Genomic DNA, 56,620 nt, shown 5'->3' with positions numbered 1-56,620 from the left:
GAAGATGGAAGCGGTCGGCCAGTTGACGGGCGGCATCGCCCATGATTTCAACAATATGCTCGCCGTGGTCGTCGGCGGCCTCGAACTCGCCAAGCGCAAGCTCCACAATCATGCCGCCGATGCCGAGCGCCATATCGACAATGCGATGGAAGGCGCCAATCGTGCCGCCGCGCTCACCCGACGCCTGCTCGCCTTCGCGCGCGCCGAACCGCTGCTGCCGCAAGCGGTCGCGCCGGACACGCTGGTCACCGGGATGACCGACCTGATGGATCGTACGCTCGGCGAACGCATCCAGCTCGCATTCGAGACCGTTCCCGGTCTCTGGCCGATCTGGGTCGATCGCCATCAGCTCGAAAACGCGATCCTCAATCTCGCGGTCAATGCCCGCGACGCGATGGAACATGGCGGTCGGCTGACGATCCGCACGTCCAACGCCGTGCTGGCGGCCGACGAGATCGGCGAATCGCCGCCCGGCGATTATGTCCGCATCGACGTATCCGATACCGGCGCGGGCATGACTCCGGAGATCCTCGACCGCGTCTTCGAACCCTTTTTCACCACCAAGCCCGTCGGCAAGGGAACCGGGCTGGGGTTGAGCCAGATCTTCGGCTTTGTTCGCCAGTCGGGAGGCGAGGTTTCGATCGCATCGACGCCTGGCGCCGGCACCATGGTTTCGCTCTATCTGCCCCGCCATCACATCTATGGCACCGACCTTCCCGAGGTCGAGGAAGCATCGACCACCATCGACAGCCAGCCGCTCACCGCCAATCATGTCGCCCTGATCGTCGAGGACGATCCTCGGGTCCTGATCGCCACGGCGGGCGCACTCGAGGAACTGGGCTTCGAAGCGCTCCGCGCCACGGGGGGTGAGGAGGCGAAGCAGATTCTGGCCTCGGATTCGCGCATCGATATCGTCGTCACCGACGTGGTCATGCCGGGCATGACCGGGCCGGAGCTCATCGCCGAAATCGGCCCGCTCTATCCCGAGCTCGCGGTGCTGTTCGTGACCGGCTATGCCGATGTCGACGACGCGGCGGCCTTTTGCGGCCACGCGGTCCTGCGCAAACCCTATACGATCGGCGCGCTCAAGGCGGCCGTCGAGGCCGCGCTCAACGAATCGCGCCCCGCGCCAGAAGCCGAGGCAGCAGAGTAAGCGCGCCCAGGATCGGAAAGCGCCGCTGCCATGGGCGGATCTCGATCCGGGTACCGGCATGGCGGTTCACTTTCCATGCGAGATAATCGATCCCGCCCGCGAAGGTCAGGCTGGCCTTGGCGAGCCTGACGAGCGTCAGCAGCTTGCCGTTGCGGCGCAGCCGCCGCCATCGGGCATCGAGCCCATCCATCGACTTCACCGCAATCGCGGAGCCGAAACGGCGATAGCGCTCAGGATCGAAGTCGACGATCGTCCCTGGTCGGCCGCCACGTTCGGCACGCAATTCCGCGCCGTAGGTGAGCGTGAAGCCACGCCGCCAACGGTCCAGCGGATCGGCATCATCACCCTCCGGCGTCAACATCAGCAGCGTGCGTGGCGCGCACTCCACCGCCGAAACGATGCGCGACCGCGCCTGATCGTCGGAAACCCAGACGAGCCGGGACGGTTGGGCGAAGCGCGCCCAGACCGAAACGGCACTGGCGTCCGGACCGCACAGATTATGGAGATCGGCCTCGCTAAGCACCGCATATTTCGCGGCCAGCCCGTCATGCTCGAAGGGGAAGACATTGGGCGGCACCAGCCGATTGGCGGTCGCCAGCCAGCTTTTGGGATAAGCCGAGGGATAGTCCGAGACGATCAGGTAGAAGTCGAGCATCTGCCCGTCGAGCTCGGTCGTCCGCAGACACGAACCGTAGAAGAGCACCCCCCGCGCGGCTGCCGGATAGCGCGCGGCGATCGCGTTCGCCATCGCCGCCACACGCGGATCGACCGGCTCGGCAAGCTCGGCCCCGATCAGCGAAAGCAGGCCGGTCACGCCGCGAGGCGAAGGAAGGGCACCGGCGGGGTGGATGTGAGCACGATCGGATGATCGGCCTCGGCGCGGAAGGTCTCACCGTCCAGGATCACGCTCGATCCCACGCCCTCGATCCGGACGACATCGCCGCGCTCGAAATGCACGCCGCTCATCTCCTCGCGGCCGAGCCGCCCCGAAATCGCGGCGAACAGCGCGCGCATCAGCGCGGTGAAGCCCACATCCACCGCCATGAACTTCATCCGGCCCGGCTGACCGCCGGTGCCGTCGGTACGGCTGGCGAGCAGCATCTTTTCCAGCGTCGTCACGATCAGCAGCGAGAACCGCCCCTGGAACTGGCCGTCACGCACCAGCGAGACGCGCACCGGATCGGGACGCGGCGGCAGGAAACGCGTACGGATGCCGAACAGCATCGATGCCAGCACCGCCAGCACCGTCAGCACATGGCTGACACCATTGGGCAAGCCCAGCGGATAGATCTTGGTACGGCAATACAGAATCGAATCGGCGAGACCCGCCCCGCCCAGGAACATGCCCAGCGTCGGGCGGCTGCCGGCATGGCCATCCGAAAGCGCGATCAACTCACGCACGACGATATGATCCGACAGGTCGGACTTGGATAGCGCCACGATCCGTTCGAGCGCATCCAGCGGATCGCCCACCGCCCCCAGATCGAGCGCGATCAGATTAGTCTTGCCGTTGGGCAACACCGCCACGGGCGGCGGCGAATCGCCGAAATGCCCGCCATGATAAAGCTCGGTCAGCGCCGCCTGGACGGTGCCGTCGCCGCCATTGATGACAAGGATCTTGGGCTTCACCCGCGCGATCGATCGCAGCGCGTCGCCGATCTGGCTGACATGCTCCACCTCGTAATGGAAGATGTCCGGCCGGCCCGCGCAATAGCTCCGCACGCGTGGCAGCAACGAGCGATTGCCCGTTGAGCGCGGATTGGAGAGAAGCGCGACGCAGGCCATGATGCTCCCTATGCGATCGGCCGGAAGGAGAGGCCCTGCACGTAACGCAGGGTGACGGGCACAACCTGCGCGCCGCCGCCGACGCTGAACGCGACGCGCGACAGATTCGGCTTCCGCTTGGCCAGCAGGTCCATCAGCGACATGTCCGGATTGCCGGAGAAACCGCCGCCGTCGCCGCGATCGGACTTGCCGTCGCCATTCACATCATGGCGCACCGAGATCGCGTAGCGCCCTTCCTTGGGCACGGGCACGCAGATATCCATCACATTCGCGCGCGCCGGTACGTCGACACGCTGCAGATAGGCCTTTTTCTCGAGGAATGTGGCGGGATTGTTGGCATAGAGCTGGACGCGCACCGTGCCTGTACGCGCTTTCAAACCGCTCACCCGTGCGATCACCGAGGGGCCGCCACCGGCGCAAGCGGCCGCGAACGGACCGACCGGCGTGGCTGCCGCCGGCGCGGCGAACGGCAGTGCGGCCGTGCCGATGGCCAGGGCGATGACAGCGGAAACTTTGAACATGACCTTGTTACTCCTGGAAGCTATACCCACCCCGCATGGGCGTGGCTGGTCCGGTCTAGCCCCTGTTACGATCACAAGATCGGCTGCGTTTGCGGCCAAATCATGGTCACGAGGCGTCTGAAATCTGAAAATGCTCACCTCGACCGATCGTTATCTGGCCCGGCTGATCGCGCTGCCCCTGTTCGGGACGCTGGTGATCGCCGCGATGCTGCTGGTCCTCGACAAGATGTTGCGGCTGTTCGATTTCGTCGCATCCGAAGGCGGACCGGTAAGCGTCGTCTGGCAGATGCTTGCCAACCTGATCCCCGAATATCTCTCGCTCGGCATCCCGATCGGGCTGATGCTCGGCATCCTGCTCGCATTCCGAAAGATCGCCACGAGTTCGGAGCTCGACGTCTTCCGCGCGGTGGGCATGAGCTACGGTCGTCTATTGCGCGTGCCTTATATGTACGCGATCGGGCTCGCGCTCGTGAACCTGGCGATCGTCGGCTATATCCAGCCCTATGCGCGCTACGCCTATGAAGGGCTGCGTTTCGAGCTGCGATCCGGTGCGCTCGGCGCCTCGATCAAGGTGGGCGAGTTCACCAAATTGGGCGGACGACTCACACTGCGAATCGAGCAGAGCCGCAACGAGGGCCGCAACCTCTCCGGCATCTTCGTGCGCGCAGAAAGCCGTAACGGCCAGTCCGTGACCGCCACCGCCAAGGCCGGCCAGTTCATGGCCACCGACGATCCCGACACGATCATCCTGCGCCTCACCCAGGGCGTGCTCGTCCACGACGCTCCCAGTTTCCGCACACCGCGCGTACTGAGCTTCAGCGCGCACGATCTGCCGATCGACCTGCCCAAGATCGAATCCTTCCGCGGACGCGGCGGCGCTGATCGCGAGCTCACCATTCCCGAGCTTGTCCAGGTTGGCCGCGATTCGCGGACGTCGGAGACGCTGCGCAACGAAACACGCGCCAATTTCCACTTCCGCCTGGTCGAAGTGGCGATGATGCTGCTGCTGCCCCTGCTCGCGGTCGCGCTGGCGATCCCACCCAAGCGATCATCGTCGGCGCTCGGCGTGTTCCTGTCGATCGTGATGGTGGTCACCTATCACAAGGTCAACGAATATGCCGAAGGCATGGGCGCGCTGGGCCGCATCGACCCGCTGATCGCGCTCTGGGTGCCCTTCCTGCTGTTCGCGGCGCTGATCGGCTGGATGTATCATGTCATCGCGCATGTGCCGGGCGGCCAGCCGATCGGAGCGCTCGAACGCGGCGCCGCGAAGATCGGCGCGGCGATCAAACGCCTGTTCCGCAATCGCAGGCAGGCGGAGAACTGATCGATGCAGACCCAGTTTTTCCCGTCGCGCACCATGTCCATCTATATGGGCCGGATGTTCCTGATCCGCAGCTTCGCGGTGCTCGCGGCGCTGGTGCTCGTGCTTCAGGCGCTCGACCTGCTCGGCGAATCGGGCAAGATCCTGGCACAGCCCGGCAACGGCAATGCGGAGCTCTGGACCTATGTCTCGCTGCGCGTGCCGCAGATCATCCAGCGCTTCCTGCCCTTCTCGGTGCTGCTCGGCACACTGATCACGCTCGCCACGCTCAACCAGAACAGCGAAGTGATCGCGATGAAATCGTCGGGGCTCTCGGCGCATCAGGTGCTCGCGCCGCTGATCCTGACGAGCATCATCGTCGCTGCGATCACCTTCGTCTTCAACGATCGCATCGTCACGCGCGCGACCTCCACGCTCGATCGCTGGCAGGCCGTCGATTACGCCCCACTCCCGCCCGACCGCGCGCTTCAGGCCAATATCTGGGTGCGCGACGGCAACAACCTGATCCATGCCGGTCAGGTTCGCGGCCGCGGAAATGCGACACGATTGAGCGACGTCACCGTCTATGATCGCGAGAACGACGCGCTGCGCGAGATCGTGAAGGCGCCCTCCGCGGTCTTCACCGGCACGGCATGGCGGCTCGACAACGCGACCCGTTTCGACGTGCCCACCGGCGTCAACCAGCCTGCGGGCACGGTGACGATCGGCAAGGATATCCGGCCCGATCAGTTCAGCCTGTCGAGCGTCGACCCGGACGGGCTGTCGTTCGTCGCGCTCAACAGCGCGATCGAGGATCTCGATACCGCCGGCCGGCCGACAAAGTCGCTCAAGGCCAATCTCTGGCATAAGATATCCGGGCCGATGTCGTCGATCCTCATGCCGCTGCTTGGCGCGGTGGCGGCCTTTGGATTGGCGCGATCCGGGCGCCTTTTCCTGCGCGCGGTGATCGGCATGGCGCTGGGCTTCGCCTATTTCGTCGCCGACAATTTCGGGCTCGCCATGGGCAATCTCGGGGCTTACCCGCCCTTCCTTGCAGCCTGGGGGCCGTTCCTGCTCTTCCTGCTGATCGGCGAGACCGTGCTGATCCGCACTGAGGAATAGGCTTCATGCGGCCTCCCTTTCTGCGCCGCAATTATGCCGCATTGACTGGGCAGAGCCTTGCATCTGATATGCGGGCATGTGCGTTTGCCAAAAGCATCAAGCGATGCGACGACAAAGGCTTGGGGCCCGGCACGATGAATCGAGGACCAACGCCGTGAAGATCTCAGACACCGTCAAAACGGGGTTCTGGCAGAAGACCCATCATCTCGACCGCATGACGTTGCGCGAGTTGATCCACGCCTATTTCCAGTATCCGGCGATCATCCTGTACCTCGGCCTGGCCGTGGCGGCCGGCGGCGTATGGCTGTGGCGTCCCGCGCCGCTGATCCAGACACTGGCGTCGATCGCGCTGGCCGTGCTCGTCTTCCCGCTCGCATGGTATGTGCTCCACCGCTGGGTGCTGCACAGCCAGTGGATGTGGAAGCACAAATGGCTGGCGCCGACCTGGAAGCGCATCCATTACGACCATCATCAGGATCCCAACAATCTGGAGGTTCTGTTCGGTTCGCCGCTCAATGTGGTGCCGACGGTCGCGATCGCGACGATCCCGCTGGGCTACATGATCGGCGGCACCGGTGCCGCGGCGATCGCGTTCGGCACGGGCATGGTCACCACCTGTGTCAACGAGTTCTTCCACTGCATCCAGCATCTTTCTTACAAGCCGCGCTATGCGTGGATCGCGATGATCAAGCAGCGGCACATGGCGCATCATTTCCATGACGAAACCGGCAATTTCGGCATCACCAACTATTGGTGGGACCGGCTGTTCGGCACGCTCTACGAACGCATCGGCGACCGCAAGAAGAGCCCGACCGTCTTCAACCTGGGCTATACCGCCGAAGTCGCCGAGCAATATCCCTATGTCGCCGACCTCTCCGGCGGTGTCGCGACCGGCCATCCGCGCCGCCGCAACAAGGACTGAGACAAGCTAAAGGATGCCGGCGAAAGCCGGCATCTTCGATTCGAGCGCCGGCTTTCGCCCGCGCGGCACTTGCGGCATGAGGCGCGCATGACCGATACCATCACCATCCGTCCCGTCGAAACCAAGGCCGACCGCAAGGCGTTCGTCGACCTGCCTTTCCGCCTCTATGCGAACGATCCCAATTGGGTGCCGCCGTTGAAGGACGAGGTTCACGGCCTGATCACCCCGGCCAAGAATCCGTGGTTCGGCCATGGTGAGGCGCAGCTCTTCCTTGCCGAGCGGAACGGCAAGGTCGTCGGACGCATTTCGGCACATCTCGACCATCTCGCACTCAAGCAACCCGTCGAGCAGGGCATGGGGCCGGGAACGGGCAATTGGGGCATGATGGAGGCGGAGGACGAAGCGGTCTTCCAGGCGTTGATGGAACGCGCGGAACAATGGCTGCGCGACAAGGGGATGCATCGATCGCTCGGTCCGCTCAGCCTGTCGATCTGGGACGAGCCCGGCCTGCTCGTCAGCGGTTTCGACCATCCGCCGACGGTGATGATGGGGCACAACAACCCCGCCTATCGGGAATGGGTCGAGCGAGCGGGTTATGTCCACGCCAAATCGCTCTACACCTATGATCTCGGTATCGTCGAACCGTTCCCGCCGCTCGTCCAGCGCATCGTCAGTTCGGGTGAGCGCAATTCGCGCATCCGGATCCGCAAGGTCGACAAGAGCCGTTTCGACGCGGAAGCCGCCCTGATCCTCGGCATCCTCAACGATGCCTGGTCGGACAATTGGGGTTTCGTTCCGCTGACGGATCCGGAAATCGCCTATGCCGGCAAGAAACTGAAGCCGATCGTGTTCGAGGATCTGATCCGCGTCGCCGAAGTTGATGGTGAGCCGGTCGCATTCATGCTGGTGCTGCCCGACCTCAACGAGGCGCTGAAGTCGCTCCGCGGATCGCTCCTGCCCTTTGGTTGGGCCAAATTGCTCTGGTGGCTGCACAAACCAAAGGCGCGAACGATGCGCGTGCCGCTGATGGGTGTGGTGAAGCGCCTCCAGTCGAGCCGGCTGGCCAGCCAGCTCGCCTTCATGATGATCGAGTTCATCCGCCGCGACGCGATCGTTCATTATGGCTCGACCCGCGGCGAGATTGGCTGGATCCTCGACGACAATCAGGGGATGCGCGCCATCGCCGATACGATCGAGAGCAAGATCAACAAGGAATATGTCGTCTACGACAAACCGCTCTGAGTGAAAGAAACCCGACCATGATCCTGCCGACACTCGAAATCCCGACGATCGATATCGCCGGAAGTACGAACCGTTTTCCCGTGCGCCGGATTTTCTGCGTCGGGCAGAATTATGCCGATCATGCGCGCGAGATGGGATCGGACCCCAATCGCCAGAGTCCCTTCTTCTTCACCAAGCCGGCCGATGCGGTCGTGCCGAGCGGCATGACGCTGCCTTTTCCGGGCCGGACCGCCGATCTCCATCATGAAGTGGAATTGGTCGTGGCGCTCGGCGCGGGTGGATCGAATATCGCACCGGCGGATGCCGATGGCCTGATCTTCGGCCATGCGGTCGGGATCGATCTCACGCGTCGCGACCTGCAGGCCGAAGCGAAGAAGACCAGCCGTCCGTGGGATATGGCGAAGGGCTTTGATCAATCCGCGCCGATCGCTCCGCTTACGCTTGGCGCGCCGCCGGCCGGGGGCCGCATCGCGCTGACGATCGACGGCGAAATCCGCCAGTCCGGCGATCTGTCGCACATGATCTGGAGCGTGGCGGAGATCATCGCCGAACTATCGACCTATATCGCGTTGGCACCGGGTGACCTGATCTTCACCGGCACGCCATCGGGCGTCGGGCCAATCCGCATCGGCGAGGCCGTGAAGGGAACGATCGAAGGAATCGCCCCCGTCGAGCTTCGTTACGCCGACTGAACCCTGCGCTTGCACGATCCAGTTTTTTGTTTCGTTGCCGCATTGAAAGCGTAATCTTCGAGGGGCAATAGTCGCGCCGCCCAATGTACGGGTGACTCGTAACCAAAGGATATTCCCCATGACCCGAATCGTCTCGCTCTCCCTACTCGGCGGACTGATGATGGCATCGCTCGCCGCCACGCCGGCCGCCGCGCAATCATGCGTCGGCAATCGCAATATGTGCGATGCGCTCACCGCTCTCGAACAGGCCCGCGCATCGCTGCAGCGCGCCGATTCGAACAAGGGCGGCTATCGCGCCCAGGCGATCCGTTCGGTCGATCAGGCGATTCGCCAGGTCCGCAACGGCATCCGCTACAGCAGCGGCAGCCCCACCTACCCCGATCGCCCCGACCGCCCTGTCCGGCCACGCTGAACCGGCGGTTTAACCTATCGCTTCTCGCCTCCATCGACGATATCCTGCTCATAGCGGGGTTTCGCCGATGGAGGCCTTATGCTTGCCAGACTGACCGTCGCCGCGCTGTTGGCGGCCATTCCAGCCGTCGCGCTCGCGCATCATGGCTGGAGTTCCTATGACGATACCAAGGTCCTGACGATCAAGGCGCCGCTCAGCGCCGTCACCTGGGGCAATCCCCATGGCGCGGCGAAGGTCGTGTGGCAGAAAAGGACCTGGGACGTGGTTCTCGCGCCCGTCTCGCGCATGGAAACACGCGGGCTGACGCGAGAGATGCTCGCCCCCCGCAAGACCGTCACCCTGGTCGGCTATCCGCGCAAGGACGGTGCCGCGGAAATACGGATCGAGCGCGTGATCGTCGACGGCAAGACGGTGGAACTCCGCTGATCGAGTCGTTCGCCGCCGCAGTGGAGGCATCGCAGCTCGGCACGTTCGCCCGCGGATCGGCCTGGGCCTATCCGGCCGCCAATCTCATCCACCTGCTCGGTCTCGTCCTGCTGCTCGGCGGGATCGGCGTGGTCGATCTCAGGATCATCGGCGCGTTTCGCACGCTGCCGGTAGACTCCGTCATACGCGCGCTCACGCCGCTCGCGATCTGCGGCCTTGTCCTGCTCGCGCTCAGCGGACCGGTCCTGTTCGCGGCCGACGCCGTCGCGCTCTCCCGCTCCGACGCATTCGCCCGAAAGCTGGTCCTGATCGGCATCGCACTGCTGAACGCGCTTTGTTTTCGCTGGATCAGGCGCGGCCGATCCGGCGAGGCAGGCGTCCTCGAACGGGTGGTGGCGCTGGCATCGATCCTGCTCTGGCTGTCGGTCGCCGCGCTCGGTCGCCTGATCGCCTATAGCTGAGCACGCGCGAACTGTTCCACCGCCCAGTCAACAAAGGCGCGCACACGTGGCGAGAGTTGCCGGTTGCGTGGCCAGAGTATCGACACCGGCACCGACGGCGGCGGCGTTTCGACAAGCAAAGGGACCAACCGTCCTTCCGCCAGATCAGCCTCGGCATGAAAGCGCGGAACCTGGAACAGCCCCAGGCCAAGCCGCGCCGCCGCCAGATAGCTTTCGGTGCCGGTGACCGAGACGGTGGCGGGCATGTCGATCGTGCGGATGGCGCCATCGACCATGAATTCCAGCGGCCACAGATTGCCAGTGCTCAATGAGCGCAACCCGATCATGCGATGCCCTTCCAGCGCATCGATACCCGCCGGCGTGCCGTGTCGCGCCAGATAGGCAGGCGCCGCACAGGTCAATCGGTCGAGCATGATCAACCGGCGGCCGACCATGTCGCTGTCCGGCAGATTGCCGTAGCGCAACACGCAGTCGACGCCCTCGCGAACGACGTCGACCCATCGCTCGCCCTCGCTCATCGCCAGTTCGATCGCGGGATACCGCTCCAGAAAACCGGGCAGTCCGGGCAGCAGGAAATGCCGGGCGAGCGTTCCCTGGACTTCAACTCGCAGCAATCCGCCGGGTTTCAGGCCCGCAAAGGCGCCTTCGGCATCCTCCACATCGGCAATGATGCCGATACAGCGACGATAATAGGCCTCACCGTCAAGCGTCGGGGCCACATGGCGCGTCGTACGTTGCAGCAGCCGGACGCGCAGGCGCGCCTCCAGTGCCTTCACGGCTTCGGTCGCGGTCGATCGCGGCACGCCGATATCCTGAGCGGCCAGCGTGAAGCTGCGCCGCTCCACGACCCGGATGAAGAGACGCATCGCGTCGAGCCGATCCATTATTCGCTCTTTCCGAACAGACTTACCAAATACTGACCGATTATCCGCGTCATCGAAAGTGCCATCTTTCGTGTGTCTCCTCGGAAGAAGAAAGGGCATCGCAATGGCCGATATCGAAACCTCATCCCCTCGCGTCGCGATCGTGACCGGAGCATCGCGTGGAATCGGCGCGACCATCGCGCGGCGGCTTGCCGATGACGGCCATATCGTCATCGTCAATTTCGCGGGCCGCGTCGCGGAGGCAGAAGCGCTGGTCCGCGCGATCGAGGCCGATGGCGGCCGCGCCCTCGTCGCGCAGGCCGACATCGCGAACGCCGATGCGGTGTCACGGATGTTCGATACCGCCGAGGCCGCGTTCGGTGGCGTCGACATCCTCGTCAACAATGCCGGCGTGATGCAATTGGCATCGATCGCGGACAGTGACGACGCGCTGCTCGATCGGCTCGTCGCGATCAATCTCAAGGGCAGCTTCAACACGCTGCGCCAGGCATCGCGGCGGCTGCGCGACGGTGGACGTATCGTCAATCTTTCGACAAGCGTCGTCGGCCTCAACCTCGAGAATTATGGCGTCTATGCCGCGACCAAGGCGGCGGTGGAAACGCTGACCCGGATCCTGTCGAAGGAATTGCGCGGCCGTTCGATCACCGTCAACGCGGTGGCGCCGGGGCCGGTCGCGACCGATCTGTTCCTAGACGGCAAATCGCCCGAACTGATCGCGCGCATGGCGAAGATGAACCCGCTCGAACGGCTCGGTACGCCGGAGGATATCGCGGCGACCATCGCCTTCCTCGTCGGCCGCGACGGCGGCTGGATCAACGGTCAGATCGTGCGCGCCAATGGCGGAATGGTCTGAACCGGCTCACCCCGACCGTTACGCGAATGCGCCCTCGGCCAGCGACCTGGCATGGTCGCGGATACCGACAGGCCATGCGCCGGTCAGGGTCTCGAACCGTGCGCGGTCCGCAGCGTAGAGCGCGCGGATCGCGTCCTCATAGCCATGCCTGTCCCCCGCGATCGCCGACATGAAATGATAGGCGGCGTCCTTCGAACGGCGCGCATCGGCGGGGCGTTTCCGCGCGGCATCGATCAGCCGCCGGATCGTGCTCGACGCCCCGCCGGGTTGCGCTTTCAGCCACTCCCAATGGCGCGGCAGCAACGTCACCTCCCCCGCCGTGACGCCGAGCTTCGGACGACCGCGCGAACGCGCCGGCACGGATTCGCGCATGTCGAGATCGATCTGGCGACCGGTCTCGTCGTCGAACACCAGCAGAAGTCCGGATTCGGCCGGATCGACAGCCCGCAGCGCCTTGCGGACTTCCTCGGGAGAACCGGTGGCGATCCAGAGATCGCCGGCAAAGGCCGTGCAGGTCATATCCATGACCCGCATTTATTGCCCGGATATAATGTGGTCAATATCTCCGGGTGAATGCTGAGAGCTCAGTCGTTCAGCACGATCCAGGTCGCCGCGTGATCGCTCGCCTTTTCCCGGCCACGATAGGATTTGTCGACATTGGCGTCGACCAACCGATCCGCCGCCTGCGGACTGAGCAGCAAATGATCAATGCGGAACCCCGCATCGCGCTGCCATGCGCCCGCCTGGTAATCCCAGAAGGTCCAGATCGGTCCGACGGGATGACGCGCGCGGATCGCATCGGTCCAGCCCTGGAAGCAGAGCGTACGGAATTCGGCGCGGCTCTCCGGCTGCATCAGCGCGTCATTGGCCATCGCCTGTACCGAGAAGACATCCTCGTCGGTCGGGATCACGTTGTAATCGCCGGCCAGCACCGCTGGTACTTCCTCGGAAAGGATTTCCCGCGCCCGCTGCTGCAGCCGGCGCATCCAGCGCAGCTTGTAATCGAATTTGGGGCCGGGCTGCGGGTTGCCGTTGGGCAGGTAGATGGACGCGACCCGCACGCCGAACACATCGGCCTCGACATAGCGGCTATGCTCGTCTTCGGGTTCCCCCTCCAGGCCGCGCCGGACCTCGACCGGATCGGTGCCCCGCGCCAGGATCGCGACGCCGTTGAATCCCTTCTGCCCGTGCCAGATCGCGCCATAACCGGCGCCGCGCACGTCGCTTTCCGGAAAGGTCTCGTCGGAGGATTTGAGTTCCTGGAGGCAAACCACGTCGGGCTTGGTCTCGTCGAGCCATTCGAGCAGGCGCGGCAGGCGCGCCTTGATGCCGTTGACGTTGTAGGTCGCGATCTTCATGCGCCCCGGCCTAAACCAGCCGGCGCGTCGAAGCTAGATCGAGAAACTGGAACCGCAGCCGCAACCCGACGCCGCATTCGGATTTTCCACCTTGAACGCCGATCCGCCGAGCGATTCGACGAAATCCACAGCAGCGCCGCGCACCAGATCCAGGCTGATCGGATCGACGACCAGTTGCACGCCGTCACGCGTGACGCTGACATCGTCGGCGTCGATGGTTTCGGCCAGCCCGAAGCGATACTGGAATCCCGAACATCCGCCCCCTTCGACCGCCAGCCGCAGGATGGCTGGCTTGCCCTGACGCGCGGCGATCGCCGCAACACGTGCGGCGGCGGATTCGGTGATGTCGATTGGTTGCGGCTCGCTCATGGAACCGAGATAGGAAGGTGGGGGCCCTACGACAAGCGTGGGCCCCTCTCCTCCCCTATTCCTTGTCCGGACCGCCCATCGCGATCTGGGTGCCCGTGCGCTCCTGCATCGCGACGACATAGTCGGACGACTGGAGGAACGGCATGGGATTGACGGCGCGGCCGTCGAGACGAACTTCATAATGAAGATGGCTGCCGGTCGAACGGCCGGTCGAGCCCATCAGGCCAATGAGCTGGCCGCGCTTCACACGGGCATTGGGCTGAACGAGGATCGACGAAAGATGGCCATAGCGGGTCTCGATGCCCTGGCCGTGCTCGATCTCGACGAAATTGCCATAACCACCCAGACGCTGGGCGCGGCCAACGACACCATCGGCGGTCGCATAGACCGGGGTGCCGAGCGGGCCGGGAATGTCGACGCCGGCATGCATGGCGCGGCTGCCACGGAACGGATCGGAGCGAAAGCCGAAATTGCTGGTGAAGGCGAGCTGCGAAACGGGTTTTTGCGAAGGCACTGAAACGAAGCCGGTGCCGGCGGTGCCGACCTGATCGAGCTTCTTCCACGACAGGAAGAGCGAGCGGAACTGCGGATCGGCTTCGCGGTCTTCCTTGGTCGCCTTTTCAAAAACGCCGCCGGTGGCGGCGGCGGCTTCGACGGCCTTGGAGGAAACGGCGGCCAGCACGGTTTCGGCCGGCGCATCGCTTGCATGGGCGGGCGCGGCGGCAATCAGCGGCGTCGCGACCAGCAGGCCCAATACGGATTTCTGGAGAAAAGCGGCACCGCCGCGGAACCCAAATACAGTAATCACGTTGTTCAAAATCATACCCACGCTCTTTGTGCCCCCAAAGATCGACGGTCGAAACGCCGATCGCGACCAGCGTGTCTTGAACCCTAACTGCACCGGGATTTGCCCCGCCCGTTGTGCCGAGCCTGTGTGATCGAACGCACAGCCGGCGACAAGTCAGCGGTAATAGTCTTGCGTTAAACCGGCTGCCGACCGCGCCGAGTCGTTGAACGGAGGCTTAAGAGCCCCCCGAAAATGGCGATTAACCAGCATCTTCCAGATCGCCACCGGGCTCGAATCGTCGTTTCGGCACGTCCAGCTGAACCATTTCGTCCCTGTCGCGACGTGCCGGATCTCGTCGATATAGATGCGTTCGAGGATCCGCGCCGACCGCTCGTCGCCCGAATCGCGATAGCGGCGAACGGTGTCGGGCGTCACATCCAGCCCGCGTGCTTCCAGCACCATCGGCACCACCGCCAGCCGCGCCTGCACGTCATGCGCGGTTTCCGTCGCAGCCTCCCACAGCCCGTCATGCGCGGGCAATGCGCCGTAGTGGCTGCCCAGCGCGCGCAGCCGCCGATCGAGCAAGGCGAAATGCATCGCCTCGTCGGCGCCGACGCCCAGCCAGTCGTCGACGAAATCGCGCGGAAACTGCGAACCGAATCGCCCCGCCATGTCGAATGCGAGATCGATCGCCGCATATTCGATGTGCGCCAAGGCGTGCAGCATCGCGATCCGGCCGCGTTCGGATCCGCCGCGCCCACGCTTGGGCATGCGATTGGCCGGCAACAATGCCGGCTCCGCCGGACGCAAAGGACTGTCGGGCATCGCCGCCGCGAAGCCGTGGTCCAGCCGCCCCAGCCGCCAGTCTCGCGCCACCTTGCGGGCGATCCGGACCTTGGACGCGGGCTCCGCGGTCAACAGGACGGCGCGGATCGCGTCCGCGACGCTCGTCATTTGTTCAGAGCGCCTGTGCGGCCTTCAGCACCTCTTCGGCATGCCCCGCGACCTTCACCTTGCGCCAGATCCGTGCGATCCGGCCATCCTTGTCGATCAGGAAGGTCGCCCGATCGATCCCCATATATTTCCGGCCATACAGGCTCTTTTCGATCCAAGTGCCGAACGCCTCGCACACTGAATCGTCGACATCGCTCGCCAGTTCGACCTTGAGATCATATTTGCCGATGAACTTGGCATGCTTCGCCGGCTTGTCCTTCGAGACGCCGACCACAGCCGCGCCGGCGGCGGCGAAGTCGTCGATCAGACCGGTGAAGGACTGCGCCTCGGTGGTGCAGCCCGGCGTATCGTCCTTGGGATAGAAATAAAGCACCAGCGCCCGGCCGCGCCAATCGGACAACGCGCGCGTCGTGCCGTCCGTCATCGTCAGCGTCACATCCGGGGCCATATCGCCATCGCTCAGCATCATCGCATCTCCTCAGCTTCGGCAACCACATGGTGCCAGCATTGCCCAACATCCGCGCGCGCGCCCTCATAGGCGCTCATCAGCGATGCCCAATCCTCCACGCCGCACGCACGCGCCACCAGCCGCCGCGCCGTTTCCGACGGTTCGTCGCACCCCGGCGCGACCAGCCGCAGCGTGACCAGCATGCGCGTCAGCAGCAACTGCGCCTCCGCCAATCCTGCCGGCAACCGCCCGGCATCGGCGAGCATGACGATCGCACGATCGAGACCTGTGTCGAGCCCTTCGCCATAGCGGAGCTGCGCGACATGGACGCAGAATTCGAGATCGACCAGTCCGCCATCGATCAGCTTCACATCCAGCGGCCCTGCCGCCGGCTTGTGCCTGGCCATCTCACCCCGCATCGATACCGCGTCCGCCAGCAACTTGGCGGCATCGCGCGGCGCACTCAGCACCGAATGGATGATCTCGTTTATCGCCGCGCGCGCGGCGGCCGATCCGAACACCGGCCGCGCACGGGTGAGCGCCATATGCTCCCAGGTCCAGGCGCTCTCGCGCTGATATTTGGCGAAGCCGGCGAGCGAGACGGCCAGCGGCCCCTGCGCCCCGGATGGGCGCAGCCGCGTATCGACCTCGTAGAGGGGGCCGGACGCGGTCGGCACCGACAGTGCGGCGCTGATCCGCTGGCAAAGGCGATTGTAATATTGCACCGCGCCCAGTGGTTTCGCGCCCGTCGACTCCGCCGCATGATCGCCGGTGAAGACGTAGACGAGATCGAGATCGGACGCATGGGTGAGCGATCCGCCGCCCAGTCGACCGAGTCCGATGATCACCAGTTCGCTGTCAGGCACCTTGCCATGCGCGGCCTCGAATTCCGCCACGGTCGCGGCGGCGAGCGTCTCGATCGCGGCTTCCGCCACGCGCGAATAGCCATGACCGACCTCCACGGGATCGCCGACGCCCGCGACGATCTGCGCACCCAGCGCGAACCGCCTTTCATTGACCTTGCGCCGCACCGAATCGAGCAATTGCTGATAATCCGCGCCCTGCTCGCAATGGCCGAGCTCCGAAACCAGCGCCTCGACCGAGGACTGGGGCTCGAGCGCGGTGGCATCGATCAGCCCGTCGAGAAGTTCTGGCCTGCGCCCAAGCAGGTCCGCCAGGGTCGGGGCGTGACTCAATATCTCGCCCAGCAACCGTGCCAACGCGGGCCGCGCGCCGAGCAGCCTGAACAGATTGATCGCGCTCGGCAACCGCGCGATCATATCGTCGAGCCGGTTGATCGCGCCATTGGGATCGGGCGCGCCGCCGATCGCCGCGACCAGCCCTGGCAGCACATCCTCCAGCGCGGCGCGCGCGGCGTCGGTCCGCAGCGCACGCAGAGAGCCGTCACGCCAGCGCTCGATCCGTGCCAGCGCAGCCTTGGGATCAGCGAAGCCCGCCGCCGCGAGCTGTCCGCTCAGCCGGTCCGGATCACGCGAGATCGCCGCACCCTCCTCGTCGGTCCCGTCGAGGCTGTCATAAATCCTGCCCACCGTTTCGACCGGCCCGTCGAGCAGATCGATCAGCGCGGCGCCGTCAGCCAATCCATGCAGGCGCGCGACGCCATCGAGGGCGACCTGATCACGTGGCAGGCTGTGCGTCTGCTGATCGTCCACCATCTGCAGGCGATGTTCGATCGTCCGATAGAGGCGATAGGAATGAGCGAGCACGTCCTCGACATCGGGTTCGATCCGGCCTGCCGCACGAAGCGCCGCCAGCGCATCGAGTGTCGCGGGCGCGCGCAGCGCCTCTTCGCGACCTCCGTAGATGAGCTGGTGAATCTGTGCGAAGAACTCGACTTCACGAATACCGCCGCGCCCGCGCTTCAGGTCATACCCCGGGCCGAACTTCTGCCCTTGGGCATGGTGATCCCGGATCCGGCGTGAAATGCCGCGGATCTCCGCGATCGCGCCATAGTCAAGCCCGCGTCGCCAAACGAAGGGGCGGATCGCGGTCAGAAAGGATTCTCCCAATGCGATATCGCCGGCAGCGGCGCGCGCACGAATGAAGGCGGCGCGCTCCCAAGGCAGCGCACTCGATTCATAATGCGAGATGGCAGCGTTGACAGGCAACGCCAGCGGAGTCGCTTCCGGCGAGGGGCGTAGCCGCAGATCGACGCGGAAGACATAGCCGTCGCCATCGCGCGACTGGAGCAGTTCGACGATGCGCCGCGCGATCCGCACGGCCGCCTCGACCGGTTCCTCGCGCGCGCGGCGCGGCAGCGTCTCCGGATCGAAGATCAGGATCGGATCGATGTCGGACGAATAGTTGAGTTCGCGGCTGCCATGTTTCCCCAGCGCAAGCGCCGCGAAACCGCGCGGAGCCTCGTCCGGCGTCCGCTCCGCGATCGCTGCCGCGATCGCGCGGTCAAGCGCGCGATCCGCCAGGTCGGACAGTGCGCGCGTCACCACTTCCATGCTGAGCAGACCGGCCAGATCGCCAACCGCAAGCACCAGCGCTAGCGCCGAGCGCTCGCGCCGCAATCCTGCTCCGACGCTCTCGGCATCCTCACCGCGCCGTTTCGCAAGCGCCATCGCGCCATCGAGATCGCCGGCGGCCAGCAGCGCGGTCAGATCGACGTTGCGCTCGATCGCGTGTCGCAAGAATGGGGAATGATCCGCCGCCCGTTGCAGCGCGTCCACAATCGCTTCGTTGGGATTCATGGGGGCGCTTTAAAGCATCCCGCGAGAAAGTGGGAACCGGTTTTCGACGCGAAACGATCAAGCTTTGAAGCCACCCTGGCCCAGTCCGCCCCACCCATGCGATAGGATAGGCGCGAAAGGCGAGTCCAGCGCGCAACTTTGGCACGCAAACCGCGTTATTCACTCATGGATTCGCGTGCACCCAGAACAGATGCAAACGACGCCCGGCGGCACCTTGTCGATATTCCGAGGCCTGCCGACGGAATCGGAAATGCGTTGCGCACAGCGTTTCGCGGTCGGCTGAATCACATGCCGCCCGAAATATCAGATTTGCTGGAAAAGCTGAGCTGACTGGAATCACCTGAACATGGAAAGGTGAAGCCCGATCCCCATCGGCGGGAATCGGGCCTGACCGGATCATCAGCGATCGCGGCTGAGTTCGTCCACCTGACCCATGATCGATTCGAGCGCGGTGCGTCCGCTTTCAGCCTCGAATTCGCTGCGCGGAGCAAGGCTGTTGTCGCTCATGATCTGCTCAAGCGCGACACGGCCGCGCGCGACGCGGCTCTTGATCGTACCCACAGCGACCCCGCAAATCTCGGCGGCCTCCTCATAGGCGAAGCCGCCAGCGCCGACCAGGATCAGCGCCTCGCGCTGCGGCTGGGGCAGCATCAGCAACGCGCGTTGCATATCCGCCAGTTCGACATGGCGATCCTGGCTGGCGGGCGCCGCAAGAATACGGTCCGCCGTCAGATCGTCCCATTCACCCTTGAAACGCGCGCGGCGCATTTGTGAGAGATAGAGATTGCGCAGGATGATGAAGGTCCAGGCGCGCATGTTGGTGCCGGCCAGAAAGCGCTTGCGCGCGCCCCATGCCTTCATCAGCGTTTCCTGGACCAGATCGTCCGCCAGATCCGCATTGCCCGAAAGCGAGCGACCGAACGCGCGCAGATGCGGGATCACGCGCGCAAGCTCGGTTTTGAAATCATCGTCGCTCAGCGAGATATGCTCGGCGGGAGCAGCCTCCTCCTCGCCAGAGACGTCGGCATCGTCCGTTACGGCCTTCTGCCTGTCATCATTCGTCATTTGCCTACCCGCTCCGAAGCCGGTCGCCAGCTGCGGTCCGCCTGTGCCTAGCATCGCGTCGCCCTCGCGGCCAACCGAAAACACCCGAACCCTCAGCGGACAAAAAGGAGGAAGGCGAAGATGACGATCACCGCGGTCAGCGAAATCGCCAAAATATAGCGCGTCATGTGCGGCGTCGCGCCGGCTCGCGCCTTCTCCGTGGATATATGCTGTTGTTCTTCAGCCATTTGTCCTGCCCTTTCGCGTATCGCTCACTGCATGAACGTCGCGCGGCGCTCACAGTTCCGAATCCGGAACGGTGGGAACCCGGGCAGGATGGATCAGGCGGGAACGGTCGCCGCGTCGAAGAACAGAGCCTGCGCGATCGCCGCCTTCACCGTCGAACGCTGGAAGGGCTTGGTGATCAGGAAGGTCGGTTCGGGCCGCTCACCCGTCAGCAGCCGCTCCGGAAAAGCGGTGATGAAGATGACGGGCACGCTGAACTCGGACAGGATATCCTTCACCGCATCGATGCCGCTGCTGTCATCAGCCAACTGGATGTCGGCGAGGACCAGCCCCGGGCGACGCGCACGCGCCTGCGCCACAGCTTCGTCGCGAGTCACCGCGACACCCGTGACGTCGTGGCCGAGATCACGGACGATCGTTTCGATATCCATCGCGATGATCGGCTCATCCTCAATGATCAGCACATCGGCGCGGGTCTGCCGTTCGATCTCGGCGAGCGCTTCCCCAACCAGCGATTCGACCTCGCCTGGCGTGGTTTCGATCAGATAGGCTGCATCCTCGTTGGAGAATCCCTCCATCGATGTCAGCAGCAGCGCCTGGCGCGAGCGCGGCGTCACCGCTGCCAGACGGGCCTGGGCGATCGCTTCCGGCACCTCCGGTCCGCGAGACTCCGCCAGATCCTGCTCATCAAGGTTGGCCGAGCTCCAGATCGCCTGGAAGGTGCGATAAAGGCCAAGCCGGGGATCGACATCACGCGGGAACTGGTCCGGCGCATCGACGATCGCTTCAAGCGCCGCGCGCACATAGGCATCGCCATGATTCTGGCTGCCCGTCAGCGCGCGCGCGTAGCGACGGAGGAAGGGAAGATGCGGCGCAAGCTGTTGTCCAAGCGACATCGATAGGAAGCTCCTGTAACTGATAACCTTGTGGTTTGACGGACAGGGCTTGGCAACCCCCGGCCCCCGCACGCAAAAAAACGAATCTTCTACGTCGGACATGGAACTATCGACGCGTTTTTTTGTTTCATGCACGGGTCGTAAAATATACCGGTGCCGTACCGGCGCGCGCCGGTCGGCCTTTTTTGCCGTTCAAAACGGCATAAGTGTGTTGATCGAGATCTTCAGGGGGAATGGATCACCGGTGGCGTCAGGTAAGAAAACGGAAAAGGCGACTGCGCCGCGGGAGCCGATGAGCAAGAGCAAGTCGAAGGACAAGACGTCTGGCGGGAAGGACCCTGCCGTGGGCGCCGCCTTGCGTTCGATCTACCAGAAAACCGTCGACGAATCGGTCCCCCAGGAAATGCTCGATCTGCTGGGCAAGCTCGGCTGATCGCATGTGGCAACGCTAGATCAGGCTGAGGAAGCAGCGCCAGTCAGCAGGCAAGGCCGGCTTTTCTTCGCCAATCGCTCAACCGGCTTTCGTGTTTTCCTGATCCTCAGCCTGGCGCTGCTGCCGCTTGGGTTGATCGCCTTTTTGGCGACGCTTCAGTCGAGCCGTACGGCCGATCTGGAGAAACGGGCGCAGATGCGCATCGCCCTGAGCGAGAACGCGCGCCAACTCGCGGCATCATGGGCATCAGACGCGTCGCTCGCCCGCGCAACCATGCGGGGGGAACTTGCCTATCCCGACGATACCGATCGTTGCGGACGTTTCAGCGAGATTTTTGCCGCGCAGTCGGGGCGCATGCCGCAATTCGCGCTTTATGGCGCGGAATCCGCTCCCTGGTGCGCGTCCACCGGCTTCTCCCCCGCCAGGCCGAGCACGCTGGGTTTCGACGTCAACGCGCCACCGAAATACACTTTGACCGCAGACTCGCTCGACATCGTGGTGCCCGGCCCGGGCGGATCGGTCGGCTTGTTGCGTTATTCCGATCGCGCGATGACCGCGGACATCGCTTCCGGCGGATCCCCGGTCCCTTATGCGCTTTCAATCGTCAGCACCGATCGGACGCTGCCGTTGATCGAAGTCGTACGATCGGGCGGCATCGCCGGCTACGAAACCATGAGCGACCCTATCGGAGCGACTGGCCTCGACGCCGAAATCACCATGCCTCGCACGCCGTTCAGCGCCGTCGAGCTCCTTTCGATCATGTTGCCGCTGGTCATGTGGGCCTCCGCCGCGCTGATCGGCTGGTTCGTCGTGAACCGCATGCTGATCCGGCCGCTGCGCCGGCTGGAACGGACAGTGTCGGGGTACAAGCCGGGTGACATCATCGAGCCGCTGCGCGGCATGGAAACCTCCGCGCACGAACTTCGCCAACTCAGCGAAACCTTTCGCCACATCACCGAAACCATCTCCACCCACGAGGCGGAACTCGCCGCCGGCCTTGCGCGCCAGACGCGCCTGACCCGCGAGGTGCATCACCGGGTGAAGAACAACCTTCAGGTCGTCGCCAGCCTGATCAACCTCCATGCGCGCGGCCAGGTACAGTCCGATGTCATCAGGGCCTATGCGTCGATCCAGCGGCGCGTCGACGCGCTCGCCGTCGTCCATCGTAACCACTATGCGGACTTTGAGGAGAATCGCGGGATCAGCCTGCGCTCACTCGTCGGCGAACTTGCCCAGAATATTCGCGGATCGGCGCGCGATGGCGATCCGGTCCCGCCGGTACGCGTCGATATTTGCCCGTGCTACACCAATCAGGACGTCGCGGTTCCTGTCGCATTCCTGCTGACCGAGTTGATCGAGCTCTCGATGTTGACCGACCCCAGTGCGGCGATCGTGATCACGCTTGTGCAGACTTCACCCAATGCTGCGCGCCTTTCGGTCGAGTCCACGGCGCTGATCGAGACGCCGGAGCTGGTGCAACGCATGGAACACCGCTTCGGTCGGGTGCTCGAAGGTTTGTCCCGACAGCTTCGCTCGCCGCTGGAACGCGATCGGGATATCGGAAGCTTCTCGATCGAGATCGCCGTGATCGGCGAGATGCCGTAAAATAGAGCTGAAATTCCACGACTTTTTTGGCCTCAAAAAAATCGTCAGAGAACGCATTTTTTTCTGGAACCTTTGCTTCCCACGCCCGTTCTGCAATTCGGATAGCGACCTTTTGCCCCCCCGCTCTCGCTATCCAAGACACGGGCCCGGACATGCCAACCCCCTCCCCCCCGGTGGCATGTCCGGGTCTCATTCTGTCAAGGGCACATCCAACCGTTTTTTCAGAACGCGACGCTCACTCGCGGAAGCCAAGGGATCGTTGCGGAACCGAATCCGCCTTCCACGCATTGTGACATGCGCAGCATCGGATCGATGCCCCTTATCGGAGAAAGACCATGGTCCGGAAATATCTCGGCGCCGCCTTGCTGTTGGGCACACTTCTCGTCAGCGCCTGCAACACCATCGAAGGTGCCGGCCGCGACGTCAAATCGGTCGGCAATACGGTCGAGAAAGCGGCGAAGTAGGCACGCTCCAATAGTAGAGTAAGCGTAGAGGGCGCGCCGGATCGACCGATCCGGCGCGCCTTCGCTTATTCGGACTCCGTCGCTGCCGCAGCCTTAACGCGACGACGCTCGGTCAGAAGGATCGCGATGAGCGCGAGTTCGTAAAGCAGCACCAACGGAATCGCGAGCAGGAGCTGCGAAACCACGTCAGGTGGCGTAAGCACCGCCGAAATGGCAAACGCCCCGACAATCGCATAGCGCCGCCCCGATGAGAGTTGCTGGCGCGTGACGATGCCGGCGCGTTCCAACAGCATCAGCAGCACCGGCAACAGGAAAGCCACGCCGAAGCCGAACAGGAATTTCGTGACGAAGCTCAGGTAATTGCCGATCGCCGGCAATGCTTCCTGTTCCACGCCGCCGACATTGCCTTCGAAACCGAGCAGGAAATGAAGCGCCACGGGCATCGCGAAATAATAGGCAAGCGCCGCCCCGCACAGGAAAAGCAATGGCGTCATGATGAGAAACGGCAGGAATGCCCGTTTCTCGTTGGCGTACAGGCCAGGCGCGACGAAACGCCAGATCTGGGTTGCGATTACCGGGGATGCCAACATCGTAGAGGCGAACAGCGCCACTTTCAGATTGACGAAAAAGGCCTCGAAAATATCGGTATAGATCAGCTTGCCCTGCCCGGCCTTGAGCAGAGGCTGGACAAGAAAGGCGAAGATCGGTTCGGCGAAATACAGGCAGATCGCAAATCCGATGCCCAGCGCCAGCATGCTCCATAACAGGCGACGGCGCAGTTCGATCAGATGATCGAGCAGCGGCATGCGGCTTTCGTCGATATCCTTCACGGCTTCGAATCCACGGAAGCGCCGCCCAGGCCGAGATCAAGCTGTCCGCTCGTTTCCGGTCGCTCCGCCGGCGGCGGCGGTGGTGGCGGTGTGACCACAGGCTCGTTGACCGGCGGCACAACATCGTCCGCACCCGGCAAGATCGGATCAATCGAAGCATCGGCAACGGTTGTTTCGGCCTGGACAGGCGTACCGGCCTGCGTCGCCGCAGGTGTCGTGATCGGAGCCGCCGGCTCAGGCGGATGCTCGCGCATGATGCGCTCGTTTTCCGCCGCCCATTTCTTCTCCATCTCCTCCAGTTCCGCCTCACGCACCATCGCATCGAAACCGGAGCGGAACTGGCGCGCCATCCCCCGCGCGCGACCGACCCAATGCCCGACCACGCGCATTGCCTTGGGCAGGTCCTTGGGGCCGATCACGACCAGCGCGACAAGCGCGCACAGCAGCAATTCGGTCGGGGCGATATCGAACATGGCGACTTTCTGGAGTCGTGAAATCCCGGAAAGGCCCGTCGCCTCTCCGCTGGGCGATCAGCCCGTCAATTCAGTCTGATGGCCGGACAACGGCTCAGGGGCGGTCCTCGCTCACCGGCCGCGCATCACGCTCGGGCGCGGCATCGACGACGCGCGGCGTGTCGATTCTCGACTGCGGCTTGGCCTCGTCATCCTCGGCCATTCCCTTGCGGAAGCTCTTGATGCCCTTGGCGACGTCGCCCATCAGGCTGGAAACGCGGCCGCTGCCGAACAACAGGACAACCACCAGAAGCAACACGATCCAATGGATCGGGGACCCGAAACCCATGACAAATCTCCTCGATTCCGGCCCCCTTTACTCGCTCTCGTCGGCGCTTTCCAGCGCGCCTTGGGAAAGATCGAATTCGGCCATCGCCAAATCGATTGGATCGAGCAGCCCGGCAGCGCGCAAATCGTCGATTCCCGGAAGGTCCCGGCGGCTCTCGAGCCCGAAATGCGTAAGAAAATCGGGCGTCGTCGCATAGATTAGCGGTCGCCCAGGCACTTCGCGGCGGCCCGCAGGGCGAACCCAGCCCGCTTCCATCAGAACGTCGAGCGTGCCCTTCGAGATCTGCACGCCGCGGATGGCTTCGATCTCCGCGCGGCTCACCGGTTCATGATAGGCGATGATCGCGAGCGTCTCGATACCCGCGCGACTCAGCTTGCGCGGCTCCTCGCGCTCACGCCGCAGGATGTGGGCAAGATCGGGTGCGGTCTGGAAATGCCAACGACCGCCCCGTTCGACCAGCTCGATCCCGCGCCCGGCATAATCCTGGCGCAATGTCTCGAGTGCACGCGCGATATCCTGATCGCCGACATGCGCGCGCATATCGGCGATGTTCAGGGGCTGATCAGCCGCGAACAGCGCCGCTTCGATCGCCCGGACCAGATCGTCGGGCGGATTCATGACGGTGACCGGAGATAGAGCGGCTCGAACGGGCCAGCCTGCTGCATCTCGACCCGCCCCTGGCGCGCCAGCTCGAGCGCCGCGACGAAACTTGAAGCCATCGCCGAGCGCCGCATTCCACCGTCGAGCCCATCGGGCAGGAATCGTCCGATCTCGGTCCAGTCGATCGTCTCGCCGATCAGTCGCTCGACGCGTTGCAGCGCCTCGTCAAGCGTCATCACCGCGCGCCGCGCGACGTGATGAAAGACCGGCGCCGTGCGCGCCTTCACCGTGCCATAAGCGGCGATCAGTTCGTAAAGCTCGGCCTGCCAAAGGCTCTTTCGGATCGCGCGCAACCCCTCTGGCGCACCGCGCGGAAAAACGTCACGACCCAGCCGATCGCGCCCCACCAGCCGTGCGCCTGCCTCACGCATCGCGTTCAGTCGCTGCAGCCGGAGTTGCAGGCGCAGCGCCAGTTCCTCGGGCGACGGATCGGCCTCCACGTCACGCGGCAGCAACAGGCAGGATTTGAGATAGGCGAGCCACGCCGCCATCACGAGATAATCGGCGGCGATCTCGAGCTTGAGCGCCTTCGCCTCCGCAAGAAACGCCAGATATTGCTCGACAAGCGCGAGGATCGAGATTTCGCGCAGATCGACCTTCTGGACGCGCGCGAGCGACAGCAACAGATCGAGCGGCCCCTCCCAACTCTCGAGAGTCAGGGTGAGCGTATCCGGGCTCGCCTGCGGCGTGTCGCCGAAAAGATCCTGGTGCGGACTCATCAACAGAGAGTAGCCGCGAGCATTCCGAAAAGTCGACTCTCCGCCGTCACGCGGAGATTGACTCACGCATAGGCGAGCAGCGCATCCCGCTTTTCGACCAGCGCGGCAAAATCGTCCGCCGGCCTATCATCCACGATCGCCGCCATGGCGCGATCAAGACGCGTAAGTGATGCCGTCGACATATCGTCGAGCGCCTCGGCGATCGCCGCCATCTCGTCGAACCGCCCCCAGCAATCGAGCGCGGCGTCGCAGCCAGCCGCCACGACGGCCGCGGCTTTCTCCGCCGGACTGCCCTTGAGCGCCTTCATGTCGATATCGTCGGACATCAGGAAACCATCGAAACCAATCCGCCCGCGAATGATCTCCGAGATCACCACAGGCGACATCGACGCCGGCAATTGCGCATCCCAGGCGGTATAGACGACATGCGCGGTCATCCCCATCGGCGCCGACTTGAGCGATATGAAGGGGGCGAGATCGGTCTCGAGCGCCTCCGCGTCGACATCGACGACGGGCAGTTCCATATGGCTGTCGACCGCCGCGCGCCCATGGCCCGGCATATGCTTGACGACACCGACGCAGCCGCCACGCTTCAGTCCGTCGAGCACGGCGCGGCCGAGCGCCGCCACCCGCATCGGATCGCTACCGAACGCGCGGTCGCCGATGATGTCGTGCGCGCCGGGCTGGCGGACGTCGAGCAAAGGCAGGCAATCGACGGTGATGCCCGATTCGCGCAACACGATCGCGAGCGCCTGCGCATTGGCGCGTGCCGCTTCGATGGCCGAGGCGGGCGCAACATCGTACAGATCGCCGAACGGCGCACCGGCTGCGGGAAAAGCGGGCCATGTCGGCGGCTGCATCCGCGCGACACGTCCACCCTCCTGATCGATCAGGATCGGCAGGTCGGCGCGGCCATCGAGCGCACGCAGATCGTCGGTCAGCCGGCGAAGCTGATCGCGATCCGCGATATTGCGCTTGAACAGGATATAGCCGGCCGGCTTCGCCGCCGCGAACAATGCCCGCTCGTCGGCGCTCAGAGCCTCACCGGCAAGGCCGAAAATGACCGGCTTCATCGATCGGTCAATTGGTCGCGATCAGGCAGGTCTCGCCAGCGACCTTGAGCTTGCCGCACAGTGAGGAGGCCTGGGCCGGCGACCCAGCATCGACACGCAGGCGATAGAAGGTGTTACTGCCGACCTTCACCGGCGTGATCGTCTTGGCCAGCGGCGCCAGGAACGAGAAACGCTTGCTCATCGTCGTCCAGCTTTGATTGGCGATCGCCTCGCTGCCATAGGCGCCAAGCTGGATCACCGATCCCGCCGGGCCGGCTGCCGGTTTCGGCGCCGGTGCGGGTTTCGCGGCCGGGGCGGGCATCTTTCCGCCATTCGCGACCTTCACGGTCGCGGCCGGGCCGCCGGCCACCGGACGCTCGACGGTGGGCTTCGCGGGTGCGGGCGTCCGCACCGGCGCCACCGGCGCCTCGGGCACCGCGTTCGTGTCGATCTTGCCTGTCGCCTCAGCGCCTTCGCTCGTCGCGAAGGATGCGTCACCCTGACCTTCCACCTTCATGCCGCCCGGCTGATCAGGCTTCACCTTATAATCGCCTTCCGCCGCCGCGATCAGCGTACCATCGCCGTCCGACTGCGCATTGCGATCCTTGATCCACCAGACACCCGCGATGACGACGCCGAGCGCGACGAGCGCGCCGATCACGCCGCCCGCAAGCTTCGCCGGCGAAATGCCTTCGTCCTCATCGGCATCCTCGACGGCTTCGAGCCAGGGCAGCCGATCCTCTTCGGAAAGCTCCAGCCCCTCGCGGTCAGTGTCGGTCATCACTGCATCTCCTCGACGGCCGCCACTCCCATGATGGCGAGACCGTTGCGGACAATCTGCCCGATCGCATTGGCTAAGAAAAGCCTCGCGGATGTGGTTTCCGGATCATCGACCAACAGGAAGCGCCGATCTGGCCGATCATTACCCATATTCCAGAGCGCATGGAAAGAAGCAGCCAGATCAAAGAGATAGAAGGCAATCCGATGGGGTTCACGGGCCAGCGCGGCCGCCTCCACGATACGCGGGAACTGCGCCGCAAGCTTCACCACCGCGAGCTCGTCCGTATCAAGGCGGGACAGGTCAGCGGCGCCGATCGCGATGCCGGCATCCTGCGCCCGGCGATTCACCGAGCGAATCCGGGCATGCGCATATTGGACGTAGAAGACCGGATTGTCCTTCGACGCCTCCACCACCTTGGCGAAATCGAAGTCCATCTGCGCGTCGGCCTTGCGGGTAAGCATGGTGAAACGCACGACATCCTTGCCCACTTCACCCACCATGTCGGCGAGCGTCACGAAGTTCCCTGAGCGCTTGGACATCTTCACCGGCTCGCCCGCGCGCAGCAGCCGGACCATCTGAACCAGCTTGACGTCGAAACGCGTCCTGCCTTCGGTCAGCGCGGCGACCGCCGCCTGAATACGCTTCACTGTGCCGGCATGATCGGCGCCCCAGATATCGATCAACTGGTCGGCCGATTGCGCCTTCTGGAAATGATAGGCGAGATCGGCGCCGAAATAGGTCCATTGCCCGTTCGACTTCTTGATCGGCCGATCCTGATCGTCGCCGAACCGCGTCGAACGGAACAGCGGCAACTCCACCGGCTCCCAATCCTCTGGCGTCTCGCCCTTGGGTGCTTCGAGCACGCCGTCATAGACAAGATCGCGCGCGCGCAGCCAGGCCTCGGCCGCCTCCGGCTTGCCCGCCGCCTGAAGCTCCGCCTCGGACGAGAACAGGTCGTGATGAATGCCGAGCAACGCCAGGTCGGCGCGGATCATCTCGAGCATCGCGGCAACGGCGCGTTGACGGAAGATCGCCAGCCATTCGCTTTCCGGCGCTTCGGCATAAGTGGGGCCGAATTCCTGCGCCAGCCGCTCGCCGACGGGGATCAGATAATCGCCGGGATAGAGCCCTTCCGGAATCTCGCCGATATCGATGCCCAGCACCTCGCAATAACGGAGGTGCGCGGAACGTGCGAGCACGTCGACCTGCCCGCCGGCATCGTTGACATAATATTCGCGGATCACGCGATGGCCGGCATATTCCAGCAGGCTGGCAAGCGCATCGCCCACCACCGCGCCACGGCAATGGCCCATATGCATCGGCCCCGTCGGGTTGGCCGATACATATTCGACATTGACGGTGACGCCCTTGCCCAGGCTGGAGCGGCCATAATCGTCGCCCGCGACCTCGATCGCGCGCAATTCCTCCCGCCAGACATTGTCGTGCAGACGCAGGTTGATGAAGCCGGGGCCGGCGATCTCCGCCGACGCCACCTCGTCGATCGCTCCCAGGCCGACAGCGATCTTCTCCGCCAGCGCGCGCGGATTGGTGCCGGCGGGTTTGGCGAGCACCATCGCGGCATTGGTCGCAAGATCGCCATGCGACGGATCGCGCGGCGGCTCGACGGTGACGGCGCGTCGCTCCAGCCCCGACGGCAGATCCCCGGCGGTAACGAGAGAATCGAGCACCGCGTCGATGTGCGCGGCGAAACGGGCATAGAGAGTCACAGGTCAACCTCTGATTGCGGCAAGCGTGCGCCCATAGCGGAGTTCACCGCCGGGCGTCCATCCTTGCGCGGGCGGCGATGATCCCACGTGCGCGGCGTGCAATCGCACTGACGCGATTTGCGATCGGGAATCCATGCCATGCGCTGCATGATCCAAAGCAGACAGGACGGGGTGCTGATCGGCCTTCAACAGGAGGACGACCAAATGACGAAGTTCGTGACCACTGCCATCGCCGCATTCGCCCTCGCCATGCCGGCCATGGCGCCGGCGCAGTCCGACAAGACCCGCTTCGAGCATGACGGCTTCACCTATGTTTTCACCGCGCGCGACGCGGGCAAGGCGAAGATCATCGCGGGCAAGCGCTATCCGGGTGCCGATTCCTTCCGCCTCGTCGTCAGCAACGGTCGCGTTCGCGGCACCAGCGCGGGCAAGGCCATCGAGTTCCGCCTGAGCGAGGTGGAACGTATCGATCAGGCCACCACGCTCGCATCGCGCTGAATCGAATGCGAAGGGCGGATTAAGGCAGATGGGTATAGCGGGTTACGCTCTCGCCAGCCCATCCACCGGCCTCAGCCCAGCCATAGCCGGGTAGAGGGCGCGGGCGGCTCGTGTTGGCTCCAGACCGAAATGGCTCGCCAGCGCCCCCGCCACAAAACTCTCGATTTGCGCAGTCGGGCGAAGATCGCGTCCTTCATAGAGCGCTGCGCGGCGCAGTCCTGGCCAATCGGCAACGACGCGGCCACCGCTGACCGCTCCGCCGATCAGCATCGCCGCGCTCCCCGTGCCGTGATCGGTGCCCCCCGTACCGTTCACCGCCACCGTGCGGCCGAATTCGGTTGCAACCAATATCATGGTCTTCGCCCATGCCGGCCCCAACCCGGCCTTCAATGCGCCGATCATCGCATCGAGCCCGCCCAGTTGAAGCGCCAGCCGCGACTTCTGGCCTATATGCGTATCCCATCCGCCGGTTTCGATCATCACCAACCGCGCGCCGTTGGCGGGCGCCAAGAGCCGCGCCGCGAGCGCGCCCGTTGCCCGTCCATTGTTGCTCTTCTCGCCGGCAAGATCGCCGGCCAGCATCCGCGTCTCCATCGCGCTCTGCCAGAGCGCGTGGAGCCTAGCGTCGCCCTCGTACAACATGCCGACACGCAACAGCAAATCTTCAGAAGCATCGGGCAGCGCCGCCGGCGCATAGCTCGCCACCACGGCGGGACCGCGCAGCGCCATCGGTATTGCACGCGCGACCGCCAGTGCCTTTGACTGGCCATCGGGCAGCATCGCCGCCAGCCGGTTCATCCATCCCGTCTTTTCGGCATAAGCGGCGCGACCGCCGGTCTCGAGGATATTCTGTCCGTCGAAATGCGATCGGTCGCGATAGGTGGAGGCCAGCGCGTGACCGAACAGCGCCTCCCCGACCGCATAGAGTTTGGCGGTTTCGGAAAGTGCCGGGTGCAGCGAGAAAATCCCATCGAGCGCAATGCCCTCGCCCAGATCGGCAAGAGCACCACGGACACCGACATAAGCTGGATCGCCTACAGGTGCGATGGTCGCCAGACCATCGGCCGCACCGCGCTGGATAATGAAGACGAACCGTCGGTCGGTCGGAACCGCAGCGAATGCCAAGCGCGGTGCGAATGTGGCGATACCCACGCCCAGCATCGCCGATCCGATCAATGCACGACGACCGATCATGACTATCTCCGCAGAAATTCTGGTGAGACGAGTAACAGCGCCAAGCCCTGTTCGGGGCTGTCGGCGCGAGCGATCGCCTGTGCCGTCGACGGGCCGAGCGGTTCCGGCAGGATGCGGAGTGCAAGCGTTCGTGGATCCGGCACGTTGCCCACGCGCTGCGCCAGCCGCTCTGCAACCTCGACCCTACGCATAAGCGCATCGGGGCCCATCCAGCTTGGTGCGACATCCTCCCATCCCGCCGGCGAACCGGGTTGCCAGACCGGTTGCCCAAGCTGCTGCATCATTGCGATGAAAGCCTTGTCCTGAACCGTGTGCGTTCCCACCGCGCGCAATGCCGAAAGGCTCCAGTCCCATGGCGTCTTGAATTTGGCGGCATCGGACGACCAGCTTTCGGGCGCATCGATCAGCGCCGCATAAAGCGTCGGCAGATCGCCGTTCGAAGCCGTGAATGCGGCGGTCAGCCGCGTCACCAGCGCGAGCGGCGGATCGTCGGCGATGAAATGACGTGCGAGTTTCGTGGCGATGTGACGCGCCGTTGCAGGATGGACCGCTAGATCCTCGAGGACAGCCTGCGCCTGATCCTCGCCGGTTTGGGCATAGCTGAGTCCGAGGATCGTCCGCTCGCCAGGTTCGTGCAGGCGATCAGCAAAGACGAAGCTGCCCGGCGCGCGCGCCAGTCGATCGATCGTGTGCGCGCCGGGACCACGGGCCAGGCCGGCCACGGTCCAGCCGGTCAACGCCCGTGCGAATTCAGTCACGTCCTGCTGCCGATATCCGGTGCGCGCACCCAGCGTATGCAGTTCCAATATCTCGCGCGCCAGGTTTTCGTTCAAGCCCAGCTTGCGGCCGCCGCGTGACGTGATGCGGTTAGCGAGCATCGAATCGGCGCCAATTGATTGCGTCTGATCGAGATAGAGCAGCATTGCCGGATGCCGTTCGACAGCAAGCAGCATATCTGCAAAGCTGCCGCGCAGGTTGGGCCGGATCGCTTCGAATTCGAGCATGCCAGCCAAGCCGGTCGCGACGAACCGGTCAGCCGAGACCGCAAAATGATTGGCCCAGAAATGTACGAGACGCTCGGCGAACGGAGTCGAACCGATCAGCGCGGCACGAACACGCGCGCCGACCTGGACGGCATAGTGGCCACGTGCCACCTGCCGCGCGGTCTGCCGAAGCGGTTTGCCGACCTCGGCACCCGCCCGCCCGGCCATGTCGGGTACGTCCCCTAACATGGCCTGCAACCGTTGCATCTTCTGTACGCGGACCTCTTCGAGATAATCCGCAAAAGTCGAAGCGATCTCGGTTCGCGTCGGAAGATCGACCATTGCGGCCGGGCGCGGCTCGAAACGGCGAAGCTGATCCTTCAGCCAGGCTCTGGGGTTGGCCGGCGGCGCGTCATCGGGTCGCGCGCCCAGCCCGAAGCGGTTCAGGGCGATGGTGGATTCCATGGCTGCCTCGTCGGCCGATCACGATCCTGCCAAGCTAGCGCCGACCTGTCGCAAAACTATGTCAGATTGGGATTTCGTCGCGTTTCAGAAACCGTCCGGCATATCCAACGGGCCTACGATCTCCCGATAGCGCTTGATCGCATAACGATCGGTCATGCCCGCGACAAAATCAGCGATATGGCGGCTGCGGCCCGGCTCCTCGTCCGGCAGCGTCGCCAGCCATTCTTCCGGAAGCTTCGCGGGATCGTCCTGATAGGCGGCGAACAGGCCGGAGACGACATGGCGCGCCGCGTCAGCGGCGGCAAGCTGGCTCGGATGGTGATAAAGATTGGCGTACATGAAGCGCTTCAGCGTGCGCTCCGCCTCGCGCATCCCGTTGGAGAAACCGACCAGCGCGCGGCCGGCGGCGCGCACCTCATCGACGCTGCTGATATCGGCCTCCGTGATCCGTCGCCGCGTCTCCGCGATCAGATCATTGACCATGCGCCCGATCTGGGCACGGACCAGTTCGGCGCGAAGCCGGTCGGGATGACATCCGTCGCAGGTTCGAAGCACATCGGCCCAGCCCTCGGCTATCAACGGCACCGTCACAAGCTGATCGATATCGAGCAAGCCGGCGCGCACGCCGTCATCGATATCGTGATTGTCATAGGCTATGTCGTCGGCAAGCGCCGCGACCTGGGCCTCCAGCGATGACCAGCGATCCAGATCGAGCGGAAACTCGGCATCAGCCGCGCGCATCGCCCAGCCTGGCGTCCTGACGGGACCATTATGCTTGGCCAGCCCCTCCAGCGTTTCCCAGGTCAGGTTAAGCCCGTCCCATCGTGGATATGGCGTTTCAAGCCGCATCAGCGTGCGCAGCGTGTGTGCGTTGTGGTCGAAGCCGCCCTGCGCCATCGTCGCGGCCTTCAGTGCGTCCTCTCCCGCATGGCCGAAGGGCGGATGGCCGATATCGTGCGCCAGGCACAATGCCTCGGTCAGGTCCTCGTTAAGCCCCAATGCACGGGCGATCGTTCGCCCGATCTGCGCGACTTCCAGGCTGTGAGTCAGCCGGACGCGGAAATGATCGCCATCGGGTGCGAGGAAAACCTGGGTCTTGTGGCGTAGCCGGCGAAAGGCGATCGAATGGATGATCCTGTCGCGGTCGCGCTGGAACGCGTCGCGCGGGCCGCGCGCGGCACCGTCCGCCTCGCGGTGCAACCGTCCGCGGCTGGCGGCGGGGTCAGCAGCATAGGGCGCCAGCACGCTCATCCGTTGCCCGTCATCGTCCGCCGAGCTTCTCGATCTCCGTGCCGGCCGGGCTGGTCCAGGCGAAACCGGTGATGCCGGCCTTTTTCAGGAAGTCGCTAGCCTTGGCGGCAGTCGGGAATGGACCGACCAGCAGCCGGCGAGTCGCCTTGAACGGCACGGTCCAGCCCGTCATGCCCTTGAACGCGGCCGGGGATTTCTTGACCAGCTTGCCATAATCGGTGACGAGCGCCCCCTTGCTCGCCCCGGTGGCGATCTGCGCCCAGATCCGCTCGGGATGGAGCTTCTTCGGGTCTGGCTTCGCCGCCGCCTTCTTCTCGGCGGCTTTCCTGTCGGCCTCTTTCTTGTCGGCAGCCTTTTTGTCGGCCGCTTTCTTGTCCGCGGCCTTCTTGTCAGCAGCCGCCTTCACGTCGGCGACGGGCTCGTCCGCATCCTTCGTCACCGCCGGCGTGGCCGGCCTGCGCGCCGCAGGCACAGGCATCGGGACGGCTTCGACCTGCTCCAGTTCCAGACCTTGCACAATCGAAGCAAGCGAACGTTCCAGCGGGGTCGCCGGCGAGGACGGCGGTGGCGCGGGCACGGTCGGTTCGGCCCTGGGCGGCAACGCCGCCGTCACCGCGACGCTCGGCGTCGATGCTGCTTGAGCAAGACGCTCAGGCTCATCCTGCCGGGCCGGCGCGGTCACTGGCAGACTGAAGCCGGGCGCCGGCGAAAGCTCGCGCGTCACCGGCACGGCTGGCGCAAGATCGGACATCGGCTTCGAAACGGGCGGGGCAGTTCGTGTCGCCGAGGATGCCGGGGCACGGCTGGGCATTGTCGCGGCCGGCGCCGGCCTGGCAGGCTCGCTCCGCGCCGCCAGCGCGACCGGAGCGCCCGGACGGCGCCGAGGCTCGCGCGAGACCTGCACCGGCGGCGCCGTCGCCGGCGCATCGTCATTCTCCGCCTCATGGCCCGAATCCATCGGTTCGCTCATCGGAACCGACGTGCGCGCCGAAGGCTGTGGCGGCCGCGTATCGATATCCGCCGAAGCAAGCACCTGCCGGGTCTTGCCATCGGACGGGATGCGTCCGAAATGCACCGCCGCCGCCTTTTGCGAGGCGGACAAGGACGGCAGACGCGCGAAGAACGGCCCCATCGGCACCGCGAGATTGGCCGGCATCACCGTGCGCGCCACGCCGTTTGCACCCTCGAGATCGCCGCCGATCGCCATGATGAAGGCGCGCGCGCGCCACGCGGCACGATCCTGGATGCGGAGCAGCGGGTCGAGCGTCTGCATGGCCTGTTCGCGGTCACCGCCGATCGCATAGGATAATGCCAGTCGACGTGTGACCTCCGCGTCCTGCCCGTGCCGAAGCGCCGTCTGATAATCACGCTGGGCACGCCGCGTATCACCACGCAGGTCGTAAGCGAGGCCACGATCACCCGCGATCTCGCCCTCCGGAATGCCGAGCCCGACCGCATCGTTGAAGAGCTTCAGCGCCTCGCGCGGCCGCTCGGTCATCAACATCGCGCGTGCCAGACCGGTCTTGATCCGGCCATTGCGCGGATCGATTTCCTCGGCGCGCGCGAAGAATCCCAAAGCGCCGTTGGTGTCGTCCAGCGCGAGTGCGGCATTGCCCGCCTCAATCAGTGCACGAACATTCTGCGGATCCGAGGACAGCGTGTTGAGCGCCTGAGACAGTGCGCGGCCCGCTTCCGCATCGGAAGTGAATATCGAAGACTGCGCACGCACGGTGACGCTTGGCAGCAGGATGAGCGCGGCCGCTGCTACGGTCGCGCGGAGAGTCTGGATGATTGTCATGGCTGGTCCCGCACTGAGCGCGGTGTCGATGAAGCCCAGATGAATTGCAAGCCGAATCCGGTTCAACCGTATCCTGCGGCCGATCGTTCGCGCCCGACATGCAGAAAGGGCCGGACGACGGGAGCGATGCTCCCGGCCGTCCGGCCCCTCCAATCGTCCGCCATGACGGCGGACGCCCCCTTTTACGGGTTACTGGTTGTTCTGGCGATTGAGGAAGCGCGGGATGTCGAGCGGATCGGACTTGCCGTCCGCATCGGCATCGTCGCCCTTCGCCGCACCACGCGCGATGTTGGACATACGCTCGAACAGCGTGCCGCCGCCCGTCGAGACGCGCGGCGCGCGAGGTTCGGGCGTCGCTTCGGCTTCAAGCCAGCTCGGCGTGGCCGGCTTGGGCTCCGGCGCGGTCTCGACCGCTTCCGGCGCCTCGACGGTCAGGTCGAGCGGCCCATCGGCCTCGTCCTCGACGATCCGGCCGCTGTCGAGCAGCAGTTCGTCCTCGGCGGTTTCGGCGACAGCTTCAGCAACGGCCGGTTCAGGCGCTTCGACGACCACGGCGGGCGCTTCCGCCGCAGGCGCGGCCTTCACCGGCTCCGGTGCGCGGTCACGCGCGGTCGGGAACGCGAAGACGCGGGCCGGCTCGGGCTGGACCGAGGTTTCGGCCTCTATGCCGGTCGCGACCACCGAAACGCGGATCTTGCCCTGCAGGTCGTTGTTGAACGCCGAACCCCAGATGATGTTCGCGTCAGGATCGACCAGTTCCTTGATATGGTTGGCCGCCTCGTCAACTTCCATCAGGCGCATGTCGTCGCCGCCGGTGATCGAGATGATCACGCCCTTGGCGCCGCGCATCGACACGCCGTCGAGCAGCGGATTGGCGATCGCCTTTTCCGCGGCTTCGATCGCACGACCGTCGCCCTCGGCTTCGCCGGTGCCCATCATCGCCTTGCCCATCTCGCCCATCACGGAACGGACGTCAGCGAAGTCGAGGTTGATCAGGCCAGGCATGACCATCAGGTCGGTGATGCCGCGCACGCCCTGCTGCAGCACCTCGTCCGCCATCTGGAACGCTTCCTTGAAGGTCGTGTTCGCATTGGCGATCAGGAAGAGATTCTGGTTGGGGATGACGATCAGGGTATCGACATGCTTCTGCAGTTCTTCGATGCCGGCGTCCGCCGAACGCGAGCGGCGCGAGCCTTCGAAGCTGAACGGCTTGGTGACGACGCCGACGGTCAGGATACCCTTGTCGCGCGCGGCCTTCGCGATCACCGGCGCCGCGCCGGTGCCGGTGCCGCCGCCCATGCCGGCCGCGACGAAGCACATATGCGCGCCATCGAGCGCGCGTTCGATCTGCTCCATCGCCTCTTCAGCCGCCGCGCGGCCGATCTCGGGCCGCGAGCCGGCGCCAAGGCCCTGCGTGATCCGCAGGCCGAGCTGGATGCGCCGCTCCGCCGGCGAGGCGTTGAGCGCCTGCGCGTCGGTGTTGGCCACGATGAAATCGACGCCCTGGACCTGGCTCGCCATCATGTTGGCGATGGCGTTGCCCCCCGCGCCGCCGACGCCGATGACGCTGATCCTGGGCCGAAGTTCATCGACCTCAGGCGGCATGAATTCGATGCTCATTTGCTTAACTCCCAAGCTTCGTCGTGGGCCAAGCGAATGCCCCTTGACGGTTTTGCACTAACCGATTCGCGGAATCACCAAAAAAGTTAACCCGCGAGGAAAAAATTGTGTCGAGTCGTGGGCGACACCCCCTGCCCCTTGTGGTCAAGGCCAAAGACGAGCCGTTCCGGTTCATCAATAACCCGCCCGAAAGGCCGTGATCAGCCGCTGGATCAGCCCCGCGCCGGCGGCGCGGTGCACCATCTGCTGGGCCGGCACGATCGCGCGCAGATCGACCGGATTGGCCGCCGCATATTGGACAAGCCCGGCCAATGTCGCGAAACCGGGGCCACTATGCGCGTCGGGCAACCCGATCAGCCCGCGCGGCTTGCCCAGCCTGACGGCGCGGCCGAGCGCACCCTGCATATAATCGGCGATACCCTTGAGTTCGGCGCCACCGCCCGTCAGCACCACCTGGCGCCCGACCGGCCCGGAGAAGCCGAGTTCGCCCAGCGCCTTGCCGACTTCGCCGGTCAGATGCTCCAGCCGCTGGCGGATGACCGAGATGAGCTGCGCGCGCGTGATCCGCGTGGTATCCGCATGATCGCCGTCGGGCGAGATCGGGGCAACCTCTATCATATCGTGATTGTCGCGCGGGCTCGTGGTCGCCGAACCATAGAAGCACTTCATCCGTTCGGCATGCGTGCGCCGTGTACCGAAGGCGGAGGCGATGTCGTCGGTGATGTCGGCCGCGCCAAACGGGATCGACATCAGCCCGACCAGCATGCCGCCGGCGAACAGCGAGACATTGGTGACGCCCGCGCCGAGTTCGACCAGCGCGACGCCCAGCTCGCGCTCCTCATCGGTCAGGCACGCCATGCCCGTCGCCACCGGCGACGCGACGATCGACTTGACCTTCAGATAGGCGGAGCGGACGCACAGATCGAGATTGCGCACCGGCGACCCGTCGGCGGCGACAACATGGATGTCGACACCCATGCGATCGGCGTGCAGGCCAAGCGGGGTCTTCACCCCGCGCAATCCGTCGAGCGTATACAGCGTCGGCAGGGCATGGAGCACCATGCGCCCGTCGGGATCGATCGAACCGCGTCCGGCGGCGAGCAATTCGTTGATATCCTCCTGCTCGATCCTGTGGCCGCCCAGCTCGACCTCGACCGAGGCGATATCGCTGACCAGTCCGCCAGCGGAGAAGCTGACCCAGACATCCTCGATATTGGTGCCCGCGATCCGCTCCGCCTGTTCGACCGCCTCACGCACTGCACGTTCGGTGGCCGCCATGTCGGCGATATAGCCGCGCTTGACCCCCTGGCTCTCACGCTGGCCGGTGGCGAGCACGTTGATCTCGCCGCTCTCGGTCTTTTCCGCGATCAGCGCGGACACCTTCCACGAGCCGATGTCCAGCGCGGTGATCAGCCCCTCAGCCCGCGGTTGTGCCATTGCCCTTGTCCTTCCTGCTGTCCTTGCCGGCATCCTTCACGGACTTGGTGTCCTCGTCGGCCGCCTTGGCAATCGTGGTTTCGTCGGGAACGATCGGACGCGCCGCACCCTTGGGAGGCAGGCGCACGTAGAATTTGTCGGGAATGCGCATGTCGAAACGCACGAAGCCCCGGCCAAGCAGGCGATCGGTGCCATCCATGCGCGCGAACTTGACCAGCGCGGCCGCCGCTTCCGGACCGCCCTCGGGCAGGGCCAGCGTCTCGCCCGACTGGAAGCGGAGATCCCAGCGACGCTTGCCGATCCAGCTTGCGCCCGCCAGCATCGGCTTGAGCGCGGGCGCGGCTTCGAGCAGCGTGTCGAGCGCCGCGATCTGCCTGTTGGCGTCGGGGCCGACGACCAGGGGCAGATCGGGCATCGATCCGATCGACACGGGCTCCAGCTCGACGCCGGTCGCGTCGATCAGCGTCAGCTTCTGCGCATTCTGCCAGATGGCGGCGGGCTTGCGCTCGACGATATCGATCAGCAGCGTGTCGGGCAGGCGGCGCGACACGCGGGCATCGGAGATCCATCCATAGGTCATCAGTTGCCGGCGCACCTTTTCCAGGTCGACCAGCGGCATCGCCATCGAATGCTGGTCCGCCGCGATCGCATAGACGGTCAGCCGCTCCATCCGGTCGACGCCCGTCAGTTCGATGCGCTTCACCTCGAAACCCGCGCGGCCCGTCATCTCGGCCAGCGCGACGCCAGTTGCCTGGGGCAGCCCCATCATCGTCGCCGCCGTACCCGCAAGCAGAACGATGAGGGCGATCATGCCATAGCCGGCGACGCGCTGGATCGTCTCGACCGGAACCGGCAGCGCTTCCGCCAGCCGGGTCATCATCGACTTGCGCTTGGCCGCCGGCCTGCGGCCGGAAACCTTGGGCCGGGCGCGCCCGCTATTGCCCCTGCGGATGGTGGATGCGCTGCTCATAGAGCGTCCCTCACGATGCGGTCGCACAATTCGGCATAGGAAATGCCGCAATATCTGGCCTGCTCCGGCACCAGGCTGAGCGGAGTCATGCCGGGCTGGGTGTTCACCTCGAGCAGATAGAGGCCGTCGAGGCCGCGCTCGTCATCCCAGCGGAAATCGGACCGGCTCGTGCCCTTGCAGCCGAGCAGATGGTGCGCGCGAAGCGCCATGTCGAGCGCGGCTTCGGCAATATCCGCCGGGATGTCGGCCGGGCAGATATGGTCGGTCAGCCCGTCGGTATATTTCGCGTCATAATCGTAGAAGCCGCTCTTCGGCCGCAGTTCCGTGACGGCGAGCGGCGCGTCCCTCAATACCGCGACGGTCAGTTCGCGGCCGCGAATGAAGGGTTCGGCGAGGAGCCGATTGAAATGCTGCCACGGCCCCTCGACATCACGGCCGATCGGGTCGCCATAATTGCCGTCGCGCGTCACGATCGCCACGCCCACCGAAGATCCCTCGTTGACCGGCTTCAACACATAGGGGCGCGGCAGCGGGTCGGCATCATGAACGCTCGCGCTCTCGACGATCCGGCCTTCGGGCATGCGGATGCCATGCGGCACCAGCAGCAGCTTGGTCAGTTCCTTGTCGATCGCGATCACCGAGGTGGCGATGCCGCTGTGCGTGTAAGGGATCTGCATCAGATCGAGCATGCCCTGCACCGTTCCGTCCTCGCCGGGCGAGCCATGCAGCGCGTTGAACACCACATCGGGGCGGACGCCGGCGATCACCTGCGCGACGTTGCGATCCATGTCGATGCGCGTGACCCGGTGGCCGAGGCTTTCGAGCGCGTCGGCGATCTCCCTGCCGCTCGACAGCGAGACTTCGCGCTCGGCCGACCAGCCGCCCATCAGCACCGCGATGTGAAGGGGCTCGCTCACTTGGTCACTCCGATACGCTGAATTTCCCATTCGAGCGTCACGCCCGATTGCGCCTTCACCCGGCGCCGCACTTCCTCGCCCAGTTTCTCGATTTCGGCCGATGTCGCCGAACCGAGATTGAGGAGGAAATTGCAATGCTTCTCCGACACCTGCGCGTCACCGATCCGGAGACCGCGACAGCCCGCGGCGTCGATCAGCGCCCAGGCCTTGTGCCCGTCCGGATTCTTGAAGGTCGATCCGCCGGTCCGCGAACGCAAAGGCTGCGAGGCTTCGCGCTCGGCGGCGATGCGGTCCATCTCGGCCTGGATCGCGGCGGAATCCTCGGCATGGCCGCGGAAAGTGGCGCCGACGACGATGCAGCCGGCCGGCAATTCGCTGTGACGGTAGGTATAGCCGAGTTCGGCGAGCCCCAAGGTTTTGCGTTCGCCAGAACGCAATACGACCTGGCAATCGACCAGCACGTCCTTGACCTCGCGGCCATAGGCGCCGCCGTTCATGCGGACGAACCCACCCACCGTGCCCGGAATCGAGCGCAGGAATTCAAGGCCGCCGATGCCCGCGTCGCGCGCGGTGGAAGAAACCAGGATGCCGCTCGCCCCGCCGCCGCACGAAAGGGTGTCGGCATCGACGCGCTCGACCTTTGCGAACGACTTGCCCAGGCGGACGACCACGCCGGGCACGCCGCCGTCACGGACAATCATGTTCGATCCGAGCCCAAGCCCCATGACCGGCACCGAGGGATCGAGTTCCGCGAGGAAATCGCCCAGATCCTCGACATCCTTGGGCTCGAACAGCCATTCCGCCACGCCGCCCGCCTTGAACCAGACGAGGGGCGCGAGCGGCGCCTGCGGCGTCAGCTTGCCGCGAACACGGGGGATGGTGTCGAGCGCGCTCATGCGGTCACACCTTCCCGTGCGGCCGTGACGCCGTCGGCAAGGCCGGCGGCCCATTTGGTGATGTCGCCCGCGCCCAGGCACACGACCATGTCGCCGGGCTGGATCTCCTTCGCCAGCGCCTCGGCCAGCGCCGGCGCGCTCGCGATCTCGTTCGCCGCGCGATGCCCGCGCTGGCGCAACCCCGCGACCAGCGCTGCGGAGTCGACGCCTTCGACCGGCGCCTCACCGGCCGCATAGACGGGAGTCACATAGACGATATCGGCGTCGTTGAACGCCTGCTGGAACTCGTCCATCAGATTGCCGAGCCGCGAATAGCGATGCGGCTGGACGACCGCGATCACCCGGCCCTTCACGCCTTCGCGCGCGGCCGCGAGCACCGCGCGGATCTCGACCGGATGATGGCCGTAATCGTCGATCACCGTCACCGAACCACCGTCGAGCGCGACTTCGCCGACCTTGGTGAAGCGGCGCTTGACGCCGCCGAAGCGCGCGAAGCCCTGCTGGATCGTCGCATCGTCGATGCCCATTTCGAGCCCGACGCCGATCGCGGCCAGCGCGTTCTGGACATTGTGGCGCCCCGGCATCGGCAGTTCGACGCCCTCGATCCGGCGCAACGATCCGTCGCGGTTGCGGATGACGACATCGAAGCGATTGCCGCCGGGCACCGGCGTCACCAGTTCGCCGCGCACATCGGCCTGGGCGGAGAAACCATAGGTCACCACGCGCCGATCGCGAATGCGCGGCAGGATCGCCTGCACTTCCGGATGATCGAGGCAAAGCAGCGCCGCGCCGTAGAAGGGCACATTCTCGACAAATTCGATGAAGGCGGATTTCACCGCGTCGAACGAACCATAATGGTCGAGATGCTCGGGATCGATATTGGTGACGACCGCGATCGTGCCGTCGAGGCGCAGGAAGCTGCCGTCGCTCTCGTCGGCCTCCACCACCATCCATTCGCTCGCACCCAGCCGGGCGTTGGACCCATAGCTGTTGATGATGCCGCCGTTGATCACCGTCGGATCGATCCCGCCGGCGTCGAGCACGGCAGCGATCATCGAGGTCGTCGTGGTCTTGCCGTGCGTTCCGGCGACCGCGACCGTCGATTTCAGCCGCATCAGCTCCGCAAGCATTTCAGCGCGGCGCACGACGGGAATGCGCAACTCATAGGCGCGCTCGACTTCGGGATTGCCACGCTTGATCGCGGTCGAGGTGACGATGACTGCCGCCCCTTCGACATTCTCCGCCTGCTGGCCGATCATCACCTTGATGCCGCGCGAACGGAGCCTTTCGATCACATAGCTTTCGGCCATGTCGGAGCCCTGCACCGAATAGCCCATATTGTGCATCACCTCGGCGATGCCGGACATGCCGATCCCGCCGATGCCGATGAAATGGATGATCCCGATATCGGTGTTGACGCCTTTCATGCGAGCGCGCCCTCTCCGTTCGGAACGGCGGCGCGGCTTGACGGCGCTGGAACCAGGGTCTGCACCGGCGCGGCGCCAAGCCCTTCGAGCAGATCTGCGAGGTCGCTCGTCGCGTTGGGCCGGCCGCACTGCCACATGCGCCGCGCCGCATTGGCGAGCGATCCGGGCTCAAGCGCCAGTTTCTGCATCTGCTTGGCGAGTTCGACGGCGGTGAAGAGATGTTGCGGGATCGAACGCGCGCCGCCCGCCGCGACCGCCTCCGCGACATTATAGGTCTGATGGTCGTCGGTCGCCGACGGCAGCGGCACCAGGATCGCGGGCCGGCCAGCCACGGTCAGTTCGGCGACGGTGGACGCACCGGCACGTGCGATCACCAGATGCGACCAGCCAAGCCGCTCGGGCAGATCGGGCAGATAGGTGGCGAGATCGGCGGGAATGCCGAAATCGGCGTAGATGGCGCGGACCCGGTCGATATCCTCGGCCCGGCATTGCTGCGTCACCTGCATGCGCCGCCGGAAGTTGAGCGGCAACAGGCCGAGCGCGTCAGGCACGACGGAGGACAGGATCGTCGCGCCCTGGCTGCCCCCGGTCACGAGCAGGCGGAAAATGCCGTCCTCCTCCAATGCCGGGAAAGGCTCGCTGCGCAGCGCCATCACCTCGTCGCGCACGGGATTGCCCACCAGATGCACCTTCCCGGCATGGCGCGCGGCGAGCCGCTTCACATCCGGATAGGCGGTGGCGATCGCGTCGACGCGGCCGGCAAGCAGCCGGTTGACGCGGCCGAGCACCGCATTCTGCTCGTGAACCGCCGTGGGGATGCCGGCCTTGAGCGCGCCAAGCAGGGCGGGCAGCGCCGGATAACCGCCAAAGCCGATCACCGCGGTCGGCTCGAACGTCTCATAGAGCCGTATGGCCATCGCGCGGCCGGCCATGATCGCGCGCGCGGCCGCCCACAGGGCAGCGGGGCTCTTGCTGATCCGCCCGGCGGGCAGCACATGCGTTTGCACGCCATCGAACAGGCCGGGGATCTTCGCACCGCGATCATCGGTGACCAGTGCGACGCGGTGCCCGCGCTTCATCAGCTCGGCCGCCAGCGCATGCGCGGGAATCATATGGCCGCCGGTACCGCCGGCGGCGAGGACGAAGTGGCGCGTCACCGTCATTTGCCGCTCCATTTGAAGACATAGGGGGAGCGGACGAGATACGGATTCCGGCGCGTGAAGGCCAGCAACAGCCCGAAACCAAGCGACAGGGCGAGCATCGACGAACCGCCATAGCTGATGAACGGCAGGGTCATACCCTTGGACGGCGCGAGCTGCGTGTTGACCGCCATGTTGATCATCGCCTGCACGCCGAACTGGGTGGTGAGGCCGGCCGCGGCGAGAAGCTGGAACTGATCCTCCTCATCGAGCAGCTTCACGAAAACACGCACGACGATGGCGACGTAGAGCAGCACGATGCCGAGGCACGCGATCAGGCCGAACTCCTCGCCGATCACGGAGAAGATATAATCGGTATGCGCCTCGGGCAGGCGGAACTTCATCTCGCCCCCACCCGGCCCGGTGCCGAGCAGACCGCCTGCCGTGAGCGTGGCATGCGCCATGTCGGTCTGGTACGTATCGCCGGTCTGGAAGATGAAGTCGTTGATGCGGCGCGTGGCGGTATCGTAAAACAGATAGGCGCCGATCACGCCGGCCACGCCCGCGCCGAACAGCCAGCCCATGATGCGCAGGCTGACGCCCGACAGCAGCAGCAGCGCCAGCCATACCGTGCCGAAAATGACGGTCTGGCCAAAATCGGGCTGCTTCATCAGCAGCACCGCGATCACGCCCATCAGCAGCGCCGACAGCGGCACCACCGGCAAGGTGCGATCCTGTACCTTCAGCGACAACAGCCAGGCCATACCGACCGTGAAGCACGGTTTCAGGAATTCGGAGGGCTGAAACTTGGCGAAGCCCGAACCGATCCAACGCTTGGCGCCGTTGACCTCGCTACCCAGGATCGGAACCAGCGCGAGGCAGAACAGGAATATGCAGGCCAACAGCAGCGCCATGCGTCGCGCGCGTTCCTTGGGCATGGTCGAGATGACGAGCATCACCGGAACGCTCAGCACCACCCAGACGAGCTGGCGATAGAGATAGTGATACTGGTCGAAGCGCACCGTCCCTTCCGAATAACGTTCGGCGGCAGCGGGCGAGGCGGCGGCAACCGCTATGATGCCGATCGAGATCAGAAGCGTGACGAGCAGCAGCAGGACGCGGTCGATCTCCCAGAACCACAGGCCAAGCTGCGGGTGCTTGTCGCGCGTGTTCTGGCGCGACACCACCGCCTTGCTGCGGGGAACGACAGGTCCGGTCATGGGTCCGGGGATCGTGGCCATCAGGCGAGTGCCTCCACCGCGACGCGAAAAGCTTCGCCCCGCGCTTCATAATCCGTGAATTGATCGAAGCTGGCGCAGGCCGGCGACAGCAGCACGGCCTCGCCCGGTCGCGCCGCATCGGCCGCCCGCGCCACCGCAGTACGCAGATCGCCGCAGATGCTGACGGGCATGTGCGCGCGCAGCAGATCGGCGAACATCTCAGCCGACTCGCCGATGGTGTAGGCCGCGCGGACATGGCCGAAATGCGGCGCGCAGGCATCGAGCTCGTTGGTCTTGGCGCGCCCGCCCAGGATCCAGTGGATCGCCGGATAGGCCGCGAGCGCCGGCGCGGTCGAGGTCGGGTTGGTCGCCTTGCTGTCGTTGACGAACAGCACGCCGTTGCGTGTCGCCACGCGCTCCATGCGGTGCGGCAGGCCAGGATAGCTGCCGAGCGCCGCCGCGATCGCATCCTCGCCGATGCCGAGCGCCCGTGCAACGGCAATCGCGACCGCCGCATTCTGTGCATTGTGCGGCCCCTGCAGCGTCGGCCAGCCGCTCTGATCGCCGGCGTCGGCGCCCGCGACACGCAACAGACGATGATTAACGCGCGACGCAATCACTCGGCTGGGATCGTCCTCGGTCGCGATCACCGCGACGTGATCGGACGATTGCAGCGCGAACAGCCGCTCCTTCGACGCCGCATATCCTTCGAACCCGTCATAACGGTCGAGATGGTCGGGGGTGATGTTGAGCAACACCGCGACATCGCAGTCGAGCGAATGGGTCAGGTCGATCTGATAGCTCGACAGTTCCAGCACATAGACGCCGCCCGCCGTCAGTGGATCCTGGCCCAGGATCGGCAGGCCGATATTGCCGCCCATCGTCGTCGGCAGGCCGGCGGTCCTGACGATATGGTGGATCAGCGCGGTGGTGGTCGATTTGCCGTTGGTGCCGGTGATGCCCACCACCTTGTGCGCTGGCAGACCAGCGCGCGCCTGCGCGAACAATTCGATATCGCCGATCACCGGGACACCCGCGTCCCGCGCCCTTTGCGCGATCGGATGACGGTTGAGCGGCACGCCGGGCGACACCACCACGCCATCGAAACCCGCAAGATCGATCGCCAGCGGATCGGCGATCGCGACCGAGGCGTGGAGCGCGGCGCGCGCTTCGGCACGCTCGTCCCACGCAGTCACATGCGCGCCGCTCGCGACGAGAGCGCCGACCGTCGCCAGCCCCGAGCGGGCAAGGCCCAGCACCGCATAGCGTTTGCCGGCAAAGGCGCGCGAGACAATCACCGCAGCTTCAGCGTCGACAGGCCGGCGAGCGCCAGCACGATGGACACGATCCAGAAGCGGATGACGACCGTGGGCTCGGACCATCCCATCTGTTCGAAATGATGATGGATCGGCGCCATCTTGAACACACGCCTGCCGGTGCGCTTGTAGAAGAACACCTGGATGATCACCGACAGCGCCTCGACGACGAACAGGCCGCCGATGATGCCCAGCACGATTTCGTGATGCGCGGTGACGGCGATCGCACCGAGCGCGCCGCCCAGCGCCAGGCTGCCGGTATCGCCCATGAACACCGCCGCCGGCGGCGCGTTGAACCACAGGAACGCAAGCCCGCCGCCGATGATCGCGCCGCACAATATCGTCAGGTCGCCCGCGCCCGGAATGTGCGGGATGCCTAGATAGCCCGCATATTTGGCGTTGCCGACCAGATAGGCGATCAGCAGGAAGGCCAGGCTGGCGATGATCACCGGGAAGGTGGCGAGGCCGTCGAGCCCGTCGGTCAGGTTCACGGCATTGCCGAACGCGACGATCGTGAAGGCGGCGAAGATTATGTAGAACCAGCCGAGATCAAGCGGCGGATAGTTGAGGAAGGGCACATAGAGATGCGTGCCCGACTGGCTGAGGATCATCCAGCTCGCGATGCCCGCGATCAGGAACTCCGCCATCAGCCGCGTCCGGCCCGAAACCCCCTTGTGGCTGGCCTTCCGGACCTTGTCGTAATCGTCGAGGAACCCGATCGCACCGAAACCCAGGGTGACGAACAGGCATGCCCAGACATACATGTTGCGGATATCCATCCACAGCAGCAGCGACAGCGACACCGCGGTCAGGATCATCAGCCCGCCCATGGTGGGCGTGCCGCGCTTGGCGAGATGGGTCTGCGGACCGTCGGTGCGGATCGGCTGCCCCTTGCCCTGGCGCACGCGCAACCAGCCGATGAAGCGCGGCCCGATGATCAGGCCGATGAACAAGGCGGTCGCGATCGCCCCGCCGGTGCGGAACGACAGATAACGGATCAGGTTCAGTATGCCCGGAAAGCCAAGCTGTTCGGCAAGTAGATAAAGCATCAGTTCGTCCCGCCCGCCAGCGCGTCGACGACGCGGGCGAGTCCGATTGAGTTCGACCCCTTGATGAGGACCGCGTCTCCGGGCTGAAGCATTTCCGACAGGGCTTCGAGTGCCGTCGCGGCGTCGGGCACATGCGCGAAATCGACGCTGCCCTCAAGCCTTGTCGCCAGTGCCGCCATCTCCGGACCGACGAGCAGTGCGAAATCGACGTTGGCTTCCTCGATCGGCGCCGCGATTTCGGCGTGGAAGCGATCGCTCGCCTCGCCCAGCTCACGCATGGCGCCGAGCACGACCAGCCGGCGATCCGCCGATTCACGGCCGAGCTGGCGGATCGTCGCCACCATCGATGCCGGATTGGCGTTGTAGCTTTCGTCGATCAGCAGCGCGCTGCCGCCGTCGATGGCGATGCGGTGCCGCGCGCCGCGCCCCTTGAGACCCGGCATCTCGGCGAGCGCCAGCCCGGCAGCGGCCAGATCGCCTCCAACCACCTCGACCGCGGCGATCACCGCCATCGCGTTCGACACCCAGTGCATGCCCGGCTGCGAAATGGTGAAGCCCAGTTCGCCACCGGGCAGATGCGCCGTCACCAGCGTGCCGCCATTGGTGGCCGGCACCGCCTCGACCGCGCGGACATCGGCGCCCTCGCCCAGGCCGAAGGTCAGGATGGTGCCGGCATAAGGCCGGGCGGCGGCGATCAGCCGGTCGCGATAGGGGCTGTCGAACGGCACGATCGCGATGCCGCCGGGCTCCAGTCCCTGGAAGATCTCGCCCTTGGCGTCGGCGATCGCCTCGACGCTGGCGAAGAAGGCCTGATGCGCGGGCGCGATCGCGGTGACGATCGCGACGTGCGGGCGCACCATCCGCGTCAGCGCGGCCAGTTCGCCGGCATGGTTCATGCCCATCTCGAACACCCCGAACCGGGTATCGGCAGGCATGCGCGACAGGCTGAGCGGCACGCCGGTGTGATTATTGTAGCTCTTGACCGAGCGATGGACACGGCCGGGCGCCGACCGTTCGAGCGCCAGCGCCAGCGCTTCCTTGGTTCCGGTCTTGCCGACCGATCCGGTGACGCCGACGATGCGCGCCGCCGTCCGCGCGCGCGCGGCGGTTCCCAGCGCTTCCAGCGCCGCCATGGTATCGACGGCCAGGATATGCGGATGATCCACGGCCTGGCTGGTGATCGCGCCGGTCGCGCCGCTGGCGAATGCCTGATCGACGAAGCGATGGCCATCGGTCGCCTCGCCTTTCATCGCCACGAACAAATCGCCGGGGCCGATCTCACGCGAATCGAACGCGACGCCGCCCACCGCGAACTCGGCGGAAGCAGCGCCCGCGACCGCGGCCGCGATCTCGGCGGAGGTCCAGAGCGCCGTCATGCCGCACACTCGCGCGCGACGGTCACATCGTCGAAGGGCAGCACCAGATCACCAACGATCTGGCCCTGTTCATGCCCCTTGCCGGTCAGCAACACGATGTCGTCCGCGCCCGCCTCGGCGATCGCGGCGGCGATCGCTTCGCGCCGTCCGGCGACCTCGACCGCACCGGGCGCGCCAGCCATCACGTCACGCCTGATGGCGGCAGCGTCCTCGGTGCGGGGGTTATCGTCGGTGACGACAACATGGTCTGCGAGCCTCACTGCGGCGGCGCCCATTTCGGGTCGCTTGCCCCTGTCACGATCACCACCGGCACCGATCAGAATGATGATCCGGCCCTTGGCATGGGGGCGAAGCGCCGCGATCGCAGCCTCGATCGCATCGGGCGTATGTGCATAATCGACATAGACGGGCGCGCCCGCCCTGGTGACCACCGCACGCTCCAGCCGGCCGCGCACCGGCTGCACGCGCGCCAGATTGGCGAGCACCGTCGCCAGCGGCCCGCCGGTCGCCAGCGCCAGGCCAGCAGCGGTGAGCGCGTTCGCCGCCTGATAGGCGCCGATGAGCGGCAGGTTCACCTTGTGCGTGCCACCCTCCGCTTCGATCGTCAGCGATTGTCCATACTGGGTGGGGGAACGGGCGATCAGCCGAAGCGTATCGCCGCGTTCTCCCACACCCAGCACTCCGAGCCCCCGCTCGAGAGCCGTGCGAACCACTTTTTCCGAAACCGGATCGTCCATCCACACCACGGCCTTGCCGCCGGGCGCCACCACTTCGGCAAACAGCCGCAGCTTGGCGGCCAGATAGGAGTCCATGTCGCCGTGATAATCGAGATGATCGCGACTGAGATTGGTAAAGGCGGCCGCCTGCACCGCCAGGCCTTCGGTGCGATATTGCGACAGGCCATGGCTCGACGCCTCGAAGGCGAGGTGCGTCACGCCCTCGCGCTCCAGCCCCGCCACATTGGACAGGAAAGTGACGATATCGGGCGTGGTCAAGCCGGTCTTGGCCTGGTCGCCCGCCGTGGTCACGCCCAGCGTGCCGATCGACGCGGCGTTGAAACCGGCCATCCGCCAGAGCTGGCGCGTCAGTTCGACCGTGGAGGTCTTTCCATTGGTGCCGGTGACCGCCACGACGGTCTCCGGATAGGGCGCGAAGAACTTCGCCGCCAGCCGCGCGAACGCCTCGCGCGGTTCGGTCGCCGCGATGTGGACCGCACCCTCCACCGTAACCTCGGGCCGGGCGACGATGGCGACCGCACCACCGGCGATCGCCTGGGCGATGAAATCCTCACCGTTGAAGCGCGCGCCGGCGAATGCACCGAAAACGGTGCCCGGCGCGACCTTGCGGTGGTCGATGGCAAAGCCCGTCACCTGTGCGGACTCGCTGCCCCCGGTGAGCGCGCTCAATCGCATCATTCCTCGCCCTTCGCCTTCCAGATGAGCGGGGTCAGATCGGACACATCCACATCCTTCTTCTCGTCAGGGATGACGCCCAGCATCGGACCGGTGCGCGCGATCACCTTCGACACCACCGGCGCCGCAGTCCAGGCGGCGGTGGTCAGGCCGAAGGTTTCGGCCGTGCCCTTGGGCGCGTCCAGCATCGCGATGACGACGTAGCGCGGCCTGTCCATGGGGAAAGCGGCGGCGAAGGTCGAGACGTTGACGCGCTTCGAATAGCCGCCGACGCCGGGCTTCTCGGCGGTGCCGGTCTTGCCGCCGACGCGGAAACCGACCGCGTCGCCCTTGCGGCCGGTGCCGTCCATCACGACCATCCGCAGTAGCTGGCGCATGCGCGCGCTGGTGCTCTCGGTGAAGACGCGGCGGCCCTTCGGAACATGGTCCTTGTCGAGCTTGAGCACCGTGGCGGGGCGCAGCATCCCGCCATTGACGAGCGCGGCATAGGCGCTCGCCAGGTGCAGCGGCGTCACCGCGATGCCATGGCCGTAGGCGGTGGTGAGCGTCGTCGCGCGGCCCCAGTTGCGCGGATAGAGCGGGAAGCCCTTTTCACGCAGATCGATCGCGGGCGCCGCCGCGAAACCGAGCTTGTGGAACAGATCTTCCATCCGTGCCTGACCCATTTCGTCGGCGATGCGCGCGGTGACGATGTTGGAGCTGTGGATCAGGGTTTCGGGCACGTTGAGCCAGCGCCCCGAGGGGTGATCGTCCTTGATGCGGAAGCGGCCGATCGCGACGGGCGCTGTCGCATCGTAGCGCTTGGCCATCGAATTGACGACGCCGCCGTCGATCGCCTGGGCGATGGTCAGCGGCTTGAAGGTGGAACCGAGTTCATAGACGCTCTGCGTCACATTGTTGCGGCGCGCTTCGTCCGGCGAATTGCCGAACTTGTTCGGATTGAACACCGGCAGCGACGCCAGCGCGAGCACCTCACCGGTGTCGACGTCGAGCACGAGCCCGGTCGCGCCCAGGGCGCTGTGCCGCGTCATCGCGGCATAAAGCTCGCTTTCCATCGCCGCCTGGACGCGGCTGTCGATCGACAGCATCGCGGGCGCACCGCGCGTGGCGGGATCGGTCAGAACCTTGTCCAGCACCTTTTCCATGCCGATCACGCCGTGACCGTCAAAATCGGTATAGCCGAGCACATGCGCGGCGAGCGTGGTCTGCGGATAAAGGCGCTCGGGCTCGCGCGCGAACGCCATCGCCGGCTCGCCCAGTGCGTTCACCGCCGAAACCAGTTCGGGCAGCGCGCGACGGCGCAGATAGGTGAAGCTCTTGCCCGATCGCAGGATCGCGAGATATTCGGCCTCTGACTTTTCAGGCATCAACCGCGCGAGTTGCGGCGCCAGATCCTCAGGATCGCCGAGCAGTCGATCTGGATGGACGCCCACCGACCAGGCATCGATGGTACGCGCCAGCGGCACGCCGTTGCGATCGACGATATCCCCGCGCGCGGGGACGAAGGTGGAGCCGATATAGCCACGGCGCGGCGGATCACCGAACGCGCCGAGCCAGAGCAGCCGGCCGCCGATCAGCATGCCGACACCCAGGAACATCAGCAGCAGCATCATCAACCGCAGATAGGCGGTCGATAGCCATTGATGGCGGGTACCGGTATCGCGAACGCGGTGCGGGCGCGCGATCAGCGTCGTCATCGCCGCCCCCCGCTTTCAGCCCTGGCGCGGCTGGCCAGCTCGCCGATCAGTCCGTCGTCGAGCAGCTTGGCCTCGAGCAGGTCTATCGGCTTCTTCGCTTCCTTGCGCTTCGGTTCGGGCTTGGCGACCGGCTTGGCCACGGCGACGAGCACAGGCTGCGGCTTGCGCGCCTCCTCTGCCAGCACCCGGCGCTCGGTGGCGGCGGCGGGCCGCTCGACCGCATCGCTCACGACCGGGGCTACCGGCTTCGCCGTGTCTGGGGCGGGAATCGATGCGGCAGGCGTCGTCGTCATCGCCATCAGCACCGCGCTGGGCGCATAGCGCGGCCCCGGCACGATGCCCGACCGATCGAGCGTCGCCAGCGCACGCTCGTTGCCGACGAACTGGTCGGCATCGGGCGTGGTCAGCGCCAGCACCTCACCGTTCCAGCGTTCGAGCTGGCGCAGGCTGGCGCGGGTGCCCAGCTCGGTCTGGAGCTGGCGGATATCCTTGCGGGCGGACAGGATCTGGCGATCGACCTTTTCCAGATCGGTCCGTTCGGACGCGACCTGAGAGGTGATCATGTACAGCCCCATCACCGCGCAGGTGCATGCCGCGAGCCGCTGGAAGGACTGGAAGCGCTTCGCGATCATGCCGCATCCTCCCGGGCCGGGGCCGCGGTGCGGCGCGCGACCCGCAACGTCGCCGAACGCGCGCGCGGATTGCGCGCAAGCTCCGCCTCGCCGGGGCGCACTGCCTTGCCCACCGCCTCGAAGCTGGGTTCAGGCCCCTTGACGGGGATGCCGGGCAGATGGCGCGAGCCCTGAGGCGCCGCACCGCTGCGATCGCGCAGGAAGCGCTTGACGATACGATCCTCCAGGCTGTGGAAGGTCACCACCGCGAGCCGTCCGCCGGGCTTGAGCGCGCGTTCGGCCGCTGCCAGCCCGTCCTCGAGCTCGCCGAGTTCGCGATTGAGATGGATACGGATCGCCTGAAAGGTGCGCGTCGCGGGATCCTTCTTGTCGTGCGGCTTGTAACCGGTGGCGCGGCGAACGATCTGCGCGAGTTCCCCGGTGCGCATGATCGGGCGCGCAGCGACGATGGCGCGGGCGATGCGTCGGGATTTGGGCTCTTCGCCAAGCGTGTAGATGATGTCGGCGATCTCGGCTTCGTCCGCGGTGTTGAGGAAATCGGCGGCGCTCTGGCCCGACTGCTCCATGCGCATGTCGAGCGGTCCGTCCGCCTGGAAGGAAAAGCCGCGCTCCGCGCGATCGAACTGCATTGAGGATACACCGATATCGAGCGCGACGCCGTCGACCGCCGATACGCCGCGTTCAGCCAGCGCGTCTGCCATGCGCGAGAAGCGCTCGGGCACCAGGATCAGCGCACCTTCGCTTTCGGAGACCAATTCCGCACCCTCGCGGACCGCATCGGGATCGCGATCGAACGCGAAGACCTGCGCACCGCGGGCGAGCATCGCGCGCGTGTAGCCACCGGCACCGAAGGTCCCGTCCACATGCGTCTCACCCGGCGTGATCGCCAGCGCATCGATCACTTCCTCGAGCAGGACAGGCACATGCGGGGCAGCCAATGGCCCATTGGCGGAGACGCTCATTTCGCCCCCCGCTGTTCGAGGAAGAACTCCAGCGCGATCTTCGCTTCCTCGGGCACGAGATCCGAGTCCATGGCGAGGGTCGGATTCCAGATCTCGATATAGTCGCCGACGCCGTAGAAATAGGCGAGATCCTCGAGCTTGCCGAGGCGGCGGACAAGCGGCGAGATGATGAAGCGGCCAGAGGTATCGAAAGGCACGGTCTCGATCGTGGCGAAGGCCTGGCGCGCCAGATATTCGCGCGTGACCGTGGGATCCTTGCGCTCGGCATAGTCGCGCTCGAGCGTTTCAGGGATGCGCTTGATATAAGGCTTGTCGAAACAGGTCAGGCAGGGCGCGTTTCGACTGCGAACCAGGCCGACCTCGGGGGCGCCGCCGCTGTTTTCGAGGATCAATCCGCGGAGCTGGGCAGGAATCGCGACTCGTCCTTTGGCGTCGATCGCGCTTAGCCCCCCTCCGACATAGATCTCCCTGTTCGTCACCGTCGGCTCGCCCTTGCACGCAGGCGAGCCTCTCCCGTCCGGAAAAGCAGCATCGCCGCTTCCGCCCATCATTGCTGCATGGGGAGACCCCGCCTGTACCCATTAGGTATCAGGGGCCACGCGGGGAATAAAGGGGTTTTCTGGGGATTTCCGGGGACAGATAGAACTTATTGATTTTACTCGGTATTTTGTGGATCCAAAATCAATGTTCAAATCCGATATTCAAGTTGTTCTTACTATGTTCGCAATTTCCTTCCGGGACTCGACCGAATCCGCAAATGAAACGCCCTAAATTCAAGACGAACGGCATGGCGATAACTATGGAGTCGGAATGCGTCCCGTGAAATCCCCGGCCCGGACCAGGACCAAAGATCAGGGCCCCTTGCGCTTCGACGGATCGACCGGTGCGGCATTGTTGCCGGTGCTGGGCGCGACGCCGAGTTCGGCCAGCGGTTCCTTGGGCAGTTCCTCGGCCGCGAGATTGTTGCCGACAAGTTCGGGCAACCCGTTGGGCACTTCGACATCGGCCTGATCCTGCACCGGCGTCTCGTCGCTGGCCGAGCGCGTCAGCGCGCCGGCGCCCATCACAACCAGAAAAACGGCCGCCAGGCCGGTCACGCCGATGCGCACCCGCTGGAGCCGTTCATGTCGATCGGTGTCATGCGAACCCGTCACATGATCCAGGATAGCGAAGCGGAATCGCTTTGTCGAATGCCGGCTCAGTTCGACCGCAGCGAGGCGGGAACGACCAGCCCCTTCGATTCGAGCCACTCGGCATTGTAAAGCGTCGAAAGATAACGGAATCCTGTGTCGCACAGGATGGTCACGATCGTCTTGCCGGGCCCCATCTGGTGGGCGAGCTCGATCGCACCGGCAACGTTGATGCCCGAGGAAAGACCCAGGCAAAGCCCCTCTTCCTCAAGCAGGCGATGCACCTGCGCCAGTCCATCGGCGTCGGATATCCGGAATTGCGTATCGACGGGGGCACCCTCCAGATTAGCGGTGATCCGCCCCTGCCCGATGCCTTCCGCGACGGAGCTACCCTCCGCCTTCAATTCACCGCACGCATAATAGCTGTAGAGCGCGGCGCCGTCCGGATCGCTCAACGCGATCACGATATCGTCGCGCTTCGCCTTCAACCCCAGCCCGACCCCCGCAAAGGTACCGCCGGTGCCGACCGCGCAGGTGAAGCCGTCCACCTTGCCGCCGGTCTGCGCCCAGATCTCTTCCGCCGTGCCCATGATATGGGCCTTGCGATTGGCGATATTGTCGAACTGGTTGGCCCACAGCGCATTCTCGGTCTCTTCCGCGATCCGGCGCGAGGTGTGCACGAAGTGGCCGGGATTCGAATAGGGCGCGGCGGGAACCAGCACCAGTTCGGCGCCCAACGCGCGCAACGTATCCATCTTCTCGCGGCTCTGCGTCTCGGGCATGACGATGATCGTCTTGTACCCCTTGGCATTGGCGACCAGCGCCAGGCCGATACCGGTATTGCCCGCCGTACCCTCGACGATCGTGCCGCCGGGACCAATCAGTCCCTTCTCCTCGGCATCGTTGACGATGAACAGCGCCGCGCGATCCTTCACCGACGCACCCGGATTGGCGAATTCGCATTTGGCGAGGATCTCGCAGCCCGTATCCGCGCTCGGCCCGGCCAGCCGGACGAGCGGAGTGTTGCCGATGAGTGAAAGCGTGTCGGGAGTAACAGTCATGCGGATAGACGGGGCCTGATATCTGGGGTGGGAGAAAGCCGGACGCATGATCTAGGGCGAAACCGTGCCGCCGCCAAGCAAGGCTTTGCAGTCGCCGATTCAGCCCGGCTTTCGAGGCGCTCTAGTAAATGCGCCGATGGCGCATTGCCGTACCGCCCTCCACAGGCATTCCATCGATGCTTTGCATCGCCGGAACCTTGGCCTGTTCCGCCCGCTCCCCCACCCGGCCTCCCAACGGAAGTATCTTATGGGAGGCCGGGTGGGGGAGCGGGCTGGTGCGGCTCTGGAAATGTGCCCTTCCGCACATTTCTTCAACAGACTTTCAACGGATGCCGGCGCGCTCCAGATGCGGGCCGAGCCGACCGACAAGCGCCAGGAAGAACATGCGATAGTCACTGAACAGCGACCAGAAAGGATAGGTGAACGTCGCCGGCCGGTTATGCTCGACCGCGAAATGCGCGGCCCAGGCGAAGCCATAGCCCGCCACCGGCACCGCGAGC

59 protein-coding genes (2 of these 59 only partly in view) are annotated in these 56,620 nt (G+C 65.2%); 14 read left to right on the top strand and 45 right to left on the bottom strand.

Features of this window, described 5'->3' with window-relative positions; all coding sequences use genetic code 11:
* Positions 1-1,153, top strand: partial view of an ATP-binding protein gene (locus ACODTA_RS13140; protein WP_489066357.1) — the 3' portion only. Its footprint begins 845 nt before the window's first position; only the last 1,153 of its 1,998 coding nucleotides appear in the window; its start codon lies off the left edge, out of view; it ends in the stop codon at positions 1,151-1,153.
* Here the strand turns inward: ACODTA_RS13140 and ACODTA_RS13135 are convergent.
* The 3 genes from ACODTA_RS13135 to ACODTA_RS13125 are packed head-to-tail and all read right to left on the bottom strand — an operon-like array spanning position 1,110 to position 3,459.
* Entirely contained in the window at positions 1,110-1,967 is an 858-nt protein-coding gene (locus ACODTA_RS13135) for a hypothetical protein (RefSeq protein WP_489066356.1), read from the bottom strand. The two genes, ACODTA_RS13140 and ACODTA_RS13135, sit on opposite strands and share 44 nt — an antisense overlap.
* Entirely contained in the window at positions 1,964-2,938 is a 975-nt protein-coding gene (locus ACODTA_RS13130; protein ID WP_489066355.1) for a diacylglycerol/lipid kinase family protein, read from the bottom strand. The genes ACODTA_RS13135 and ACODTA_RS13130 overlap by 4 nt, the downstream gene beginning before the upstream one ends.
* 8 nt (positions 2,939-2,946) lie before the next feature.
* Entirely contained in the window at positions 2,947-3,459 is a 513-nt protein-coding gene (locus ACODTA_RS13125; protein ID WP_489066354.1) for a DUF2141 domain-containing protein, read from the bottom strand.
* Positions 3,460-3,589: 130 nt separating this feature from the next.
* Between ACODTA_RS13125 and lptF the strand changes: the two genes are divergently transcribed.
* From lptF to ACODTA_RS13085, 8 genes are all read left to right on the top strand, one after another.
* Positions 3,590-4,786, top strand: coding sequence for an LPS export ABC transporter permease LptF (lptF, locus tag ACODTA_RS13120; RefSeq protein WP_489066353.1), 1,197 nt, complete (start codon positions 3,590-3,592; stop codon positions 4,784-4,786).
* Positions 4,787-4,789: 3 nt separating this feature from the next.
* Positions 4,790-5,884, top strand: coding sequence for an LPS export ABC transporter permease LptG (gene lptG, locus ACODTA_RS13115; protein ID WP_489066352.1), 1,095 nt, complete (start codon positions 4,790-4,792; stop codon positions 5,882-5,884).
* Positions 5,885-6,038: 154 nt separating this feature from the next.
* Positions 6,039-6,806 (top strand): sterol desaturase family protein, encoded by a 768-nt coding sequence (locus tag ACODTA_RS13110; RefSeq protein ID WP_489066351.1) that lies wholly within the window; start codon positions 6,039-6,041, stop codon positions 6,804-6,806.
* Positions 6,807-6,893: 87 nt separating this feature from the next.
* Positions 6,894-8,048, top strand: a complete 1,155-nt coding sequence (locus tag ACODTA_RS13105; RefSeq protein WP_489066350.1) for an N-acetyltransferase — start codon at positions 6,894-6,896, stop codon at positions 8,046-8,048.
* Between the two features lie 17 nt (positions 8,049-8,065).
* Complete coding sequence (locus tag ACODTA_RS13100) at positions 8,066-8,740, top strand: fumarylacetoacetate hydrolase family protein (protein ID WP_489066349.1); 675 nt, start codon at positions 8,066-8,068, stop codon at positions 8,738-8,740.
* A 118-nt stretch (positions 8,741-8,858) separates the two neighbouring features.
* Entirely contained in the window at positions 8,859-9,152 is a 294-nt protein-coding gene (locus ACODTA_RS13095) for a hypothetical protein (RefSeq protein ID WP_489066348.1), read from the top strand.
* A gap of 78 nt (positions 9,153-9,230) precedes the next feature.
* Positions 9,231-9,578 carry a DUF6152 family protein gene (locus tag ACODTA_RS13090; RefSeq protein ID WP_489066347.1) on the top strand — a complete coding sequence of 116 codons (348 nt, stop codon included), beginning with the start codon at positions 9,231-9,233 and terminating at the stop codon, positions 9,576-9,578.
* Between the two features lie 20 nt (positions 9,579-9,598).
* Positions 9,599-10,039 (top strand): DUF6644 family protein, encoded by a 441-nt coding sequence (locus ACODTA_RS13085; RefSeq protein ID WP_489066346.1) that lies wholly within the window; start codon positions 9,599-9,601, stop codon positions 10,037-10,039.
* Here the strand turns inward: ACODTA_RS13085 and ACODTA_RS13080 are convergent.
* A complete protein-coding gene (locus ACODTA_RS13080; protein WP_489066345.1) occupies positions 10,030-10,923 on the bottom strand; it encodes a LysR family transcriptional regulator in 894 nt (297 codons plus the stop codon). The genes ACODTA_RS13085 and ACODTA_RS13080 overlap by 10 nt on opposite strands.
* 103 nt (positions 10,924-11,026) lie before the next feature.
* Here ACODTA_RS13080 and ACODTA_RS13075 point away from each other — a divergent pair, with 103 nt between their 5' ends.
* Complete coding sequence (locus ACODTA_RS13075; RefSeq protein WP_489066343.1) at positions 11,027-11,776, top strand: SDR family oxidoreductase; 750 nt, start codon at positions 11,027-11,029, stop codon at positions 11,774-11,776.
* Between the two features lie 18 nt (positions 11,777-11,794).
* Here ACODTA_RS13075 and ACODTA_RS13070 read toward each other — a convergent pair whose 3' ends face one another.
* The 10 genes from ACODTA_RS13070 to ACODTA_RS13025 form a co-directional block, all read right to left on the bottom strand.
* Entirely contained in the window at positions 11,795-12,301 is a 507-nt protein-coding gene (locus tag ACODTA_RS13070; RefSeq protein WP_489066342.1) for a DUF2239 family protein, read from the bottom strand.
* Positions 12,302-12,360: 59 nt separating this feature from the next.
* Positions 12,361-13,134 (bottom strand): exodeoxyribonuclease III, encoded by a 774-nt coding sequence (xth, locus tag ACODTA_RS13065; RefSeq protein ID WP_489066341.1) that lies wholly within the window; start codon positions 13,132-13,134, stop codon positions 12,361-12,363.
* A 33-nt stretch (positions 13,135-13,167) separates the two neighbouring features.
* Positions 13,168-13,503, bottom strand: coding sequence for an iron-sulfur cluster insertion protein ErpA (erpA, locus tag ACODTA_RS13060; protein ID WP_222993144.1), 336 nt, complete (start codon positions 13,501-13,503; stop codon positions 13,168-13,170).
* 55 nt (positions 13,504-13,558) lie between these two features.
* Positions 13,559-14,311, bottom strand: coding sequence for a M23 family metallopeptidase (locus tag ACODTA_RS13055; RefSeq protein ID WP_489066340.1), 753 nt, complete (start codon positions 14,309-14,311; stop codon positions 13,559-13,561).
* A 153-nt stretch (positions 14,312-14,464) separates the two neighbouring features.
* Positions 14,465-15,244, bottom strand: coding sequence for a ferritin-like domain-containing protein (locus tag ACODTA_RS13050; RefSeq protein WP_489066339.1), 780 nt, complete (start codon positions 15,242-15,244; stop codon positions 14,465-14,467).
* Between the two features lie 4 nt (positions 15,245-15,248).
* Positions 15,249-15,710, bottom strand: a complete 462-nt coding sequence (locus ACODTA_RS13045; protein ID WP_489066768.1) for a peroxiredoxin — start codon at positions 15,708-15,710, stop codon at positions 15,249-15,251.
* On the bottom strand, positions 15,710-18,412 hold the full coding sequence (locus ACODTA_RS13040; RefSeq protein WP_489066338.1) for a bifunctional [glutamine synthetase] adenylyltransferase/[glutamine synthetase]-adenylyl-L-tyrosine phosphorylase: 2,703 nt from the start codon (positions 18,410-18,412) through the stop codon (positions 15,710-15,712). The genes ACODTA_RS13045 and ACODTA_RS13040 overlap by 1 nt, the downstream gene beginning before the upstream one ends.
* Before the next feature lie 399 nt (positions 18,413-18,811).
* Positions 18,812-19,477, bottom strand: coding sequence for a sigma-70 family RNA polymerase sigma factor (locus ACODTA_RS13035; RefSeq protein ID WP_489066337.1), 666 nt, complete (start codon positions 19,475-19,477; stop codon positions 18,812-18,814).
* 92 nt (positions 19,478-19,569) lie between these two features.
* Positions 19,570-19,704: a hypothetical protein gene (locus tag ACODTA_RS13030; RefSeq protein ID WP_281423071.1), complete on the bottom strand. Its 135-nt coding sequence runs from the start codon at positions 19,702-19,704 to the stop codon at positions 19,570-19,572.
* Positions 19,705-19,797: 93 nt separating this feature from the next.
* A complete protein-coding gene (locus ACODTA_RS13025; protein ID WP_489066336.1) occupies positions 19,798-20,598 on the bottom strand; it encodes a response regulator in 801 nt (266 codons plus the stop codon).
* A gap of 100 nt (positions 20,599-20,698) precedes the next feature.
* On the opposite strand from ACODTA_RS13025, the gene ACODTA_RS13020 reads away from it, so the two are divergent.
* From ACODTA_RS13020 to ACODTA_RS13010, 3 genes are all read left to right on the top strand, one after another.
* The gene (locus ACODTA_RS13020) at positions 20,699-21,031 is read left to right on the top strand and encodes a hypothetical protein (protein ID WP_489066335.1); all 333 of its coding nucleotides are present in this window, start codon (positions 20,699-20,701) and stop codon (positions 21,029-21,031) included.
* Between the two features lie 6 nt (positions 21,032-21,037).
* Positions 21,038-22,636: a sensor histidine kinase gene (locus ACODTA_RS13015; protein WP_489066334.1), complete on the top strand. Its 1,599-nt coding sequence runs from the start codon at positions 21,038-21,040 to the stop codon at positions 22,634-22,636.
* Positions 22,637-22,971: 335 nt separating this feature from the next.
* Positions 22,972-23,100: an entericidin A/B family lipoprotein gene (locus ACODTA_RS13010; protein WP_489066333.1), complete on the top strand. Its 129-nt coding sequence runs from the start codon at positions 22,972-22,974 to the stop codon at positions 23,098-23,100.
* A gap of 65 nt (positions 23,101-23,165) precedes the next feature.
* Here the strand turns inward: ACODTA_RS13010 and tatC are convergent, their stop codons facing one another.
* From tatC to argS, 8 genes are all read right to left on the bottom strand, one after another.
* Positions 23,166-23,906 carry a twin-arginine translocase subunit TatC gene (tatC, locus tag ACODTA_RS13005; protein ID WP_489066766.1) on the bottom strand — a complete coding sequence of 247 codons (741 nt, stop codon included), beginning with the start codon at positions 23,904-23,906 and terminating at the stop codon, positions 23,166-23,168.
* A 20-nt stretch (positions 23,907-23,926) separates the two neighbouring features.
* Positions 23,927-24,403 carry a Sec-independent protein translocase protein TatB gene (gene tatB / locus ACODTA_RS13000; protein ID WP_489066332.1) on the bottom strand — a complete coding sequence of 159 codons (477 nt, stop codon included), beginning with the start codon at positions 24,401-24,403 and terminating at the stop codon, positions 23,927-23,929.
* A gap of 94 nt (positions 24,404-24,497) precedes the next feature.
* The gene (locus tag ACODTA_RS12995) at positions 24,498-24,731 is read right to left on the bottom strand and encodes a twin-arginine translocase TatA/TatE family subunit (protein ID WP_222993166.1); all 234 of its coding nucleotides are present in this window, start codon (positions 24,729-24,731) and stop codon (positions 24,498-24,500) included.
* Positions 24,732-24,758: 27 nt separating this feature from the next.
* On the bottom strand, positions 24,759-25,349 hold the full coding sequence (scpB, locus tag ACODTA_RS12990) for an SMC-Scp complex subunit ScpB (protein ID WP_489066331.1): 591 nt from the start codon (positions 25,347-25,349) through the stop codon (positions 24,759-24,761).
* Positions 25,346-26,110 (bottom strand): segregation and condensation protein A, encoded by a 765-nt coding sequence (locus ACODTA_RS12985; protein ID WP_489066330.1) that lies wholly within the window; start codon positions 26,108-26,110, stop codon positions 25,346-25,348. The genes scpB and ACODTA_RS12985 overlap by 4 nt, the downstream gene beginning before the upstream one ends.
* 62 nt (positions 26,111-26,172) lie before the next feature.
* Complete coding sequence (gene nagZ / locus ACODTA_RS12980) at positions 26,173-27,183, bottom strand: beta-N-acetylhexosaminidase (protein WP_489066329.1); 1,011 nt, start codon at positions 27,181-27,183, stop codon at positions 26,173-26,175.
* Between the two features lie 7 nt (positions 27,184-27,190).
* A complete protein-coding gene (locus ACODTA_RS12975; RefSeq protein ID WP_489066328.1) occupies positions 27,191-27,943 on the bottom strand; it encodes an SPOR domain-containing protein in 753 nt (250 codons plus the stop codon).
* The gene (argS, locus tag ACODTA_RS12970; RefSeq protein WP_489066327.1) at positions 27,943-29,670 is read right to left on the bottom strand and encodes an arginine--tRNA ligase; all 1,728 of its coding nucleotides are present in this window, start codon (positions 29,668-29,670) and stop codon (positions 27,943-27,945) included. Before argS ends, ACODTA_RS12975 begins: the two co-directional genes overlap by 1 nt.
* 204 nt (positions 29,671-29,874) lie before the next feature.
* Between argS and ACODTA_RS12965 the strand changes: the two genes are divergently transcribed.
* On the top strand, positions 29,875-30,168 hold the full coding sequence (locus ACODTA_RS12965) for a hypothetical protein (protein ID WP_489066326.1): 294 nt from the start codon (positions 29,875-29,877) through the stop codon (positions 30,166-30,168).
* A 42-nt stretch (positions 30,169-30,210) separates the two neighbouring features.
* On the opposite strand, the gene ACODTA_RS12960 is transcribed toward ACODTA_RS12965, so the two are convergent.
* From ACODTA_RS12960 to ACODTA_RS12850, 23 genes are all read right to left on the bottom strand, one after another.
* Positions 30,211-31,362, bottom strand: coding sequence for a DUF1501 domain-containing protein (locus tag ACODTA_RS12960; RefSeq protein WP_489066325.1), 1,152 nt, complete (start codon positions 31,360-31,362; stop codon positions 30,211-30,213).
* A gap of 2 nt (positions 31,363-31,364) precedes the next feature.
* Entirely contained in the window at positions 31,365-32,810 is a 1,446-nt protein-coding gene (locus ACODTA_RS12955; protein ID WP_489066324.1) for a DUF1800 domain-containing protein, read from the bottom strand.
* Between the two features lie 84 nt (positions 32,811-32,894).
* Positions 32,895-34,061, bottom strand: coding sequence for a deoxyguanosinetriphosphate triphosphohydrolase (locus tag ACODTA_RS12950; RefSeq protein WP_489066323.1), 1,167 nt, complete (start codon positions 34,059-34,061; stop codon positions 32,895-32,897).
* Between the two features lie 10 nt (positions 34,062-34,071).
* A complete protein-coding gene (locus ACODTA_RS12945) occupies positions 34,072-35,859 on the bottom strand; it encodes a tetratricopeptide repeat protein (RefSeq protein ID WP_489066322.1) in 1,788 nt (595 codons plus the stop codon).
* A 189-nt stretch (positions 35,860-36,048) separates the two neighbouring features.
* Complete coding sequence (gene ftsZ / locus ACODTA_RS12940; RefSeq protein WP_489066321.1) at positions 36,049-37,479, bottom strand: cell division protein FtsZ; 1,431 nt, start codon at positions 37,477-37,479, stop codon at positions 36,049-36,051.
* Positions 37,480-37,653: 174 nt separating this feature from the next.
* On the bottom strand, positions 37,654-38,916 hold the full coding sequence (gene ftsA / locus ACODTA_RS12935; protein WP_489066320.1) for a cell division protein FtsA: 1,263 nt from the start codon (positions 38,914-38,916) through the stop codon (positions 37,654-37,656).
* Positions 38,897-39,886 carry a cell division protein FtsQ/DivIB gene (locus ACODTA_RS12930; protein WP_489066318.1) on the bottom strand — a complete coding sequence of 330 codons (990 nt, stop codon included), beginning with the start codon at positions 39,884-39,886 and terminating at the stop codon, positions 38,897-38,899. The genes ftsA and ACODTA_RS12930 overlap by 20 nt, the downstream gene beginning before the upstream one ends.
* A complete protein-coding gene (locus ACODTA_RS12925; protein WP_489066764.1) occupies positions 39,883-40,773 on the bottom strand; it encodes a D-alanine--D-alanine ligase in 891 nt (296 codons plus the stop codon). The genes ACODTA_RS12930 and ACODTA_RS12925 overlap by 4 nt, the downstream gene beginning before the upstream one ends.
* 26 nt (positions 40,774-40,799) lie before the next feature.
* Entirely contained in the window at positions 40,800-41,699 is a 900-nt protein-coding gene (gene murB, locus ACODTA_RS12920) for a UDP-N-acetylmuramate dehydrogenase (protein WP_489066317.1), read from the bottom strand.
* A complete protein-coding gene (murC, locus tag ACODTA_RS12915; protein ID WP_489066316.1) occupies positions 41,696-43,126 on the bottom strand; it encodes a UDP-N-acetylmuramate--L-alanine ligase in 1,431 nt (476 codons plus the stop codon). Before murC ends, murB begins: the two co-directional genes overlap by 4 nt.
* The gene (gene murG, locus ACODTA_RS12910; protein ID WP_489066315.1) at positions 43,123-44,289 is read right to left on the bottom strand and encodes an undecaprenyldiphospho-muramoylpentapeptide beta-N-acetylglucosaminyltransferase; all 1,167 of its coding nucleotides are present in this window, start codon (positions 44,287-44,289) and stop codon (positions 43,123-43,125) included. The genes murC and murG overlap by 4 nt, the downstream gene beginning before the upstream one ends.
* Entirely contained in the window at positions 44,286-45,485 is a 1,200-nt protein-coding gene (locus ACODTA_RS12905) for an FtsW/RodA/SpoVE family cell cycle protein (protein WP_489066314.1), read from the bottom strand. The genes murG and ACODTA_RS12905 overlap by 4 nt, the downstream gene beginning before the upstream one ends.
* A 20-nt stretch (positions 45,486-45,505) precedes the next feature.
* Entirely contained in the window at positions 45,506-46,783 is a 1,278-nt protein-coding gene (murD, locus tag ACODTA_RS12900) for a UDP-N-acetylmuramoyl-L-alanine--D-glutamate ligase (protein WP_489066313.1), read from the bottom strand.
* Positions 46,780-47,850: a phospho-N-acetylmuramoyl-pentapeptide-transferase gene (mraY, locus tag ACODTA_RS12895; RefSeq protein WP_489066312.1), complete on the bottom strand. Its 1,071-nt coding sequence runs from the start codon at positions 47,848-47,850 to the stop codon at positions 46,780-46,782. The genes murD and mraY overlap by 4 nt, the downstream gene beginning before the upstream one ends.
* Positions 47,850-49,226 (bottom strand): UDP-N-acetylmuramoyl-tripeptide--D-alanyl-D-alanine ligase, encoded by a 1,377-nt coding sequence (locus tag ACODTA_RS12890; RefSeq protein ID WP_489066311.1) that lies wholly within the window; start codon positions 49,224-49,226, stop codon positions 47,850-47,852. Before ACODTA_RS12890 ends, mraY begins: the two co-directional genes overlap by 1 nt.
* The gene (locus ACODTA_RS12885) at positions 49,223-50,638 is read right to left on the bottom strand and encodes a UDP-N-acetylmuramoyl-L-alanyl-D-glutamate--2,6-diaminopimelate ligase (RefSeq protein WP_489066762.1); all 1,416 of its coding nucleotides are present in this window, start codon (positions 50,636-50,638) and stop codon (positions 49,223-49,225) included. Before ACODTA_RS12885 ends, ACODTA_RS12890 begins: the two co-directional genes overlap by 4 nt.
* Complete coding sequence (locus ACODTA_RS12880) at positions 50,638-52,335, bottom strand: peptidoglycan D,D-transpeptidase FtsI family protein (protein ID WP_489066310.1); 1,698 nt, start codon at positions 52,333-52,335, stop codon at positions 50,638-50,640. Before ACODTA_RS12880 ends, ACODTA_RS12885 begins: the two co-directional genes overlap by 1 nt.
* Entirely contained in the window at positions 52,332-52,967 is a 636-nt protein-coding gene (locus ACODTA_RS12875) for a colicin transporter (RefSeq protein ID WP_489066309.1), read from the bottom strand. Before ACODTA_RS12875 ends, ACODTA_RS12880 begins: the two co-directional genes overlap by 4 nt.
* Positions 52,964-53,929, bottom strand: a complete 966-nt coding sequence (gene rsmH, locus ACODTA_RS12870; protein WP_489066308.1) for a 16S rRNA (cytosine(1402)-N(4))-methyltransferase RsmH — start codon at positions 53,927-53,929, stop codon at positions 52,964-52,966. The genes ACODTA_RS12875 and rsmH overlap by 4 nt, the downstream gene beginning before the upstream one ends.
* Positions 53,926-54,408, bottom strand: coding sequence for a division/cell wall cluster transcriptional repressor MraZ (locus ACODTA_RS12865; RefSeq protein ID WP_489066307.1), 483 nt, complete (start codon positions 54,406-54,408; stop codon positions 53,926-53,928). Before ACODTA_RS12865 ends, rsmH begins: the two co-directional genes overlap by 4 nt.
* Before the next feature lie 372 nt (positions 54,409-54,780).
* On the bottom strand, positions 54,781-55,083 hold the full coding sequence (locus ACODTA_RS12860; protein WP_343228659.1) for a hypothetical protein: 303 nt from the start codon (positions 55,081-55,083) through the stop codon (positions 54,781-54,783).
* Between the two features lie 44 nt (positions 55,084-55,127).
* Positions 55,128-56,120 (bottom strand): cysteine synthase A, encoded by a 993-nt coding sequence (locus ACODTA_RS12855; RefSeq protein ID WP_489066306.1) that lies wholly within the window; start codon positions 56,118-56,120, stop codon positions 55,128-55,130.
* Between the two features lie 322 nt (positions 56,121-56,442).
* Positions 56,443-56,620, bottom strand: partial view of an Mpo1-like protein gene (locus ACODTA_RS12850; RefSeq protein ID WP_489066305.1) — the 3' portion only. It continues 149 nt past the right edge of the window; 178 of the gene's 327 nt are visible here — the last part of the coding sequence; its start codon lies off the right edge, out of view; the stop codon is at positions 56,443-56,445.

The organism is Sphingomonas sp. FG14, from assembly GCF_057809675.1.
Note: the sequence above shows the minus strand (reverse complement) of the source record. Positions and strands in the feature narration are given on the sequence as shown.

Coding starts and splice junctions, on each gene's coding strand:
- ACODTA_RS12880 (WP_489066310.1), bottom strand. CDS start 52,335: ATGACGACGCTGATCGCGCGCCCGCACCGCGTTCGCGATACCGGTACC.
- ACODTA_RS13095 (WP_489066348.1), top strand. CDS start 8,859: ATGACCCGAATCGTCTCGCTCTCCCTACTCGGCGGACTGATGATGGCA.
- ACODTA_RS12985 (WP_489066330.1), bottom strand. CDS start 26,110: ATGAGTCCGCACCAGGATCTTTTCGGCGACACGCCGCAGGCGAGCCCG.
- ACODTA_RS12965 (WP_489066326.1), top strand. CDS start 29,875: ATGACGAAGTTCGTGACCACTGCCATCGCCGCATTCGCCCTCGCCATG.
- nagZ (WP_489066329.1), bottom strand. CDS start 27,183: ATGAAGCCGGTCATTTTCGGCCTTGCCGGTGAGGCTCTGAGCGCCGAC.
- ACODTA_RS13075 (WP_489066343.1), top strand. CDS start 11,027: ATGGCCGATATCGAAACCTCATCCCCTCGCGTCGCGATCGTGACCGGA.
- tatB (WP_489066332.1), bottom strand. CDS start 24,403: ATGTTCGATATCGCCCCGACCGAATTGCTGCTGTGCGCGCTTGTCGCG.
- rsmH (WP_489066308.1), bottom strand. CDS start 53,929: ATGAGCGTCTCCGCCAATGGGCCATTGGCTGCCCCGCATGTGCCTGTC.
- ACODTA_RS12925 (WP_489066764.1), bottom strand. CDS start 40,773: ATGGGCGGCTGGTCGGCCGAGCGCGAAGTCTCGCTGTCGAGCGGCAGG.
- ACODTA_RS13010 (WP_489066333.1), top strand. CDS start 22,972: ATGGTCCGGAAATATCTCGGCGCCGCCTTGCTGTTGGGCACACTTCTC.
- ACODTA_RS12975 (WP_489066328.1), bottom strand. CDS start 27,943: ATGACCGACACTGACCGCGAGGGGCTGGAGCTTTCCGAAGAGGATCGG.
- ACODTA_RS12875 (WP_489066309.1), bottom strand. CDS start 52,967: ATGATCGCGAAGCGCTTCCAGTCCTTCCAGCGGCTCGCGGCATGCACC.
- ACODTA_RS13070 (WP_489066342.1), bottom strand. CDS start 12,301: ATGGATATGACCTGCACGGCCTTTGCCGGCGATCTCTGGATCGCCACC.
- ACODTA_RS13050 (WP_489066339.1), bottom strand. CDS start 15,244: ATGACGAGCGTCGCGGACGCGATCCGCGCCGTCCTGTTGACCGCGGAG.
- murB (WP_489066317.1), bottom strand. CDS start 41,699: ATGAGCGCGCTCGACACCATCCCCCGTGTTCGCGGCAAGCTGACGCCG.
- ACODTA_RS13130 (WP_489066355.1), bottom strand. CDS start 2,938: ATGGCCTGCGTCGCGCTTCTCTCCAATCCGCGCTCAACGGGCAATCGC.
- xth (WP_489066341.1), bottom strand. CDS start 13,134: ATGAAGATCGCGACCTACAACGTCAACGGCATCAAGGCGCGCCTGCCG.
- ACODTA_RS13040 (WP_489066338.1), bottom strand. CDS start 18,412: ATGAATCCCAACGAAGCGATTGTGGACGCGCTGCAACGGGCGGCGGAT.
- ACODTA_RS12960 (WP_489066325.1), bottom strand. CDS start 31,362: ATGATCGGTCGTCGTGCATTGATCGGATCGGCGATGCTGGGCGTGGGT.
- ACODTA_RS12995 (WP_222993166.1), bottom strand. CDS start 24,731: ATGGGTTTCGGGTCCCCGATCCATTGGATCGTGTTGCTTCTGGTGGTT.
- murG (WP_489066315.1), bottom strand. CDS start 44,289: ATGACGGTGACGCGCCACTTCGTCCTCGCCGCCGGCGGTACCGGCGGC.
- ACODTA_RS12885 (WP_489066762.1), bottom strand. CDS start 50,638: ATGCGATTGAGCGCGCTCACCGGGGGCAGCGAGTCCGCACAGGTGACG.
- ACODTA_RS13125 (WP_489066354.1), bottom strand. CDS start 3,459: ATGTTCAAAGTTTCCGCTGTCATCGCCCTGGCCATCGGCACGGCCGCA.
- ACODTA_RS13100 (WP_489066349.1), top strand. CDS start 8,066: ATGATCCTGCCGACACTCGAAATCCCGACGATCGATATCGCCGGAAGT.
- ACODTA_RS12855 (WP_489066306.1), bottom strand. CDS start 56,120: ATGACTGTTACTCCCGACACGCTTTCACTCATCGGCAACACTCCGCTC.
- lptF (WP_489066353.1), top strand. CDS start 3,590: ATGCTCACCTCGACCGATCGTTATCTGGCCCGGCTGATCGCGCTGCCC.
- erpA (WP_222993144.1), bottom strand. CDS start 13,503: ATGAGCGAGCCGCAACCAATCGACATCACCGAATCCGCCGCCGCACGT.
- ACODTA_RS13045 (WP_489066768.1), bottom strand. CDS start 15,710: ATGCTGAGCGATGGCGATATGGCCCCGGATGTGACGCTGACGATGACG.
- lptG (WP_489066352.1), top strand. CDS start 4,790: ATGCAGACCCAGTTTTTCCCGTCGCGCACCATGTCCATCTATATGGGC.
- scpB (WP_489066331.1), bottom strand. CDS start 25,349: ATGAATCCGCCCGACGATCTGGTCCGGGCGATCGAAGCGGCGCTGTTC.
- ACODTA_RS13020 (WP_489066335.1), top strand. CDS start 20,699: ATGGAACTATCGACGCGTTTTTTTGTTTCATGCACGGGTCGTAAAATA.
- ftsZ (WP_489066321.1), bottom strand. CDS start 37,479: ATGAGCATCGAATTCATGCCGCCTGAGGTCGATGAACTTCGGCCCAGG.
- murC (WP_489066316.1), bottom strand. CDS start 43,126: ATGAAAGGCGTCAACACCGATATCGGGATCATCCATTTCATCGGCATC.
- ACODTA_RS12955 (WP_489066324.1), bottom strand. CDS start 32,810: ATGGAATCCACCATCGCCCTGAACCGCTTCGGGCTGGGCGCGCGACCC.
- ftsA (WP_489066320.1), bottom strand. CDS start 38,916: ATGGCACAACCGCGGGCTGAGGGGCTGATCACCGCGCTGGACATCGGC.
- ACODTA_RS13105 (WP_489066350.1), top strand. CDS start 6,894: ATGACCGATACCATCACCATCCGTCCCGTCGAAACCAAGGCCGACCGC.
- tatC (WP_489066766.1), bottom strand. CDS start 23,906: ATGCCGCTGCTCGATCATCTGATCGAACTGCGCCGTCGCCTGTTATGG.
- ACODTA_RS12950 (WP_489066323.1), bottom strand. CDS start 34,061: ATGAGCGTGCTGGCGCCCTATGCTGCTGACCCCGCCGCCAGCCGCGGA.
- ACODTA_RS13080 (WP_489066345.1), bottom strand. CDS start 10,923: ATGGATCGGCTCGACGCGATGCGTCTCTTCATCCGGGTCGTGGAGCGG.
- ACODTA_RS13025 (WP_489066336.1), bottom strand. CDS start 20,598: ATGTCGCTTGGACAACAGCTTGCGCCGCATCTTCCCTTCCTCCGTCGC.
- ACODTA_RS13030 (WP_281423071.1), bottom strand. CDS start 19,704: ATGGCTGAAGAACAACAGCATATATCCACGGAGAAGGCGCGAGCCGGC.
- ACODTA_RS13090 (WP_489066347.1), top strand. CDS start 9,231: ATGCTTGCCAGACTGACCGTCGCCGCGCTGTTGGCGGCCATTCCAGCC.
- ACODTA_RS12945 (WP_489066322.1), bottom strand. CDS start 35,859: ATGACAATCATCCAGACTCTCCGCGCGACCGTAGCAGCGGCCGCGCTC.
- ACODTA_RS12905 (WP_489066314.1), bottom strand. CDS start 45,485: ATGACCGGACCTGTCGTTCCCCGCAGCAAGGCGGTGGTGTCGCGCCAG.
- ACODTA_RS12930 (WP_489066318.1), bottom strand. CDS start 39,886: ATGAGCAGCGCATCCACCATCCGCAGGGGCAATAGCGGGCGCGCCCGG.
- ACODTA_RS12890 (WP_489066311.1), bottom strand. CDS start 49,226: ATGACGGCGCTCTGGACCTCCGCCGAGATCGCGGCCGCGGTCGCGGGC.
- ACODTA_RS13035 (WP_489066337.1), bottom strand. CDS start 19,477: ATGACGAATGATGACAGGCAGAAGGCCGTAACGGACGATGCCGACGTC.
- mraY (WP_489066312.1), bottom strand. CDS start 47,850: ATGCTTTATCTACTTGCCGAACAGCTTGGCTTTCCGGGCATACTGAAC.